This is a genomic window from Mycobacterium paraffinicum (genome assembly GCF_025822865.1).
In the GTDB taxonomy this organism is placed as follows: Bacteria; Actinomycetota; Actinomycetes; order Mycobacteriales; family Mycobacteriaceae; genus Mycobacterium; species Mycobacterium paraffinicum.
Window position 1 is genome coordinate 114,341 of the sequence record NZ_JACKUR010000025.1, and the last position, 57,671, is coordinate 172,011.

At 66.0% G+C, this 57,671-nt stretch carries 48 protein-coding genes and 4 pseudogenes (2 of these 52 running past the window's edge); 25 read left to right on the forward strand and 27 right to left on the reverse strand.

The features are described from left to right. The 3 genes in view from H7J89_RS15020 to H7J89_RS15030 are tightly spaced (at most 11 nt apart) and all read left to right on the forward strand, a layout consistent with a single transcriptional unit that may run on beyond the window. A protein-coding gene (locus H7J89_RS15020) for a bifunctional o-acetylhomoserine/o-acetylserine sulfhydrylase (protein WP_264044472.1) crosses the window boundary here: on the forward strand, positions 1 to 492 show its 3' portion. The gene continues 888 nt to the left of window position 1, outside the view; 492 of the gene's 1,380 nt are visible here — the last part of the coding sequence; the start codon falls outside the window, past its left edge; its stop codon occupies positions 490 to 492. Positions 493 to 503: 11 nt separating this feature from the next. Next, the gene (gene metX, locus H7J89_RS15025) at positions 504 to 1,640 is read left to right on the forward strand and encodes a homoserine O-acetyltransferase MetX (protein WP_264044473.1); all 1,137 of its coding nucleotides are present in this window, start codon (positions 504 to 506) and stop codon (positions 1,638 to 1,640) included. Next, positions 1,637 to 2,371 (forward strand): class I SAM-dependent methyltransferase, encoded by a 735-nt coding sequence (locus tag H7J89_RS15030; RefSeq protein WP_264044474.1) that lies wholly within the window; start codon positions 1,637 to 1,639, stop codon positions 2,369 to 2,371. The genes metX and H7J89_RS15030 overlap by 4 nt, the downstream gene beginning before the upstream one ends. Here H7J89_RS15030 and H7J89_RS15035 read toward each other — a convergent pair. Continuing rightward, positions 2,372 to 2,668 (reverse strand): annotated as a pseudogene (locus H7J89_RS15035) (HNH endonuclease signature motif containing protein); the annotation flags it as partial. Between the two features lie 288 nt (positions 2,669 to 2,956). Here H7J89_RS15035 and H7J89_RS15040 point away from each other — a divergent pair. Then, on the forward strand, positions 2,957 to 3,913 hold the full coding sequence (locus tag H7J89_RS15040; RefSeq protein ID WP_264044475.1) for a DUF4747 family protein: 957 nt from the start codon (positions 2,957 to 2,959) through the stop codon (positions 3,911 to 3,913). 97 nt (positions 3,914 to 4,010) lie between these two features. Next, the gene (locus H7J89_RS15045; RefSeq protein ID WP_264044476.1) at positions 4,011 to 4,460 is read left to right on the forward strand and encodes a hypothetical protein; all 450 of its coding nucleotides are present in this window, start codon (positions 4,011 to 4,013) and stop codon (positions 4,458 to 4,460) included. A gap of 66 nt (positions 4,461 to 4,526) precedes the next feature. On the opposite strand, the gene H7J89_RS15050 is transcribed toward H7J89_RS15045, so the two are convergent. Then, a complete protein-coding gene (locus H7J89_RS15050) occupies positions 4,527 to 5,162 on the reverse strand; it encodes a hypothetical protein (protein ID WP_264044477.1) in 636 nt (211 codons plus the stop codon). Next, positions 5,156 to 5,746, reverse strand: a complete 591-nt coding sequence (locus H7J89_RS15055; protein ID WP_264044478.1) for a hypothetical protein — start codon at positions 5,744 to 5,746, stop codon at positions 5,156 to 5,158. Before H7J89_RS15055 ends, H7J89_RS15050 begins: the two co-directional genes overlap by 7 nt. 251 nt (positions 5,747 to 5,997) lie before the next feature. Here H7J89_RS15055 and H7J89_RS15060 point away from each other — a divergent pair, with 251 nt between their 5' ends. From H7J89_RS15060 to H7J89_RS15070, 3 genes are read left to right on the forward strand one after another with little or no spacing between them, the layout of a single operon-like run. Beyond that, positions 5,998 to 7,407 (forward strand): hypothetical protein, encoded by a 1,410-nt coding sequence (locus H7J89_RS15060; RefSeq protein ID WP_264044479.1) that lies wholly within the window; start codon positions 5,998 to 6,000, stop codon positions 7,405 to 7,407. Continuing rightward, positions 7,400 to 9,292 (forward strand): SNF2-related protein, encoded by a 1,893-nt coding sequence (locus H7J89_RS15065; RefSeq protein WP_264044480.1) that lies wholly within the window; start codon positions 7,400 to 7,402, stop codon positions 9,290 to 9,292. The genes H7J89_RS15060 and H7J89_RS15065 overlap by 8 nt, the downstream gene beginning before the upstream one ends. Next, positions 9,289 to 10,026 carry a protein NO VEIN domain-containing protein gene (locus H7J89_RS15070; RefSeq protein ID WP_264044481.1) on the forward strand — a complete coding sequence of 246 codons (738 nt, stop codon included), beginning with the start codon at positions 9,289 to 9,291 and terminating at the stop codon, positions 10,024 to 10,026. The genes H7J89_RS15065 and H7J89_RS15070 overlap by 4 nt, the downstream gene beginning before the upstream one ends. Here H7J89_RS15070 and H7J89_RS26050 read toward each other — a convergent pair. Further along, on the reverse strand, positions 10,023 to 10,757 hold the full coding sequence (locus tag H7J89_RS26050) for a hypothetical protein (RefSeq protein ID WP_504928406.1): 735 nt from the start codon (positions 10,755 to 10,757) through the stop codon (positions 10,023 to 10,025). The two genes, H7J89_RS15070 and H7J89_RS26050, sit on opposite strands and share 4 nt — an antisense overlap. Between H7J89_RS26050 and H7J89_RS15075 the strand changes: the two genes are divergently transcribed. Next, entirely contained in the window at positions 10,719 to 10,877 is a 159-nt protein-coding gene (locus H7J89_RS15075; protein WP_264044482.1) for a hypothetical protein, read from the forward strand. The two genes, H7J89_RS26050 and H7J89_RS15075, sit on opposite strands and share 39 nt — an antisense overlap. Before the next feature lie 1,221 nt (positions 10,878 to 12,098). On the opposite strand, the gene H7J89_RS25760 is transcribed toward H7J89_RS15075, so the two are convergent. The 11 genes and pseudogenes from H7J89_RS25760 to H7J89_RS15130 form a co-directional block, all read right to left on the reverse strand. Next, positions 12,099 to 13,061: a GIY-YIG nuclease family protein gene (locus tag H7J89_RS25760; RefSeq protein ID WP_264044483.1), complete on the reverse strand. Its 963-nt coding sequence runs from the start codon at positions 13,059 to 13,061 to the stop codon at positions 12,099 to 12,101. A 141-nt stretch (positions 13,062 to 13,202) separates the two neighbouring features. Further along, on the reverse strand, positions 13,203 to 13,535 hold the full coding sequence (locus H7J89_RS15085) for a hypothetical protein (protein WP_264044484.1): 333 nt from the start codon (positions 13,533 to 13,535) through the stop codon (positions 13,203 to 13,205). After that, the gene (locus H7J89_RS15090; RefSeq protein WP_264044485.1) at positions 13,522 to 13,887 is read right to left on the reverse strand and encodes a hypothetical protein; all 366 of its coding nucleotides are present in this window, start codon (positions 13,885 to 13,887) and stop codon (positions 13,522 to 13,524) included. The genes H7J89_RS15085 and H7J89_RS15090 overlap by 14 nt, the downstream gene beginning before the upstream one ends. Before the next feature lie 234 nt (positions 13,888 to 14,121). Continuing rightward, complete coding sequence (locus H7J89_RS15095) at positions 14,122 to 14,886, reverse strand: hypothetical protein (protein WP_264044486.1); 765 nt, start codon at positions 14,884 to 14,886, stop codon at positions 14,122 to 14,124. Between the two features lie 258 nt (positions 14,887 to 15,144). Then, entirely contained in the window at positions 15,145 to 16,170 is a 1,026-nt protein-coding gene (locus H7J89_RS15100; RefSeq protein ID WP_264044487.1) for an AAA family ATPase, read from the reverse strand. A 4-nt stretch (positions 16,171 to 16,174) separates the two neighbouring features. Further along, on the reverse strand, positions 16,175 to 17,215 hold the full coding sequence (locus tag H7J89_RS15105; RefSeq protein WP_264044851.1) for a bifunctional DNA primase/polymerase: 1,041 nt from the start codon (positions 17,213 to 17,215) through the stop codon (positions 16,175 to 16,177). Positions 17,216 to 17,521: 306 nt separating this feature from the next. Continuing rightward, positions 17,522 to 17,701 carry a helix-turn-helix domain-containing protein gene (locus H7J89_RS15110; protein ID WP_264044488.1) on the reverse strand — a complete coding sequence of 60 codons (180 nt, stop codon included), beginning with the start codon at positions 17,699 to 17,701 and terminating at the stop codon, positions 17,522 to 17,524. Between the two features lie 305 nt (positions 17,702 to 18,006). Next, the gene (locus H7J89_RS25765; RefSeq protein ID WP_264044489.1) at positions 18,007 to 19,404 is read right to left on the reverse strand and encodes a recombinase family protein; all 1,398 of its coding nucleotides are present in this window, start codon (positions 19,402 to 19,404) and stop codon (positions 18,007 to 18,009) included. Between the two features lie 28 nt (positions 19,405 to 19,432). Then, positions 19,433 to 20,518 (reverse strand): annotated as a pseudogene (locus H7J89_RS15120) (13E12 repeat family protein); the annotation flags it as partial. A 175-nt stretch (positions 20,519 to 20,693) separates the two neighbouring features. Further along, positions 20,694 to 22,664: pseudogene (locus H7J89_RS15125) on the reverse strand (APC family permease); the annotation flags it as partial. A 71-nt stretch (positions 22,665 to 22,735) separates the two neighbouring features. Beyond that, entirely contained in the window at positions 22,736 to 24,682 is a 1,947-nt protein-coding gene (locus H7J89_RS15130; protein WP_372513788.1) for an APC family permease, read from the reverse strand. Positions 24,683 to 25,361: 679 nt separating this feature from the next. Between H7J89_RS15130 and H7J89_RS15135 the strand changes: the two are divergent. Continuing rightward, positions 25,362 to 27,071, forward strand: a pseudogene (locus H7J89_RS15135) (NAD-binding protein); the annotation flags it as partial. A gap of 314 nt (positions 27,072 to 27,385) precedes the next feature. After that, entirely contained in the window at positions 27,386 to 28,717 is a 1,332-nt protein-coding gene (locus tag H7J89_RS15140) for a PPE family protein, SVP subgroup (RefSeq protein WP_264044492.1), read from the forward strand. Positions 28,718 to 28,720: 3 nt separating this feature from the next. Here H7J89_RS15140 and H7J89_RS15145 read toward each other — a convergent pair whose 3' ends face one another. Further along, positions 28,721 to 30,151, reverse strand: coding sequence for an FAD-dependent oxidoreductase (locus tag H7J89_RS15145; protein WP_264044852.1), 1,431 nt, complete (start codon positions 30,149 to 30,151; stop codon positions 28,721 to 28,723). Positions 30,152 to 30,444: 293 nt separating this feature from the next. Here H7J89_RS15145 and H7J89_RS15150 point away from each other — a divergent pair, with 293 nt between their 5' ends. Next, positions 30,445 to 30,960: a DUF732 domain-containing protein gene (locus H7J89_RS15150; RefSeq protein ID WP_264044493.1), complete on the forward strand. Its 516-nt coding sequence runs from the start codon at positions 30,445 to 30,447 to the stop codon at positions 30,958 to 30,960. Here H7J89_RS15150 and H7J89_RS15155 read toward each other — a convergent pair. Continuing rightward, positions 30,957 to 31,238 (reverse strand): DUF3017 domain-containing protein, encoded by a 282-nt coding sequence (locus tag H7J89_RS15155; protein WP_264044494.1) that lies wholly within the window; start codon positions 31,236 to 31,238, stop codon positions 30,957 to 30,959. The genes H7J89_RS15150 and H7J89_RS15155 overlap by 4 nt on opposite strands. Beyond that, positions 31,235 to 32,080 carry a bifunctional methylenetetrahydrofolate dehydrogenase/methenyltetrahydrofolate cyclohydrolase gene (locus H7J89_RS15160; RefSeq protein WP_264044495.1) on the reverse strand — a complete coding sequence of 282 codons (846 nt, stop codon included), beginning with the start codon at positions 32,078 to 32,080 and terminating at the stop codon, positions 31,235 to 31,237. The genes H7J89_RS15155 and H7J89_RS15160 overlap by 4 nt, the downstream gene beginning before the upstream one ends. A gap of 138 nt (positions 32,081 to 32,218) precedes the next feature. On the opposite strand from H7J89_RS15160, the gene H7J89_RS15165 reads away from it, so the two are divergent. The 3 genes from H7J89_RS15165 (at position 32,219) to H7J89_RS15175 (ending at position 38,708) form a co-directional block, all read left to right on the forward strand. Next, complete coding sequence (locus H7J89_RS15165) at positions 32,219 to 33,427, forward strand: NADH:flavin oxidoreductase (protein ID WP_264044496.1); 1,209 nt, start codon at positions 32,219 to 32,221, stop codon at positions 33,425 to 33,427. A gap of 69 nt (positions 33,428 to 33,496) precedes the next feature. Continuing rightward, positions 33,497 to 36,145, forward strand: coding sequence for an FHA domain-containing protein (locus H7J89_RS15170; RefSeq protein WP_264044497.1), 2,649 nt, complete (start codon positions 33,497 to 33,499; stop codon positions 36,143 to 36,145). A gap of 1 nt (position 36,146) precedes the next feature. Continuing rightward, on the forward strand, positions 36,147 to 38,708 hold the full coding sequence (locus H7J89_RS15175; protein ID WP_264044498.1) for an ATP-binding cassette domain-containing protein: 2,562 nt from the start codon (positions 36,147 to 36,149) through the stop codon (positions 38,706 to 38,708). Positions 38,709 to 38,713: 5 nt separating this feature from the next. On the opposite strand, the gene H7J89_RS15180 is transcribed toward H7J89_RS15175, so the two are convergent. From H7J89_RS15180 to H7J89_RS15205, 6 genes are all read right to left on the reverse strand, one after another. Beyond that, entirely contained in the window at positions 38,714 to 39,265 is a 552-nt protein-coding gene (locus H7J89_RS15180; RefSeq protein WP_264044499.1) for a pentapeptide repeat-containing protein, read from the reverse strand. Continuing rightward, complete coding sequence (locus tag H7J89_RS15185) at positions 39,262 to 39,858, reverse strand: GTP-binding protein (protein ID WP_264044500.1); 597 nt, start codon at positions 39,856 to 39,858, stop codon at positions 39,262 to 39,264. The genes H7J89_RS15180 and H7J89_RS15185 overlap by 4 nt, the downstream gene beginning before the upstream one ends. Continuing rightward, positions 39,839 to 40,213 carry a DUF742 domain-containing protein gene (locus H7J89_RS15190; RefSeq protein WP_067739957.1) on the reverse strand — a complete coding sequence of 125 codons (375 nt, stop codon included), beginning with the start codon at positions 40,211 to 40,213 and terminating at the stop codon, positions 39,839 to 39,841. The genes H7J89_RS15185 and H7J89_RS15190 overlap by 20 nt, the downstream gene beginning before the upstream one ends. A 6-nt stretch (positions 40,214 to 40,219) precedes the next feature. Further along, positions 40,220 to 40,618 (reverse strand): serine protease inhibitor, encoded by a 399-nt coding sequence (locus H7J89_RS15195; protein WP_067949870.1) that lies wholly within the window; start codon positions 40,616 to 40,618, stop codon positions 40,220 to 40,222. Next, positions 40,615 to 43,350: a sensor histidine kinase gene (locus tag H7J89_RS15200; RefSeq protein WP_264044501.1), complete on the reverse strand. Its 2,736-nt coding sequence runs from the start codon at positions 43,348 to 43,350 to the stop codon at positions 40,615 to 40,617. The genes H7J89_RS15195 and H7J89_RS15200 overlap by 4 nt, the downstream gene beginning before the upstream one ends. A 251-nt stretch (positions 43,351 to 43,601) precedes the next feature. Further along, entirely contained in the window at positions 43,602 to 44,207 is a 606-nt protein-coding gene (locus tag H7J89_RS15205) for a class I SAM-dependent methyltransferase (protein WP_264044502.1), read from the reverse strand. Positions 44,208 to 44,224: 17 nt separating this feature from the next. Here H7J89_RS15205 and H7J89_RS15210 point away from each other — a divergent pair, with 17 nt between their 5' ends. Together H7J89_RS15210 and H7J89_RS15215 are read left to right on the forward strand one after the other, a co-directional pair. Next, complete coding sequence (locus tag H7J89_RS15210; protein ID WP_264044503.1) at positions 44,225 to 44,695, forward strand: tRNA (cytidine(34)-2'-O)-methyltransferase; 471 nt, start codon at positions 44,225 to 44,227, stop codon at positions 44,693 to 44,695. 30 nt (positions 44,696 to 44,725) lie between these two features. Further along, the gene (locus tag H7J89_RS15215) at positions 44,726 to 45,052 is read left to right on the forward strand and encodes a YciI family protein (protein ID WP_264044504.1); all 327 of its coding nucleotides are present in this window, start codon (positions 44,726 to 44,728) and stop codon (positions 45,050 to 45,052) included. Here the strand turns inward: H7J89_RS15215 and H7J89_RS15220 are convergent, their stop codons facing one another. Then, a complete protein-coding gene (locus H7J89_RS15220) occupies positions 45,053 to 45,697 on the reverse strand; it encodes a nitroreductase family protein (RefSeq protein ID WP_264044505.1) in 645 nt (214 codons plus the stop codon). Between the two features lie 239 nt (positions 45,698 to 45,936). Between H7J89_RS15220 and H7J89_RS15225 the strand changes: the two genes are divergently transcribed. Both H7J89_RS15225 and H7J89_RS15230 read left to right on the forward strand, forming a co-directional pair. Then, entirely contained in the window at positions 45,937 to 46,422 is a 486-nt protein-coding gene (locus tag H7J89_RS15225) for a hypothetical protein (RefSeq protein WP_264044506.1), read from the forward strand. Beyond that, complete coding sequence (locus H7J89_RS15230) at positions 46,419 to 46,838, forward strand: hypothetical protein (RefSeq protein ID WP_264044507.1); 420 nt, start codon at positions 46,419 to 46,421, stop codon at positions 46,836 to 46,838. The genes H7J89_RS15225 and H7J89_RS15230 overlap by 4 nt, the downstream gene beginning before the upstream one ends. A gap of 25 nt (positions 46,839 to 46,863) precedes the next feature. On the opposite strand, the gene H7J89_RS15235 is transcribed toward H7J89_RS15230, so the two are convergent. Beyond that, on the reverse strand, positions 46,864 to 50,154 hold the full coding sequence (locus H7J89_RS15235) for an error-prone DNA polymerase (protein WP_264044508.1): 3,291 nt from the start codon (positions 50,152 to 50,154) through the stop codon (positions 46,864 to 46,866). A 174-nt stretch (positions 50,155 to 50,328) separates the two neighbouring features. Here H7J89_RS15235 and H7J89_RS15240 point away from each other — a divergent pair, with 174 nt between their 5' ends. Both H7J89_RS15240 and otsB read left to right on the forward strand, forming a co-directional pair. After that, positions 50,329 to 51,669: a wax ester/triacylglycerol synthase domain-containing protein gene (locus H7J89_RS15240; protein ID WP_264044509.1), complete on the forward strand. Its 1,341-nt coding sequence runs from the start codon at positions 50,329 to 50,331 to the stop codon at positions 51,667 to 51,669. Between the two features lie 41 nt (positions 51,670 to 51,710). Then, complete coding sequence (gene otsB / locus H7J89_RS15245; protein WP_264044510.1) at positions 51,711 to 52,838, forward strand: trehalose-phosphatase; 1,128 nt, start codon at positions 51,711 to 51,713, stop codon at positions 52,836 to 52,838. On the opposite strand, the gene H7J89_RS15250 is transcribed toward otsB, so the two are convergent. After that, positions 52,835 to 53,707 (reverse strand): MaoC family dehydratase, encoded by an 873-nt coding sequence (locus tag H7J89_RS15250; RefSeq protein ID WP_264044511.1) that lies wholly within the window; start codon positions 53,705 to 53,707, stop codon positions 52,835 to 52,837. The genes otsB and H7J89_RS15250 overlap by 4 nt on opposite strands. An 82-nt stretch (positions 53,708 to 53,789) precedes the next feature. On the opposite strand from H7J89_RS15250, the gene H7J89_RS15255 reads away from it, so the two are divergent. The 4 genes in view from H7J89_RS15255 to H7J89_RS15270 are tightly spaced (at most 50 nt apart) and all read left to right on the forward strand, a layout consistent with a single transcriptional unit that may run on beyond the window. Then, on the forward strand, positions 53,790 to 54,503 hold the full coding sequence (locus tag H7J89_RS15255; RefSeq protein ID WP_264044512.1) for a histidine phosphatase family protein: 714 nt from the start codon (positions 53,790 to 53,792) through the stop codon (positions 54,501 to 54,503). Positions 54,504 to 54,553: 50 nt separating this feature from the next. Beyond that, positions 54,554 to 56,551: an SDR family oxidoreductase gene (locus tag H7J89_RS15260; protein ID WP_264044513.1), complete on the forward strand. Its 1,998-nt coding sequence runs from the start codon at positions 54,554 to 54,556 to the stop codon at positions 56,549 to 56,551. A gap of 43 nt (positions 56,552 to 56,594) precedes the next feature. Then, positions 56,595 to 57,338 (forward strand): 2OG-Fe dioxygenase family protein, encoded by a 744-nt coding sequence (locus tag H7J89_RS15265; protein ID WP_264044514.1) that lies wholly within the window; start codon positions 56,595 to 56,597, stop codon positions 57,336 to 57,338. Positions 57,339 to 57,358: 20 nt separating this feature from the next. Continuing rightward, a protein-coding gene (locus H7J89_RS15270; RefSeq protein ID WP_264044515.1) for a nucleoside hydrolase crosses the window boundary here: on the forward strand, positions 57,359 to 57,671 show its 5' end (the start). Its footprint extends 719 nt past the window's final position; 313 of the gene's 1,032 nt are visible here — the first part of the coding sequence; the start codon lies at positions 57,359 to 57,361; its stop codon lies off the right edge, out of view.

Sequence of the window (57,671 nt, forward strand, 5' to 3'; positions counted from 1 at the left end):
GCCCAGGGCATCGAAACGCTGAGCCTGCGCATGGAGCGCCACGTCGCGAACGCGCAGCGCGTGGCCGAGTACCTGGCCGGCCACGACGGCGTGTTGTCGGTCAACTACGCCGGCCTGCCAAGCTCGCCGTGGCACGAGCGCGCAAAGAAGCTGGCGCCCAAGGGAACCGGCGCGGTGCTGGCGTTCGAGCTGGCCGGCGGCGTCGAGGCCGGCAAGGCGTTCGTGAACGCCCTGAAGCTGCATAGCCACGTCGCGAACATCGGCGATGTGCGTTCGCTGGTGATCCACCCGGCGTCCACCACCCACGCGCAGCTGAGCCCGGCCGAGCAGCTGAGCACCGGGGTCAGCCCGGGACTGGTGCGGCTGGCCGTCGGCATCGAGGGCATCGACGACATCCTGGCCGACCTGGAGCTCGGGTTCGCCGCGGCGCGCAAGTACGGTGCGGACGCGCAGACCTCGGGCGCCGACCCGCAAGCCGTGGCGGCGTTCTAAGGACCCCGGCGATGACGATCTCCGACGTCGGAACCCAGACGCTGCCCGCCGAAGGCGAGATCGGCCTGGTGCACATCGGCTCGCTGACCACCGAGAGCGGCGCGGTGATCGAGGATGTGTGCATCGCGGTTCAGCGCTGGGGTGAGCTGTCGCCGACCCGCGACAACGTGGTGGTCGTGCTGCACGCGCTGACCGGCGACTCGCACATCACCGGCCCCGCCGGACCGGGGCATCCCACCGGCGGCTGGTGGGAAGGGGTGGCCGGGCCTGGCGCGCCGATCGACACGGACCGCTGGTGCGCCGTGGCCACCAACGTGCTGGGCGGTTGCCGCGGTTCGACCGGGCCGAGCTCGCTGGCCCGGGACGGAAAGCCTTGGGGCTCACGGTTTCCGATGATTTCGGTGCGCGACCAGGTGGAGGCCGACATCGCCGCGCTGGCAGCGCTCGGGATCGACGAGGTGGCCGCCGTGGTCGGCGGATCCATGGGCGGCGCACGGGCTTTGGAATGGATGGTCGGTCACCCCAGCCGCGTCCGGGCCGGCCTGCTGCTGGCCGTCGGTGCGCGGGCGACCGCGGACCAGATCGGCACGCAGACCACGCAGATCGCGGCCATCAAGGCCGACCCGAACTGGCAGGGCGGCGACTACCACGGCACCGGCCGCACACCGGACACCGGCCTGACCATCGCCCGCCGCTTCGCCCACCTGACCTACCGCGGGGAAGCCGAGCTCGACACCCGGTTCAGCAACGACAAGCAGGGCGCCGAAGACAGCCGGTATGCCGTGCAGAGCTACCTGGAGCATCAGGGCGACAAACTGCTGACCCGCTTTGACGCGGGCAGCTACGTGACGCTGACCGAGGCGCTCAATAGCCACGACGTCGGCCGCGGCCGCGGCGGGGTGCGCAAGGCCCTAAGCGGTTGCCCGGTGCCGGCCGTCGTCGGCGGCATCACCTCCGACCGGCTCTACCCGCTGCGGCTGCAGGAGGAGCTCGCCGAGCTGCTGCCCGGCTGCAGCGGTCTGCAGGTTGTCGAATCCATCTGCGGGCACGACGGCTTCCTGGTGGAATCCGATGCGGTCGGCGTGCTGATCCGCAAGACGTTGGATTTGGCCGACTCGTCGGACGGCGAAGGCGCGTGTCGGCGGTGACGCGCTCTCGCCACGACCGCTCCCTGTCGTTCGGTTCGGCGGCCGCGGCCTACGAGCGGGGGCGCCCGTCCTATCCCCCGGAGGCCATCGACTGGCTGTTGCCACGCGGCGCGCGCCAGGTGCTGGACCTGGGTGCGGGTACCGGCAAGCTGACCACCCGGCTGGTGGAGCGCGGGCTGGACGTGGTGGCCGTCGACCCGATTCCCGACATGCTGGAAGTGTTGCGCACCTCCCTGCCGGAGACGCGGGCGCTGTTGGGCACCGCGGAGGGAATCCCGTTGCCGGACAACAGCGTCGACGTCGTGCTGGTCGCGCAGGCGTGGCACTGGGTGGATCCCGAGCGCGCCATTCCCGAGATAGCCCGCGTGCTGCGCCCGGGCGGTCGGCTGGGCCTGGTGTGGAACACCCGTGACGAGCGGCTGGGCTGGGTGCGGGAGTTGGGCGACATCATCGGCTCCGACGGCGACCGGGGCCGTTTCGACGTCACGCTGTCCGAGTCGTTCACCGAGCCGGAGCGCCACCAGGTCGAGTGGACGAATTACCTTACGCCGCAAGCCCTGATCGACCTGGTCGCATCACGCAGCTACTGCATCACCTCGCCGACCGAGGTCCGCACCAGGACACTGGAGCAGGTGCGCGAGTTGCTGGCCACCCATCCGGCGCTGGCGAATTCGACTGGCCTGGCGTTGCCCTACGTCACCGTGTGCATCCGGGCGACGCTGTCCGGGTAACTACGGCGCATCGTCATCATCCTCATCCCGTAACAGCTTTTCGGGGTGGTGGAAGGTGTTGGTGCGGGGTCGGCCGTGGTCGAGATGGGGTGGGGGTGGGATCCATTGGGTGTCGTGTTTGGTGTTTTTGCGGGTGGTCCAGCCGCCGGGTTTGAGCATCCGGTGATGCGGTCCGCAGGCGAAGGTGAGGTTGTCGATGTCGGTGCGCAGTGATTTCGCATAGTCGGTGACGTGGTGGACCTCGGAGAGGTAGCCGGGCACGGTGCACCCGGGTGCGGTGCAGCCTCTGTCCTTGGCAGGAATGTTGAGGTAATGCACCCTAGACAACACGCCGGGTCGGCAGGTTCGAATCCCGCCGGGCGCAGACGATCTTTCGCAGGTCAGAGGGATTTTTCGCCCGCCACCCTCCTGTGAATGTGCGATATATACGTGCGATCCGTGCCCGTTGCTACTCGGCACTCGTTTAGCGCTTGGCTACATCGTGGGTACCGACCGGGGGGCCCAGTTCATGGCGCCTCACGGCGTTGCGCCTGATCCTTTGCGCAGCCTTGTATGGTGCTCGAAATGGACCTGAGGAAATAAGCAATGCCAGATTCGAGTCCGGAGGCTGAGACTCCCAAGGCCGACCCAGAAGAAAGACCTTGGTTTGCAAGAAAAAACCTGCTGGTCTGGATCTATCGCGTCAATCGGCGTCCTGCGGGGACTTTGTTCGACGATGCCGAGCCGCTGCCTGACGTCTTGGACCACCTATTTCAAAATCTCAACGCTGCGCCAGAGGTCACCACGGGGAGGGCGCACAAACGCGAGTGGCGCGTAGGCAACGTCGAGAGAAACGAGACAGACCGTAGCCTTCGCGGACGGATCGGATGGTCCCGCTCTGGCGAACAATTGGCCATTGTCTGGGATGCAGGTGCCAGAGCATGGGTGGACACCGTAGTTGCCGACGAAGCCTCTGCTGCTGCCCCGTTTTGGTTCGAGGCAGAGCGACGTTACATCGGCATTTTGAAGCATCCTTCGTTCGAACCACAGGTTCTGAGTTCAGTCCTGGAACAGATGCTCAATATTGCCGAGGCCCGGCGGACGGAGGATTTTCCCACTGTGGCGTGGGCCGTTGATGCGGTGGGTGACACGGCCGGATTTAGATCCTGGCTGGAACGCACCGACGCGGTGACTTCGTTGGAGTTTGTTTTCGAGAGGCCTAACCCGGATGCCGAGGATGAATTCCGAGAGTTGCTTGAACGTATGGACCGGCTGAAATCGCAGAAGATTTCAGACCGCGTTGTGGCGCAGGATCCGGCTGTCGGGATCGACAAAGCCGGATTGCTGCATGACCCAGTGTCACTCGCCTTCATGGCAGCCGCAGGTGCCGCGTTCGGGTATATCGTTGGCAGGGGCAGGCGGGGAAGCCGGAAGGTCAAGTTTGACCAGCGCCGGAACCTCTTGACCGAGTCCGTCGAGGCTGTCGGACCAACGTGGGACAGTGCAGCTGAAGGCGTCCGCGCGGCAGTCGAGCGAGCGCTTGGGAGGTCAAAAAATGGGTGAGTTGCGGCGTCGAGTCGGGTTTCTGGGATCAATGGGACGCCTTCGCCTCACTGACTTCGCGACGGTGGAGCTAGGAGGGTGCCTGGTCGTTGGATCCATGGCAGGCACATACCTGGAAAGGCACACCGGGCTTAATACTCGGATCTCAATCGCTGGCGATGTTCTGTCGCTGACTTCAGCGCTGCTTGGAGTTGTGTTTGCTGCGCTGGCGTTGGTTGTCGCCCTTCTTTCCGAGACCTACTTGCGGATGCTGAACGAGACGCGCGACGGAATTTTGGCCTTCTTGTCGCCGTTTATGCTTGCGCTCGGTATCCAGGTCAGTGCCGTCGTCGGGGCCGTGGCCTATCGCGCGTTCGCGCCCCTTCTAGCGCATGGCTTGGAGATCTGGCTTTTCGGCGCACTTATGGTGTTGTTTCTGATGGGCGTGTTGCAGATCGTTCCATTGGGCCGGTCCGTAATCATGCATGGCCTAGCTCGTGCCCGCCTACGAGAAGTTACAGACATCAGCGCGGAGAGAGAAGCACGGCGATCGGGCTTGACCCGCTAACCGAAGCCAATCGACCCTAAGTCAACAGCACAGGCATATAAGCCGCTGATCTTTGCTGCCAAGATCCTATCGCCAGTTTTCGATGAACTTGATAAGCGCGGCCCGCAACTGTTTGTCGTCTCGTTGGGTGCGCCACTGCGCGAACCAAACTCGCATTCGGGAGTCCCAGAGTTGTTCAAGCCGTTGGAAAGCGGTTGGGGCGAGACGTGAATTCGAGACTAAGAGTGCACCGGTAGACGCATCAGTCAACCCCGCGACAGTCAAAACCATATCGGTCGACACCAGAATTTCAGGACGGCGATAGTGCTTGGCATCAATTAGCACGCGGCGCTTGTCGAATCTGAGTTCAAAATCCGCGGCAGAGTCGAAGTTTAAATCGTAGAAGCGACGCACACGAATTTCAGGATGGAGGCGGCTCAGTGTCGGAATGATGCGATCGAGTGCTGAGTCGACGCTTCGTTCGTAGGCCTGGCTGGCGGCAGCTGTTTCGATCTCATCAATGTCTTCGCGGAGTGATGCTGGTGTCAGGGAGTCAAGCGGCAGCACCACGGTGGGTCCTTCGGGATCGTCCAGCAAGCGTACTTGGGCGCGAGGTCCGAGTCCTGTGCTGTAGACCTCGACAATTTCTCCGTAAGCTTCCTCTAGGCCCCAGGAGACCATAACTCGATCGCCGACGCCCGGTTCGCCGTGCTGATTTACCACGGTCGCATTCCTGTCGTCTGATACAGCCTGTCAGAGACAACCTTATCTGCGTTCCGTGTGACCCCCACACAAGCAGCGCGCCAAGAATTCACCGTTTGAAGCGTAAGCGGATAGCCTTGTCCTGCAAGGGCCGCCAGCGTGGCAGGGTTATTGTGCGCAATCGCGTTGCGCGCTTGATTGAGTCGGCTGAGCTGCAATCGCCAATGCCGGCCCGACGGCACGCGAGCCTCGATTTCGGTCCATAGATCAATACCTAAGCGGTTGAAGTCTGACTGGATACTTTCGGGTTTGGCGTTGACCCTGTCCAGTTGCCGATTTTCCGTGAACCCATTGCGGACCAGTGAGAAGTAGGCAAACCTGCCCCTTGCGACGCGCTGAGCAAGAAAATCTGCACTCTCATCATGCAGCTCACGGAAGTATCCCTGTAGCTCCGAACAAAGAATCACCACCAGCGCCCAATTGATGGCCTGAGTCGTGGTGCGCCGCCCTGGTGCGGGACCACCTACCATCGCGTGAGCGTCGGTGAGCTGTCGGATACGCAAAATGCGCTCCTGAGTCCAGTGCCCTAACGCCGCAGAGCTCACGTGGAAACTGTAACGAGGCCAGGATCGAAAACCTCGTGGCCTGATACCCGCGCCTGCGCGTAGACCATGTCGTGGCGGTCTCCCATGCTGCCACACCCAAGTCGACCTCGCCCACACCGTTTAGCCGACGGCGACGTTCTCGCGCGTGATCGGCGGGCACACCGACATGTCGCGCACTGACATGTCAATCCAGTGCCGTGTCCATGGTGCTCGGTAGAGTCGGCGACGGAAGGAAACGGGAGGGTGATTAGGTGACAGATTCCAGTCGAGAACAGCACATCGCCCAAGCGCTCAGCCAGTACTCCGGCCACCAAGGCACGAAAGACACTTTGCGCGTTCCGCTCCGGGGCGGCATGTTGCTCGAAGTGCTCGAGATCCCGCTCGACCTGCCCGTCCTGAACGCCGACAGCTTCCGAATCGCCCCAGCTCTTGCAGAACATCCGCAAGTTGATCTGGTCAAGGCAGACCCTAACTCTCCCGAGGCCCAGCATATTGTCACGGAGCTCGTCCGTAATGCGCATCGTCAGGCCGACGATTTGAAGGAGAGCCTGGTCGACGGTCAGGATCAGCCCGGAGTAATCACCCGTAAGGGCAAACTCATCAACGCGAACACGCGTTGTGTTCTTCTGCGTGAGCTGCACGCCGAAGGACGCATTACGACATCCACCATACGTGTGGCGGTCCTTCCCAGCGACGTCACTGAGCCCGAGGAGCTTGAGCTCGAGAGCATCCTCCAAAAGCAGCGCGAGCACAAAGACGAGTACAACCTCGTCAGCGAGCTCATGATGCTGAGAAAGCTTCACGAAGGCGCTGGGCTGTCAGATGCTGCGATCGCCAAACGTCTGAGGACGCGTGCGGGCCGCATCGGTGATCTGCGCGAAGTTCTCGACCTCATGGAACGAGCCCGCAGACTGACCGATCCACCACTTCCCCTTTCCGCATTCATAAGTGAGCGCGACCAGAGGCAGAACTGGCTCGAGCTGTTAGGGAACGTGCGAGAGATCGACGCAAGAGATGGCAGGCCAGCCGGAGATCTCGCGATTCAGCGATGGTTGATCGCGTACATACTCGGCTTCAGCTCCGTTCACAAGCTCCGGCATGCCGCAGGGGAATGGATCGAGACAGAAGTTCTGCCGGACCTGGCCGACGGCGACGACATCGCCACGATCATAGCCAGTAACGCAGCGATACCGACTGAACCGCCCGCGCGAAGCGATGCCGAGCAGCCACCGGGCCTCGACATTCTCGGCGATGAACCTGCCCCACCCCCCGATGCTGACGCCGTCGCCGTCCAAAATCTTCTCAACCTATCCGTGGCGGCAATGGAAGCCGGCGACGCGGACCTCGAACTCACAAACGGTGCAGTCGTACCAGCTGCCGACGTCAAAGACGTTCTAATTGGAAGCATCAATCGTGGCCTCGAAGCCCGGAAGCGAAAGTCGTTAGCGGGCAGTAGGTTACAAAGGCCACTATATGGTCTAACCCAAGCTCGAACGGGACTTCGTGAAGCGCTCGAAGGGATCGACGAAGTCGGCGATCGTGCTGAATTTCAGCCCCTCCGTGAGGATGTGCTGATTTTGGTCGATGAGGTTCGCGACCTTCTTGAAGAGGTCTCTGATGCACTTCAGGAAGCCGAGAACGACTCTGGCACCGATGACTGAAGGGCCATTGCTTCACCTCAGCCTAGAAGGAGCGCCCCTCCAAGTTGTCGTGCGTGCCGAAGGCGTCGGGTTGGGCGAGTGGTATCGCATCTCGCTTCTCTTAGCCGGTGAGACTCCTCCGCCGGGCCAGCCGCTTCTTGTTCAACCGGAACGCTTTCTGCGCGAACGAATCGCATTACTTGGCCTCCTTCGAGAAGTAATGGTCGGGCTTCAACCAGACGACGGTATACGGGAACTACTCGCTCGAAGCAGAGACGATCAGCGCGCTCTCACTCTGGCCTTGCGGCGAACACCCGAGCCTTTTGACGAGCCCGGCCATGACCATGACGGTGCACGCCGGTTACGGCGGGAACTGCGCCGTTTCCAGCAACGGGACTTCGAAATCCTTTCCAACCTGAGACACGGCGCAAATTTCTCCGTTCCTGGATCGGGCAAAACGACCGTAGCCTATGTTCTGCACGCGCGCGAACGCGCGGCAGGACGGTGCACACGATTGCTCGTAATAGCTCCACTCTCGGCTTTCGGTGCATGGGAGGAGGATGCGGCTGAAGTCCTTGACCCGCCGCTGACAATCGGACGATTCAGTAATGGCCCCGTTCCAGACACGGACGTAGTCCTGGTGAATTACCACCGGCTTCCCACGGCCCTTCCCGACCTCACTAACATGCTTCTTCAGAACAGAACCCACCTTGTCCTCGATGAGGCGCACCGCGCCAAACGGGGGATGGTGGGTGAATGGGGCAGTGCCGTGCTGTCTCTCGCACCATTTGCGATTAGGCGCGACGTACTGACTGGTACCCCTGCACCGAACCATCCACGTGATCTGGCAACGATTCTCGACATCCTTTGGCCGGGTGGGGTCGCGAGACAAATGCTTCCGCCGGCGGCGTTACGAAACGATCCGCCGCCAAACGCCATGCGAGACATGAACAGAATTATCGCTCCCCTTTATGCTCGAACGACCAAGGTGGAGCTCGGACTTCGCGATCCCATCATCATCATCGACCGCGTTCCGATGACTGAGCTGCAGCAGGATATCTACGACGCCATGTTAAGTCGCTACGCGGGCATGTTGGATCTTGATCGGCGTGATGCAGCAATGTTCGCGCAGATGGGCGAGGTAACGATGTATCTGCTTCAAGCAGCTTCCAGTCCTCGTCTACTAAGCGCCAACGCGGATGCGGCTCGTGCTTACAGGTTTCCTTCGCTTGCCGTGCCAGCAGGCACCAGGTTGGCCAGGCTGATCGACAGTTACGCCGACCACGAGATTCCAGCGAAGATCCAGCGCGCGATGCGTATCGTTCACGCAAACGCACAACGAGGCCGAAAAACATTGGTGTGGTCTAACTTTCCCGGAAATCTACTGGACCTCGAACGAAACCTAGCGGGTTTACGACCTGCCCTGGTCTATGGTGCAGTTCCTAGCGCTGAGGATGCACCCCCCGGTGTCCGCACGAGAGAACGAGAGATCGAGCGCTTTCGCCACGACGACAGCTGCTTAGTCTTGTTGGCCAATCCGGCAGCAATGTCAGAGGGCGTCAGCCTGCACCGCGAATGCCATGACGCCATATACATCGATCGTACGTTCAACGCTGGCCAGTACCTGCAATCTCTCGATCGAATACATCGCTTGGGTCTCGAACCCGACGTAGATACTCGAATTACGTTGCTATGCAGTGAAGGAAGCATCGACGAACGAATCAACAACCGCGTTGCCGATAAGGCGCGGAGATTAGCAACATTGCTCAACGATCAACACTTAGTTGAGATGGCTCTACCCGATGATGAAGAAGTCGGTGAGCCGCTCGACGACACCCTTGATCTAACCGAAGTCTTGGACCACCTCAGTCGGGGACTACCGGATAACCGCGCCGGCGAAGTATGAGCTTTACCGATCATCAGTTGCTCGCCGCGGTCCGAGTTGCCCGAATCATAGATTCCGAGGGCAATACAGCTGATGATGCACGCGAGTCCTACAGACTGATACCGAGTCAAGGGCAGCACCGCAGTGGCGATCTGCTAGTAGGCGAGAGCGTGCTAACAAATGCATCCCTCCTAGAACACACGGACGATGGTCGCATCCGGCCCAGTGCACGTCTGCGAATACTTGCCTCACTCAATGATGCCGATGCTGTCGCCTTCCTGAGACGGATCCTCGCACAGCGGTTCAACAATGCGGACGCCGTTGAGACCGGGCTAAAGGGGGAGCTTGAGATAGTTCGACGATGTAGGGAGGATCTGAAGAGCCTTGGGCGGCATGACCTTTCAGCTCATGTGCAACAAGTGAGTGTCCTTGACGATAGCCTTGGGTACGACGTGCTCGCGCCTATGATCACGGGCAAGGCGCGGCACTTGGAAGTCAAGACCACGCGCTCGAAGCCATCAGCAACGTTCGATTTCTTTCTCAGCCGCAATGAGTTCGATACCGGTCGTCGCGACTCCGAGTGGGCATTGGTCGCTTGCAGAAGGGTCAATGAAAACGACATCGAGGTAGTCGGCTGGTGTCGAGCTCAGTCCCTGTACCCCTACGTTCCTGAAGACAGAAGCGGTCGATGGACGGAGGCACAGCTGCACTTGCCCGCCTCGGTGTTGTTCGATGACATTCCGCCGGCCGTCTAGAGCAATGTTCGAGGAGCAGTCGCCACTTCAGCAGGTATAGGCAGCGTCGCCAGCGCGCGTGGTTCAAGCTTGATTAAACCGTCGCCTTGCTGACGAGCCAGTCGCAGCAATGCGCCTTGCCCGGAGTCGCTTCGTAACCAACGCAGAATACGTCTGCGGACAGAAGGCGGAACTTCTTCATGCCAGCGCCACCCGTACAGGTTGTTGGCGATAGCACACCCCGCCAGGTTCTCAACGACTCTGACAGCACCGCGCGTCATTGGGCCGATGATCACATCCGGTACGACTAAGTCATGACTAAGGTCGTACCAGGCGCTCTTCCTCTGTGCACATAGGAAGCGGCTGTCGAATCCGGCCGCCTCCCCTCTCGACAGATACGAGTCGACTGCACTCCCCTCGGTGCGATGTCTAACGGTCACGTTAAGCAGCCAACGCTTCTCTGATTCTTCCTGCGCCTCGAACGCCTTGTCATCAAGGCGGTCACCAAAAGCGCTAATCCGACGTGCGAGTCGCAAGAGTCGCCTCGCGGGAATCCGGTTCTCAGTTACCTTCGTTCTGTTTAGGATGAAGAACTCGTTTGCGCCAGTGGCCACACCGCGACGCACGACGGAGTAATCCCTCAAAAGGGAATAGTCCGATCGAGCGGCGACAACGGTATCTTCTCGTGACCCGTCCGTGAAAAGCCGACGCCATTGAGTACCAACGAGATCGCCTCGGCGTATCCGCCGCAGTTTGTCGGACCTCCATGTCGCGACGTGAAATGGCTGTTCCTCATGTCGTTCCCTGCCGACAAGAAGCGCAACCGCATCTACCTGCGCGTCAGGAAACCTCCACGAATCGACGAGCCGTAGCTCGATCCCACGAAACCTCAAGCGTGCGAGATAGTCTCGGAGAGGTTGTGCATATTGGGACTCGAGCCACTGCGCGGGCAGCAACAAGCATAGGCCGTCGTCTGGACCAAGGTGACGCAGGGAGATTGCAGTGATCAACGCCGAGAGGCTGGACCGAGCGCCGCACAACCCGTCTGAAACTTCAGCAAGCCGTATGCGATCTTCCATAGGCAAGAGCTGGGCTCGAGTATAGGGAGGATTCCCCAATATCAAGCGTGGTGCGCGAGTCTCCTCACCATGGTGGCTAATCCATGAGACGAAATCATCTCGAATCAGCCGGATGCCGGACTTCCCAGATGAGGACTCCACTATGGGGCTCACGCCAGCCATCCTCAGGCCTAGCAGACCTAGCGTGACCGGGTTGATATCTACGGCGTACACATCGGCCCGCGGCCATTTTTTCGCCGCCAAGGCAGTGAAAACTCCGACACCAGCCCCGACGTCGATTACGCTCGCCGGACTATCCTGCTGACCCCACATGTCAAGCATCAGTTGCACTTCTTGCGAGGGTGTGAAGAAGGTGCCCAGAGGTCGGCGACTCTCTATTGAGACGAGTCGTGCATAAAGATCTGCTAGGACCGCGTCTGGATCATCCACCAGATAGGCCTTGGCCGAAGCGACGATTTTCCTCGGGACGGAAGGCCCGGAATCTATCCAGCTGATCAAGTCGTGAGGCCACGGCCGCAGAGCCCGCGCGGAGGTAAGAGCTCTAACCAGCCCACCAAGCGCTGCCAACCGCCGCCGCTCAACCTCAGAGGCCCCAGGGACAAACTTGCTCTCAATAGGTGGAACGTCCACGTGACGTATCCAGTCGATCACTTCTTCGAGTGCATCGTCCCCAGCGTCACCCGTGCTCATCAAGCATCATCACCGCTGATAGCCGGTTTGATCACGTGCAGTTGTGTGAACCGGGTGCCATGCAACCTCAAACCAGGCTTTCGTAGCATGTCAAAGCCATCGCATGGTTCCAGCGCGTACGCGACGCAGCAGTCAACGATGTACTCCTCCTTATCTCGCTCGTCCATTAAACCTGGCGGTAATCCTCCACCCTGCAATGTACGACCACGATCCGACTCGTTAGTCTCACCGCGCCGTCGGGTCCGAGTGGCAATCGCCAAACTCGCCCGCTAGCCCGACACCAGCGTCGCGACTAGACAGTATGTGTTGAATGCCGAACTAGGACTACTGCGGGGGATTAGCTGGGACAGTATGAGCTGTTGCTTCCGCTTCGCCAGTTGCTTGCACGCTAAGTCCAGACGCCGCACTAAGCTCTCTGGCCTCGATGGCGTTCAGGTCCTGGCCGGCACTATTCTTCCATGACGTACGGCCATTGTTAGTGCCCCCGACGACGAATCCACCTGCCGCAGAGGGGCTACTGAAGAGGTGGTCCTTCAGCAGCACAAGTCGCCCATCTCTGATCTCCCAGATGCCCTGCTCCCTGAGAGCGTCTCGCAGCCGCTCCACCCACGCAGGAGCGGAAGGACGCAGATCTTCGCGGCCCGTCGAACCGGCTAGGACGTACAGACCCTCCGAAGTCTGGTAGCCCGTTGCGTTGCATCCTGCTTCCCGGAAGTACAGCAAGTCCTGATCTTGCCCTTTCTTAGGTTTCCCGCCACTAGCTGGATATCCAGAACTCCGCTGCACTTCTTCGAGGATTGGGGCCCCCAGGGTTGCCATCAGCACTCCAACGGTGTCGAGGAACTCGATACAGTCGGCCTCCAACGGCTTCGGCGTGTATGGGTTAGATGCTTGATTGCCGTTGAGCAGCTCGTAGCGGCCAACGAGAGTGGCCCGGCTGACCGATAGCCATTCAAGGAAAGCCACGTGCGTCGACGTCCACTCATTCGTCAAAGACACCGCGACCATTGCTTTGTTCCAGAAGTCCTTGGACGTGGCGTGCTGTTGCAGGCGGAATCCGACGTTCCCCGACTGTCCGACGTATGCCTGAGGCCTCTCATCTGTCTCGGCTGCCCCGAAAAGGAAATACAAACCAACTTGCTTGGATTCCGGTTCCCTTAAAAACTCGCTCAAAAGCGAGCGCGGAACATCGAAAAGCCGAACCGTGCGTGTAGTTAGGCTTGCGATTCGAATGCCTGCGGGATTGCCGGAAGGTAGATAGATCTGGATCGTTTGCGGACGCGCCACCGCTGATGTTTCCTCCCATGCAAGACGTATCTTGTCGGTCAGGGTTAACCTAACCTTCCCGGTCGGGCCGCACGCCTGGCCGACTGACCTGAACACTATCTAACTAATTTGAGTGCCGGAACGCCCTAAGGGCAGATCGCCCTAGACCGGGATGACCACATCGTCGGCTGACACACGCAGCCAGTCGACCTTGGCGATCCAGGGCCAACGCTCGGTCTGTGTGCCGAACGTCCGCCCCCTCAGCATCCACGCGGGTATCACGACCGGCTCACCGGCCAGCAGATCGGCCAGCATGCCGGAAGGCGGCTGAGCTGCAAGCTGTGTAGTCAACTCCGCCCGCTCAACTGGATCGAGCCCCGGCGACAGATAAAGGCGCGGGTCAGCCTTATCGTGGTGGCGCTGCTCGGCTTGGATCAGGTGCCGGTAGATGCCGGGCACCTTCGCCTCGGCTGAATCCAACTCAGCCCTGGGCACGTTCGCGCTCCCACCTTATGTTGGCCGCCCGGCGGGCCTTGATGGTGGCAATTCCTTCCGGCGCAGGGACATCCGTTTGCACTTGCTTAATCAGCCGGGCCAAAGACGTTTCCAGTAAACGGATCTCGGCGCTCAGCTTGAGCTTGAACTTCGTCTCGACAGTCTGCTTGTAGGCATCCTGCAGGTCGACCTTGCGGTCCACGGTATCAGCGATCAGCCGTAGCAGGGTGCGGTCAGGTGCCGTCCAAACCAGCTTCTTACCAGTGCGTTTCGACGCCGCTGCCAGCTCTTCGTCCAACTCCCGGAGGATATTGCGCGCCTCGGCGCTTTGGGCGGCTGGACTGGTGCTCATGGCCGAATTCTACGCAAACCGTGCGAAAATGCGTGCGGCGCTGGGAACTAGCAGTCCAGGCCGGTGCGCCCTGCGACCGGCGGGGAGGGGTGTTGCCAGGCCCCTATTTGCCGTCAAGCTTGTAGCGGCAGGCTACCGGGTTTGAGTCGCGAAGGCTTTGTGAGGTCGCAGGCATCAGCTCGCCTGCAAATAGGCGGAAGATTCGACTTGACAGTCAACCGCCCGCCGGCGAACTCAGGTGATTTTCGTTGGGTCGACCAGGCATGCTGGCACAGTTCCGCTAATGAAGCCCTTGCGGAGCGTCGTTGCATCGTAGGTAATTACCTGGGCCGCTCTTTCGGCGTCCCGATACTGACGTTGTGCGTCGCCCAGCTCGGGAACAACCTGAGCCACAAGGGGATCAAGCCAATCTGCCGGCTGTCCGCGCGATTCGAGGTATGCGGGCAGCTCTTCCAGAAGGGTTCCCAGCTCAACCCGGTCGGCGTTGGTGATGGCCTGGCGGGCAGCCGTCGACACACCCCCACCCTCAGCACTGTCCAGAACTGCCTTATGGCGGTTCCAACACCGCGTTGCGCGAAGCTCAGAAGCCGTGTCCCCGCAGGGTGACAGAGCTTCCCGAATCCGCTCGACTTCAGCCGCTTTGGCATCGCGGTATTGCTGCATGGTGGTCGCTGCGGCATCGACAGCCTTCGCGGCCGCGCTGTCTTTGAATTCGGCGATGCGCTGGCGCTGTCCCTCGGGCGTGAGCCGGACGCGTTCGAGATGAACCTGGTCTAGGTGCCGCCGAAAGGCTGCAGCAGCGCCTTGGATAACCGAGAACGTGTCTGCCACCGTAGTGTCGGTCGGGTCCGGAATTGCCTGCGATTGCGGTGCAGGCCCCCCGGCAATGGTCATCCGAATCTCCGGTGCCTCCGGTGTCCGGTGGATTATCGGGGCGGCATGGGCATGACCGCTCCCGGATGCGGGCAGTGCCGACCATGCATCGTTGATCGTGCTCATTTTCGGTTCTCACTCCTTCACGTGCAGGCGGGCTCGAAGTGCTGCGACACCCCCGATCATTGACCGGCAATGCCGCTCGGTGCCGGTAGGCCGGAAGCTTTCTTCTAGCAATCATACGCACGAATGATGCTGATTTCCTTGGTGCTTGGCGTGTTTGTTCGTCCGTTACGCCGCGACTGTCCACCCTCTAAAGAGGGGGGGGTGTGGACGGACATGTCCAGCGAGGTTGGACAGTGGTGGACAAAGTGGACATCCGGGTTAGCCGGAAGCATGTTGGGGGAGCTTGTAATGGGTGCGCTTATCGGTGCCGGTGTTCACCAGTTTGCCGGATTTCAACAGCTCATTGAGTGCGCGGTGAAATGTGGCGTTTGCCATGTCGGCGGTATGGCGCAGCTCGGCCTTGCTTGCTCCAGTCTCGCCGAAATGTTGGACATATACGGACAGAAGCTTGTCTGCGCTCCCAGAGTGTCCACCAACGCGGTGGACAGAAATGTAGCCACTGTGACACTCCGGTACGAGTTCCAACTGCAGCTCGTGGCGGTCCAATTGAGGGCCATCCTTGCGCTTCTCGCGGTCCAAGATGATGGCCGCGCCGTCGGCGGTGACTGAGTAAACCGTATCGGCTCCGGCCTCGAAAACCGACGACCCGCGAAATGTTTTCCCGTCCTTGCCGGTGTGGTGGATGCCCAGGATGCAGCCGCGGCCGTCGGGTGTGTGCTCACGGAGCCGCGTCAGGGCGTCGACCACTTCGCCGCAATCCCTCGCAGAGTTCTCGTCGCCGCCGACCATGCACCGCGAGAGGGTGTCGACAACGATGAACCCGTAGCCACCCCAGCGGATCAGCGCCGTCAGCTCGGCCACCTCAGTAGGATGAGTCAGGTTCACCGGGTGCGGCAAGATCTCCATGTCGCCATCGCCCACCTCGATGCGCCAGGCGTACTCCCATGCGTCGACCCGTGCCGCCAGGCCGAACGCACCCTCGGCGGCTACGTAAAGAGATCGGCATTTCTCAGTCTTGCGGCCCTGCCATGGCCGGCCCGTGGCAATCGATGCCGCCCAGTCAATTCCGATGAACGACTTACACGTTCCCCACTGGCCATATAGTAGAGCCACTGTCCCTTGGTCTAAAACGTTGCCTATCAGAGGCTTGGGTTCCGGCAGTTTCCGCAGTGCGGCACGGCTGATGAGATCAGCCGCAAATTTTGGTGCCGTGCTCTCTATGTCGTTCGTATCGGCGTCTTTATCGCCGGCATTCATGCCGCTGACGTTCCTGATCTTGGCCATGGACTCAGACCCTCCGCAACTCGGCGGCTGCCCGCGACAGGTCCCCGCGATGATTTAGCTCGGCGTAAGCCCGAAATCGGGTGTAGCCGTGCGGTTCTCCCGCAGCGGTCGGTTCGAATACCGTCCTGGTGGAGTAGACGAAAAGCAGCCCGTTGCTGATGGTCGCGGAGCATTTCGATGTCGCCGCTGGGTGTAGCCACCGCGCGCCCTCGGCGTCGGGGTCGTTGTCCAGGCATTCCCAACCGTGCGGCTCCAGCACGTCAGCCCACGACGTGTTATCGGTGTAGGCATCGGCTATCGACTCGCCGGCTCCGAAGAAATGTCCGCCGCGTGCGAGAAAAGTGGCCGATACACTCGACTGCCGCCTCGCTTGCGGCTGGACGGCAATCAGCTCGGAAAGCCAGCCAGCATCGGCTATTTCGGCGTCGACTGCGATATAAGGGTACTGGGTGGCCGGGTGCAGGCTGGGTGGCATAACGGTGTAACCGCCAGGAAATTGCTTGATGTCAAAGCCCGGGCCGAGTTTCGCGGTCGACAGCTTGCCTTGCGGTCGACGGTAAAAGCGGTGCGCGCCGCCATCCAGCCGCCCCGATAGGTGAGTAAGCGTGCCAGGCAGCGGGCCATGTTGGGCCGTCAGTGCCGCTAGCGCCGCTGGGTGCCCGGTTGTCTTGGGATCGTTGTCGAGGGCGAAAAGGCCCGGGGCATTGGCACCGATGTTTGCGCCGGGGCACTCGACTGCCCACCATCGACAGATTGTGGCCACTTCGGTAGTCGCGTCCCAGACACCATGGCCATCTAGGCCGCACTCGCCATGGCAACGCTTACCGTCCGGCAATGTGTAACCCTTTGGGTGCGGGGACTTGATGGCCGGTTCCTTACCGGTCAGCGGGAAGACGCGCCAGCCGTTCTGGGCGTAAGTGAGCGCGAACGCCAGAAGTAATGGCGCGGTGACGGGTTGGCCGGGCATGTAATTCGCGACGAGGATATTCGCGAGGGCGAGCAGCTCGTCACGGGTGCCGGCTCCGTTGTCAGATGGACTGGGCATCACTCAGCTCTTCTTCAAGTCTGGTCTGAGTCGCCGGTTGCTTCCCGGTGTGTCGTTGTGTTGTGTGGTTGGCTTGCCCCGGCGGGATTCCGTAATCCCGGCCGGGGCCAGTTCCTTGTCCGGCCGGATTACCAGGGCTCTGACGATTGCGCCGACCAGAGGGCCTTTCGGGCTGGTTTTTGGGCCCCCTTCGCGAGCCTGCCCGCAGCAGCGCGGCGATGCGGTCGAGCTGCCCATCGGTCAGCGGCGGCCAGCCGGCAAGAACTTCGGTGACGTAATCTTCAAGGTGTTCGCATGTGGAGCTCATCAGGCCCCACCGCCGGACATGAAATCCGCCAGATCGTCTGGCCTGATACGCCATTCGTTGCCGACCTTGATCGCCGGGATCTGCCCGGCAGCGATAAGCCGCCATACCGTGCGGCGATTGCAGTTGAGCACCTCGGCAACATCATCGGCCTTCAGTAGCTTTGGCAGCGTGATGTTCACGGCAAACCCTCTCCGAGAGAACGAAAGCCGAGCGCCAAACGAGAGGGCATCTAACCCTAAATGATTTCGTCTGGCTGCTCGGCTCGCGTTTCGCGGTTCCGCCGTTCGTTTTCAGACCCACCCGGCAACGGCGTTGCGCCTCATCGCGCGGTAGCGATGGTCGGCTGGCCCTGGCACTAGCTCGCTCGTATTCAATTGTCAACAGATACGGTACCACCTAGGCGGTGCAGCTCATTTCGTGTACCACGACGGCCTGACGGTACAGATTGCTCAAATGCGTCAAATGAATCAAATGAGTCACGCCGTCAGTGCCGTGCGTTCACGGCGGCGAGCCTCGGCTCGATGTGGATCCGGCTAGGATCAAGCCCCGGGCCACCCTTGCGCGTGGCCTTATTCACGGTCACGACCATCAGCTCATCGATGATCTTGCCCTTGATGTCAGCCGCCGACGCGGCCCACGCGTCTTGGAGCTTCTCTTTGGCTTCCAACAGTTTCGCGACCGGCGAGGTGCGGGCGAGATCAGAGAGCACGCCATCGACACCTGCAAGCTGCGTCCTCAATTGAGCCGTGCCAGTACGTAATTGCGAGCCGTCGATGACACCCTCGGCAAACATCGCGGCCAGCTCGTCAAGACGGGCCTGCAGCGCCGAACGTTGGGTATATAGCGCCTCGGTGTCGATGTCGTTGACGGTGCCGATGCGCCGGTGAATGTCGCTGTCGCCCAACAGTTGCAACACGAGCGCCTCCACGAGATCATCCACCGGCTGGGCGCTGATCACGACATGCGAATTCGACTCACGGCACTCGTACTTGCGCTGCCCGGCGTTGCGGCCACCGGCGACGGCATGCCGCAGCGGGCCACTGCAGACACCGCAGCGATAGACGCCGCTGCCCATGTACTTCTTCTCAAAGCTCGTGCAGATGATGCGCGACTCGTCCGACAGGAACGCCACTAGGCCGCGGTGGGTGTCTGCGTCGATCAACGGCTCCCATTGGCCGGGGCCGACCACCTTGCCGTTATGGACATTGAGCGCGGCATAGCGCGGATTGACCAGCAGCCGCCGCACGTTTGGCGCGGTGAACTTGTTACCACGGGTGCCGGTGACGCCGGTCGTATTCCATTCACGGGCAACCTGTTTGATGCTCTTGCCCGCCAGCACGTCGACCACGGCGGTGCGGAACATGGTGGCCTCCGGCTCCAATGGGACGCCGCGCTGGGTGTAACCGAATGGCCGATTTGCGGTCTGCCACTTGCCACTTGCGGCCTTCTGCGCGTTAGCGCGCTTGCGGCGCTCGGCGGTGTGTTCGGACTCCTGGCGGGCCACACTGCCCAGGATGCGCGCCATCATGCGCCCCGCGCTGGTGGACAGGTCCAGGTCCCCACCTTGCACCGTCTTGATGGTGATGCGGTTTCTCTCGGCAATGTCGATCAGCCGCTCTAGGTCACGCATAGAGCGGTAGAGCCGGTCGGTGTGCCAGCAGATCAGCGAGTTGAACTTGCCGCCCGCCATGTCGGCGAGCATGGTCTCGAAGCCGGGGCGGCGCTTGCCGTTGAATGCCGATAGATCGTTGTCGTCGTAGCGGATGACGACTTCCCAGCCGAGGCGGGCGGCGAGGTTGGCGCAGTCCTCAAGCTGGCGGGCCACGCCGAGCCCTTCGCCGGTTTGATCTGCGGATATACGGGTGTAGATGGCGGTCCTCACGCCGCTAGCTTAGCAGTGCATTACCGCGGCGTTTGTTGGCGTAGAGGACGATGCGTTGGCCGGGGGATGCCAGCCGTTTCGTGTGGTAGAGGGCCAGGGGTTTGGCGTTGTCGAAGACGGCCAGGTAGTGATGGGCGTGGCGGGCCAGCCGGATCACGTCGCTGATCGGCAGCAGCGTGCCCCCACCGGTCAGTCCGCGCCCGGCGGCGGCCTCCAGGTCTTGCAGCGTGGTGGTGATGATGATGGAGGCCGGTAACCCGTTGTGCTGGCCAAGCTTTCCCGACGCCAGCAGAGCGCGGGATGCCGCGAGCAGCCCGTCGTGGTTGCGTTGCGCGGTGCTGCGGGTGTCGCGGTCGATGGCGTCTTGGCTGGGAGCGCCGTCCACGCACGGGCTGTCATCGAGCGGGTTGCACATGCCTGGCGCGGCCAGTTTGGCCAGCACCGCCTCGAGGGAGGCGCGTAGTTCGGGGGTGATCATGGCCCGCAGCTGCGACATGCCATCGGGGCCCTGCCTGCCCAAGACCAGGCCGCGGCGGCGGGCCCGGTCGTTGTCGGTAAAGGTGCCATCGGGGTTCAGGCAATCGGCGACGTGATCGGCCAGCTCGGCCAGGGGTTCAGGGCGAAAATGGATGCCCTTGGCGGCCAGGTCGGCCTCGACGGCCTCGCGGGTGTCGGCATCGACCCAGCCGGGCAGCTGACGGAAGAACCGGCGGATCACCGCGACCTGCCCGGTGCCCAGCGTGCCCTCGCGCTGGGCGGCGGCGGTCGCCGGCAGGAGCGGCTCCAGCGGTTCGCCGGTCAGCCCGCGCCGCGGGCCCAGCTCGGCGGCCTCCCGCACGCGCCGGGACGCTTCCGCGCGGCTGATCAACGCGGCCTCGGCGATCGCGTGCGGAAGGGTGCCACCCAACTCTTCCGGGGTGGCCTGCTGACCAAGGGAGTTGATCAGCGGATGCTCGATGGCCGGCAGCTGCCGGCGCACCTTTTCACAGCGCTCCAAGATCGCCAGGTGCTGCTGAACATTCATCGCCTCCACCGGCAACGCGCGGGCGCGAGCCAAGGCGGCATCAAGGTCGTCGAACACCGCGTCGACATCCGGATGACCACCTGCACTCACACCCCCAAACTAGCGATGCCCACCGACAAAAACGCTCCCCAAATCGCCACAGATGCACACTCGTGCAAATGAATTCGGATCAGTTGTCGACAGGGCCGAGAATCGGCGTCGGAAGGGGCTGACTATTTCTACGGGGTTCGGATCAGTCGTCGACCAGGCTGAGGACCGGCGTCGGCACCGGATCGACCTCTTCGGCGGTGCGAGGCTCATCGCCGGCGGGCGCGACCCGTGCAATCCGTGACTCGATGTCGTAGGGCACGATGATTGCCGTCGCACCTCGGACGCGGCTGACAACACGCGCCATCTTGTCAGCCGTTCGGTCGTGCAGTAGCCGGCCCAAGAGCGGTGAATAGGTGCGCCGTGGCAACAGCACCGTCACCCTGGTGTCCGGATGGTCCTTGAGGACGCGCACCACCAATTCGTGTGCGGCCCGGCTCAGATGGCGATCCGGACAGTTGATCAGCCACATCGGGGTGTCGTGCTCGAAGCGATCCCAACGCTCGCGCAGCCGCACGGCATGGTCGACGTCGACCACAAAGTGCACCGCGGTTAGCTCGTCGGCATGCAGGCCGTAGCCGAGACGCACCGCCTCGATCTCAGCCAGGTCAATCGTGTCCACGAACACCAGCACCTGCAGCCGCGGATGCCGCGCAAGGTCAAGGTCTTCCGTGCGCGACATCTCCAGCACGGACGCCTCGTCACGGTATTTCCGGTTCAGCCGCATCAAGGCCAGCACCAGCAACGGGAAGATGACGACGATGAGCCACGCTCCCTCGGTGAACTTGGCCACCACGAAGATTCCCACCACAATCGTCGACATGATTCCCGCCGACAGATTCACCACCAACTTGAATCGCCACCCCTCCCCCCGCCGGGTCAGATGATGCTTGGCCATGCCGTAGCCGGCCATCGCGAATGCGGTGAACACGCCGATCGCGAAAAACGGCACCAGGGCACTCACCTTGGCTTCGGTGACGATGAGCAACACCATCGCCAGCGCGGTCAGCACGAAGATGCCGTTCGAGAACACCAGGCGATGGCCGCGCTTGGTCAAGGGGCGAGGCAAAAAGCGGTCCTCGGCAACGAAACTCGCCAGCGCGGGGAAACCATTGAAGCTGGTATTGCAACCCGTGAACAGGATTGCCGCGGTCGACGCCTGCACCAAGATGTAGAGCAGATTGCCGATCACGCCGTGACCGAAGACCGCCCGGGCGATCTCGGACAACATCGACGGGTATTCATCGCGATAGGGCGCGGCGTGGGTGACGTGCGTCAGCCACGCGACGCCCGCGAGCAGGAAGCCGAGGATGAAGGCCATCCACGTCAGCACCCGACGGGCGTTGACGCCCTGGGGTTTCTGAAAGACGTTGACGGTGTTAGACACCGCCTCGACACCGGTCAGTGAGGTACCGCCGTTGGCGAAGGCGCGCAACACGATCAGGATGCTCGCGCCCATGACCAGGCCGCCACCCTGATGAACCGGTACCGCACCCGCGATGTGCTGCGGGTCGTATCTCGGTAATCCCCAGAATATTTCACGAACAAAGCCGGTCAAGATCGTCACCGTGATCATGCCGACGAAAGCATAGGTCGTCATCGCGAACGTGCGCCCCGATCGCCGCAGTCCGCGCAGGTTGGCCAGGCAGATCAGGACCACCGCCGCCAGCGTGATCTCCAGGTGGTAGGGCCGTAGCTGCGGAATCGCCGACACGACCGCGACGGTCGCGGCCGCGGGCTGCACCGCCACGGTAACCACGTAATCGATGAGGAGCGCGGCGGCGGCAACCTGCGCCACCCGGGGTCCAAAGTTCTCCCGTGCGACGGTATAAGACCCGCCGGCCCGCGTGTAGACCATGACGACCTGGCGGTATGACGCGGCTACCAACGCGAGGACCACCAGAATGACTCCGGTAATCGGAAGCACCAACGCGAAAGCCGCCATCCCGGCGGCCGGCAGCAGTTCGATCATGATCTGCTCGGTGCCGTACGCGGTCGAGGAGATCGCGTCGGGTGAAAGTGCTCCGAGTGCAACGGGGTTCGGCAATCTCTCCCCGTCCAGCTGGTCGGTGGTCAGCGGCTGTCCGAGAAAAAGCCGTTTGCACTTGTCGGTAAAGGACAGCGGTATCCCGCCACTCGGTTGCGTCACAACATCCCTTCCTCGAAGGCTTCTCAAGCGATTTGGATCCAGGCACGGGCCCGACTCGAGCCCGGATAACGTCATCCCGCGCGGGTGACCTCGGCGATGCGGGACTCGATGTCATAGGGCACGATCTGCGCGACCGCGCCCGGAATGCGGCTGACGGCGCGGGCTATCTTGTCCGCCGTGCGGTCATGCAGCAGCCGGCCGACGAGCGGCGAATAGGTTCGGCGTGGCAGCAGCACTGTCGCCTTGGTGTCTGGATGGTCCTTAAGCACCTGCAGCACCAACTCGTGCGCGGCGCGTCCCAAATGTCGATCGGGGCAGTCCACCAACCGCAGGGATGTGTCGTGTTCGAATACCTCCCACCGCTTCTGTAGGCGGGCGGCATGATCGGAGTCGATCACGAAATGCACGACGGTCAACTCGTCGGCGTGCAGGCCGTTTCCATATCGCAGCGCTTCCACCTCCGCCAGGTCGATGGCATCGACGAAGACGAAGACCCGGTGCCGGGTGTAGCGGGCCAGGACGGGCTTCTCGGTGCGGGACATCTCCAGCACAGAGGCCTCCGCGCGGTACTGCCGGTTCAGTCGCATCAACGCCAGCACCAGCAGCGGGAAGACGACGACAATGAGCCAGGCGCCCTCGCTGAACTTGGCCACCGCAAAGATCCCCACGACGACCGTCGACAGAATCCCGGCCGAGAAGTTCACCAGCACCTTGCGCCGCCAGCCCGGGCTGCGCGAGCTCAGGTAATGCTTCGACATCCCATAGCCGGCCATGGAGAATCCGGTGAACACACCGATCGCGTAGAAGGGCACCAGCGCATCAACCGAGCCCCCGGTGATGAGGAGCAATCCGATCGACAGCGCGGTCAGCGCGATGATGCCATTGGAGAAGACCAGTCGATGGCCGCGTTTCATCAGTGGGCGTGGCAAAAACCGGTCCCCGGCAACGAAACTCGCAAGCGCGGGAAAGCCGTTGAAGCTCGTGTTGCCGCCGGTGTAGAGGATCGCCGCGGTCGATGCCTGCACCAAGATGTAGAGCAGATTGCCGATCACGCCGTGACCGAAGACGGCCCGGGCGATCTCGGACAACATCGAGGGGTACCCATCGGTGTACGGGACGGCGTGGGTCACGTGCGTCAGCCACGCCACGCCTGCGAGCAGGAACGCGAGGATGCAGGCCATGATCGTCATGACGCGCCGGGCGTTGACGCCCTCCGGCTTGCGGAAAGTGGTGACCGTGTTCGATATGGCTTCGACTCCGGTCAGTGATGAGCCACCGTTCGCGAACGCGCGCAATACAATCAGAACGGTCGCACCCATCACCAATCCGCCGCCCTGGTGGACCGGCACCGCTCCGGTGATGTGCTGGGGATCGTATGTCGGGAGGTTTCCGCACATCTCGCGAACGACTCCGACAACGATGGTCAGCGACACCATGGCCACGAAGGCGTAGGTGGGCACCGCGAAACGGGCTCCCGCTTCCCGCAGCCCGCGCAGGTTCGCAAAGCACATCAACAACACCATGCCGACGGTGATCTCCAGGCTGTAGGGGCCCAGCATCGGCAACGCCGAAGCCACCGCCACGGTCCCCGCGGCGCATTGCACGGCGACCGTGACCACGTAGTCGATCAGCAGTGCCGCCGCGGCGACCTGCGCCACCCGAGGGCCGAAATTCTCCCGCGCGACCACGTACGATCCGCCGGACCGCGTATAGACCATGACAACTTGGCGATACGACGCCGCGACCAGCACCAGGATCACGAGAATGACGCCGGTGATGGGAAGCAGCAGGGCGAACGCCGCCATCCCGGCCGCAGGCAGCAGTTCGATCATGATCTGCTCGGAGCCGTATGCGGTCGAGGAGATCGCGTCGGGCGACAGCACCCCGAGCGCGACCGGGTTGGACAACTTCTCGTGTTCGAGCTGTGAGTTGATCAGGGGCCTACCGAGAAGGCCCCGCTTGCACACGTCGGACAGTGATGACCATGCCCTGTGCTCGCCGTGTTGCTGGTCAGCCAAAGATGTTGGCACAGAACATATTCCTTCCCCCGCATGCCTTGAAACCTTTTCCCAAGCGATGATGCCCGCCGAAAGCGTATCTGCCGCAATTGTTTTTGTCGCCCCGCCTTCTCCGGCCGGGAACCATAGACACAGGAAATTGTCAGAAGAACTGCCAGCACACTCCCAGCGGGTGACCTGGATGTAACACAGAATGCGTCGCTGGTAACAAACGCTCAGCTTCCGAGCTTCGCGAGCATCCGAACTTCCATCGCCACACCCGCTGCGCGATACGGCAATTCGCTTCTAGGTCGTTTTCATGCCGCACCACCCTATACGGACAGTAAACGCACAGGCATGTCAAAGGTGTTGTACAGCAGTGGTTCTGGACGCTGCGGTGACGCTCCCATTTATACCAGTTGACACAATACCCACTTGTATAAATTGAGTTACGTTGCACTCCAGCGCATTCGAGTAGGCGATTCCGAGCGTCGACGGCTTTCCTCTATGGAGGACTGAAGGGTTCGCGCTCGCGGTATCCGGAATCTGTCTGTTAGCATCGAATTAGATCTCCATTCCCTTGGAGTAGCGCGCGATGCCCGCTCAGCAAATAAACGCCTGTGCCACATGGGTTTCGCGGCACTGCTCGTGATCAACGTCGACGGAGAGGTAGCCGTGGTTCGCGGAGAGGTGAAACGTCATGACCCAGTGCATCATCGTCAGCGGCGATGACGCGCTGGCGTCGACCATCGTCGACGAGTTGAAGAGGGCCGGCGCGAGCGTCGCCAGGCTCCTCGATTCGGAACTCGCCGGCGCCCGCGTCAAGACCGAACTCGCCAAGGCGGGAGTCGCCACAGCGTCGGCTGTGGTGTGCGCCGGAGATGACGACGCGACAAACTTGGAGATCGCGCTGCTGGCGCGGAAGGCCAACCCGAACATCCGCGTGGTGGCCCGGGTGGCCAACGACGTACTGCGCGACGCCGTCGCCGCAGACGAAGGTCCGAGCGCGATCCTCGGCGTTGCCGACCTTGCCGGCGCCGCAGTCGTCGAGGCGTGCCTGGCGCGCACCACGCACCCCTTCGAGGTGGCAGGCATCGAGTTCGTGGCCTTCGGCGCCGAGGCCCCGTTCGATGCGTCGCTCCGGGAGATCTACGGCGACCTCGCCCCGGTGGCGATGGTTCCCAACGAGAATGCGGCCAACGCCGGCGAGGTCTTGGTATGCCCGGGGCGGGATCTGCGGGTCAGCGCCGGCGACTGGACGGCGATGATCGGTACCACCGAGGAGGTCGCCGCGTGCGGCGTGAAGGTGCCGCGTCAGGACAGAATGCGGGCACGCCAATCGCGCTTGCGCCGGGTCCTGTATGCCGCCCGCGCCCTGCCCGACGAGGTCAACCCCGCGTTCTATCCCGTGATTGCCGCCCTGATCTTGTTGGTCATCGGCTCGACGACGCTGCTGCACTTCTCCTACACCCACCCGGGGATGTCCTGGACCGACGCGTTCTACTTCACCAACGAGACGATCACAACGACGGGTTACGGCGACTTCAGCTTCGCCAAACAGCCGACCTGGCTGCGGCTATACGCCGCCGTGCTGATGTTGGCCGGTGTGACCACCACCGCCCTGCTTGTCGCCTTCATCGCCGACGTGCTGCTATCGCGGCGATTTCTCACGTTGTCCGCTGGCCCGCGAGCACGCCATCTACGCAACCACATCATCGTGGTCGGGTTGAGCGCGCTCGGGGTCCGGGTTGTCACCGACCTGACCGAGGCCGGTTATGACGTGGCGGTTATCGAGCGTGACCAGAACAACCCGTTTCTGTCGACGACAGCCGAGCTCGACGTGCCAGTCATCTTCGGGGACGCGACATTACGCCCGACCCTGGAAGCCGCCCGGGTCGACAGCGCCCGCGCGGTCGCGGTGTTGACCCGAGACGACATGGTCAACATCGAGACCGGGATCGTGGTTCGCGAAATGTTGGGCTCCGAGCCGGCACCATCCGGAAATCGATGGAGCAAGGTCCCGCTCGTTCTGCGGGTGTACGACCACGACCTGGGCTCGGCCGTCGCCCAACGGTTCGGCTTCGAAAACGTCCGTTCCACGGTTGAGCTGACCGCGCCGTGGTTCATCGGTGCGGCGATGGGCCTGCAGGTCCTGGGCACGTTTTCGGTCGGAAACCGATCGTTTCTGATCGGCGGAATGTACGTGCAGGCCGGCAGCGAACTCGACGGCCTGCAGATGTTCGAAGTATCGACTCAAACCCGTGTCATCGCAGTCACTCGGCACGACGCCCCTGTTCGGCTGCACCCGCGCCGCGACTCCCGGCTCAGCGCCGGTGACACCGTTTACCTCGTGGGTCCCTACCGAGAACTCATCGCCACCTTGCGTAAGGGGCAGCCGCTGCCGCGGCCGGCCGCGGATGGATCGCTCACCGGCGACGAATGTCGGTGCGCGGACGCTGGAATGGACGCCGACGCGTCGAATGAAGACAACGTTCGACGCCTCCAACCGATCAGAGGGGGGCGCGGCGTAGCGAGCCATTGACCGCCACATCACACTGATTCTCGCGTTGACCGAGTTGGACGACCGACCCTCGGCGACGTCTCGGCGCAGGCTAAGCCGCGCCATGCCATCAATTCATTTAGGGGGAGGCTTTGTCGTCCATGGCTCTGAGGATTGCCGCGTGTGCGTGCGATCCGCTCTCGTTCGAATAGCTAGGCCTTGCAATGGATTTTGCGACGCTTCCGCCAGAGGTCAACTCGGGCCTGATGTATGCCGGTCCGGGTTCGGGGCCAATGCTTGCCGCCGCCCAGGCATGGGAATCGATTGCAGCAGAGCTATATAACGCCGCGGGCTCGTATGAATCGGTGGTCTCTGGCCTCATCGCCGGGCCCTGGCTGGGTCCCTCGTCGATCATGATGGCTGCCGCCGCCAACTCCTACGTGTCGTGGTTGAGCACAACCGCCGCGCAGGCGGAGCAGACCGCCACGCAAGCCATTGCCGCCGCCGCCGCCTACGAGTCCGCGTTCGCGGCAACGGTGCCGCCCCCGGCGGTGGCGGCGAACCGCAGCCAACTGGCGATGCTTGTTGCCACGAATCTGTTGGGGCAGAACACGCCTGCGATCGCGGCGACCGAAGCTCAGTACGGTGAGATGTGGGCGCAAGACGCGGTCGCGATGTACGGCTACGCGGGATCCTCAGCGGCGGCGACGCAGATGACGCCGTTCACCCAACCACAGCAGAACACCGATTCGGGGGCGCAGGCCAGTGCGGTCAGCCAGGCCGCCGAGCTGCCCGCCGGGTCCGTGCAGAGCGGGGTCTCGAGCGCCACGGGGTCGGCGGCCCCGGCGCCTGGGGCCGCGGGCGCTGCGGCGTCCGCGCTCGGCGTGAACTCGCCGTTGGACCTGATCAACGTGGGTGCGGACGCGATTGCCTATGGAGTCGACGCCCCATTGGCCCCGCTGGGAGCGGTGTCCATGCCCATCGACCTGGTCGGTGCTGAGACCGGTTTGCACACCGATGACATCGTCAGTGACTGGGATGCCAACGGCGCGCCCCTGTCGGTGGTGAGGAGCGTAACACCGCCCGTTCCGGCGACGACACCCGATGTGGTGTCCAGGACGGTGTCGGCGGGAGTGGGCGAGTCCGACTCGATCGGCCGGCTCTCGGTGCCGCCGACCTGGGTTGCGGCGACGCCGGCGGTACGCCCGATCGCGCTCGCGTTGCCGGCCGCGCCCGCCGGTGCCGCGGCCACGGCGATGGCGCCCGGTTTCGAGAGCACGTTCGGCGAGATGGCCCTCGCGGGCACGGCCGGACGTGCAATTCGCGACGCCGTCGGCAGGCGTTACAGCGACCGAGGAATCGCGGAACCGGTTGGCAGGCTGCCGATCAACGATCGAGCGTCCGCTGCGGAAGAAGAGCAGCCCACAGAGAGCGAGCCGCGCACCGTGGTGACGGGCATCGCCGCCGAGATCCGCGAATTCGCCCGGCTGCGCGACGAGGGGCTGATATCCGACGAGGAGTACGTCGAGCAACGTAACCGCCTGCTCGGCCGCTAAGACCTAGAAATTCAGCCCCGAGAACATGACTCGGTTCGGGTCGTACTTCTGGCGCACGGTCGTCAGTCGCGACAGGTTCGAGCCGAAGTAGCGCGCAGGCGCGCCATTGGCCTCCAGGTAGTTCACGTATCCACCGACCGAAATCTGTTGCACCGCTTGGTGTGCGGAGCTAAGCCAGCTGTTCGCGGCGCTGACCTGGCTGCTGGAGGGTTCGACGTACCACTGCAGGACGGCGGCCTGATTGCGCCACGGGAACGCGGTGTCACCCGCGGCCACGTCCGCGACGGCGCCACCGAGCGGGTCGACGAGGACCGACGCCTGTCCGGCGCCTGCCGGCCATTGCCCTATCGCGGTGGCAATGGCATGGGCCGCAGCGGAATCCACCGGCCCGATGACGTCGGATCCGGCCACGAAGGAGCGTGCCGGAGGGTTGGCGCTACCGCCGGCCAGGAACATCACCAGATCCGTGCGGTTCATCGACTTGTTCGACACCGAGGTGGGCGCCACCCCGACCGCGGACTTGATCGCATCGGCCACTCCCGACCCCGCGCCCGCCGGGCATGTCGCCAGCACATGGCAATTCGGGGCGGAGCCGACCATGAGATCGACGATCCCCCAGGTGTTTCGGTCGGCGGCGTTGAGCCAGGACTGCCAGCCGACGAGCACCTGGGTGGCCGACGCGGGCGGGAAGTCGAGCCGCACGACGTCGCTGTCGGCCGTCGCGAAGGTGGAGAACGTCATCGACGTCGTCACCCCGAAATTGCCGCCGCCACCGCCGCGAAGCGCCCAGAACAGATCCGGGTTGTCGTTGGCCGAGGCGGTCACCACGTCGCCGCTGGGCAACACGACCGTCGCCGACTGCAGCGCGTCACAGGTCAGGCCCGCGCGCCGGGTGTCGGGCCCGATCCCACCGCCGAGCGCGAGTCCCGCGACACCGACGGTCGGGCACGTACCGCTGGGTATCGCGCGCCCGGCGCCGGTCAACGCCTGATGGATCGTGTACAGGGTGGTCGCCGGGGTGACGGTGACGTTGTTGCCGTCGAAGTTGGCGCCACCCGGAAGCCCACGCAGGTCCACGACCAACGTGCCGTTGGCGCTCGATGCACCGACGTACGAATGCCCACCGCCGCGCGGCGCGACCTTGAGGTTGTTGGCCGCCGCGAACGCGACAGCCTTCTGCACGTCGGCCTGCGACGAAACCGTCACGACCGCAGCGGGACTGGAGTTGTCATAGAACGAGTTGAAAACCTTTTTACTGGTGGAGAATTGAGCGGCATTGGTCGGCAGGACAACGGTGCCGCCAATGGAGGAGGCCAGCCCGCCCCATCCGGCGACGGGATCCGCCGCGGCCCGCGCAGTGCCCAGAACCGCACCGGTCGCCAGCATTCCGACGGCGCCGCGGATAAAGGTCTGGCGCGAGATGTCCCTCTGCAACCAGGCGTCCACAGGACGGCTGCGATTCGTCGTCATGTGCGGAGATTCTTAAACATTTCTCACCGAAAATCCGGGAGCTGACGGCCGTGTCAGATCACAGTGTGGCCTCGATCCGCCGAGGGCCTTGACGGCATACGCGCGCCAATAATCGACGCTGCGGCCGCGGCGATGGCGCAAAACGCTTATTGTGCGAAGCTTTATCCCACCGTGTCGCAAACGTGACAGTGATAGCTCAGAGTTCGTAACGTGATTCGAGTGCATTCGGCGCACTCCACGAACGAGGGGGAGGCTGCATGAAGGCACTGGCACGAACGCATCAAGGGATCTGGATGTTTCGCCACCAGCCTCTGACGGTTCGCCTGCTGGCCGTGGTCGCAGGCCTGCTCACCGCGGCCTCGGCGTTCGCCGCTCCAGCCGAGGCGGACAACCCCGACGACAACTTCATCGACGCGCTCAACCACGCCGGAATCGACTTCGGCGAACCCGGCAACGCGATGTCGGTCGGGGAGTCCATCTGCCCCATGCTCGCCCAGCCGGGCGGCAACTTCGCCGCCGCCGCGTCCAGCGTGTCCGGCCGGGGCATGTCCCCGATGATGGCGCGCATGTTCACCACCATCGCGATACAGACCTACTGTCCCGAGCAGATGGCAAACCTGGCCAGCGGCAATCTGTCCGGCGCGGTGCCGCAGATGCCCGGAATGGCCGGGCAGATCCCCGGCATGCCCGGGATGGCGGGGCAGATCCCCGGGATGGCGGGAGGGCAGATCCCCGGGATGGCCGGGCAGATTCCGGCGGTCCCGGGTTTCTAACGGGTGCCGAGCGGATCGATGGTCCACGCGATGTAGACCATCGCCCCCGCGACCGTCGCGGTGGTGATGAAGTCAATTCCCTTGCTACGCACCGCCAAGAGACCGGACCGATCATCGGACAGCACCAGTCGCAGCGCCGCCGCCAGACCGACACCGATACCGATCAGCAGCGCACCGCGACGCCAGAAGCTGGCCCCCACCAGCGCGAGCGCCGTGGCGAAGGTCAAGCCGACCAGCAGGATTGGCCACTGGGCCCTGACGACGGCCCTCGCGCTCATTGCCGCTCGGCCAGCTCGACGACGTTGCTCAGCAGGAACGCCCGGGTCAACGGGCCGACTCCGCCGGGATTCGGCGACACGTGGCCGGCGACCCCCCACACGTCGGGGTGCACGTCGCCGACCAACCCGTTGTCGGTCCGGCTGACGCCCACGTCGACGACCGCGGCGCCCGGGCGCACCATGTCGGCGGTCAGCATGTGCGGCACCCCGACGGCGGCCACGACGATGTCCGCCTGCCGGGTGTACGCGGCCAGATCGCGAGTTCCGGTGTGGCACAACGTCACCGTGGCGTTCTCGGAGCGGCGGGTGAGCAGCAGCCCCAGCGGACGACCGACCGTCACACCGCGGCCGATGATGACCACGTGCGCCCCCGCGATCTCGACGTCGTAGCGCCGCAGCAGGTGCACGATCCCGCGTGCGGTACACGGCAGCGGCGCCGGAACGCTGAGCACCAGCCGGCCGAGGTTCGTCGGGTGCAGTCCGTCCGCGTCCTTGTTCGGGTCGACCCGCTCCAGCGCCGCGTTCTCGTCCAGCTGCTTGGGCAGCGGCAACTGCACGATGTAGCCGGTGCAGTCGGGGTTGGCGTTCAGCTCGTCGATGGTGTCTTCCAGCGTCGCGGTGCTGATGTCGGCGGGCAGGTCGCGGCGGATCGACGTAATGCCGACCTTGGCGCAGTCCGCGTGCTTGCCCCGGACATAGGCCTGCGAGCCGGGATCGTCACCGACCAGGATGGTGCCCAGTCCGGGGGTGCGACCCGACGCGGTCAGTGCGGCCACCCGTTGTTTGAGGTCGACGAAGATCTCGTCGCGGGTGGCCTTGCCGTCCAGAGTGATTGCGCCCACGCCTGACAGTCTGGCACGGTCGATGATGGCGACCCGCCACGCCCGGCTTCGCCGCGCTTGCGATCGCCACGGTGCCCGATGATGGCGACCCGCCACGCCCGGCTTCGCCGCGCTTGCGGTCGCCATTAAGCTCCCGATATGTCAACCCCTCCGGACGTGTTCAGCCCGGCCAAGCTCGGCCCGATCACGCTGCGCAACCGCACCATCAAATCGGCGACCTTTGAAGCCCGCACGCCCGACACCTTGGTGACCGACGACCTGATCGAATACCACCGCCAGCCCGCGGCGGGCGGTGTCGGCATGACGACCGTCGCCTACTGCGCCGTCTCCCCCGGCGGCCGCACCGAGGGCAACGGGATCTGGATGCGTCCGGAGACGGTGCCCGGTTTCCGCCGCCTCACCGACGCGATCCACGCCGAGGGCGCGGCGGTCAGCGCGCAGATCGGCCACGCCGGTCCGGTCGCCAACGCCAAATCCAACAAGGCCAGGGCGCTGGCGCCGGTGCGGTTCTTCAATCCGATCGGGATGCGGTTCGCCAAGAAGGCGACCCGCGACGACATCAACGACGTCATCGAAGGGCACGCCAACGCCGTCCGCCTGGCCATCGAGGCCGGGTTCGACGCGGTCGAAATCCATTTGGGCCACAACTACTTGGCGAGCTCATTCCTGTCTCCGCTGATCAACCGCCGCGACGACGAGTTCGGCGGATCGCTGGAGAACCGGGCGAAGGTGTCCCGCGGCATAGTGATGGCCGTTCGCCGCGCGGTGGAAAAAGAGGGCACGCCGATCGCGGTGACCGCCAAGCTGAACATGACCGACGGCGTTCGCGGCGGCATCAGCACCGAAGAGTCGCTGACCACGGCCAAGTGGCTGCAGGACGACGGCGGGCTGGACGCGATCGAGCTCACCGCGGGCAGCTCGCTGGTCAACCCGATGTACCTGTTCCACGGCGACGCGCCGCTCAAGGACTTCGCCGCCGCCTTCAAGCCACCGCTGAGCTGGGGCATGCGCATGACGGGCAAGAAGTTCCTGCGCGAGTACCCCTATCGCGAGGCCTATCTGTTGCGCCACGCCAAGCTGTTCCGCGCCGAGTTGACGATGCCGCTGATCCTGCTGGGCGGCATCACCAACCGGGACACGATGGACCTCGCGATGGCCGAGGGATTCGACTTTGTCGCGATGGGCCGGGCGCTGCTGGCCGAGCCGGACCTGATCAATCGGATCGCCGCCGACGGCGCCGCGCACAGCGTGCATTCGGCGTGCACCCACTGCAACAAGTGCATGGCCACGATCTACACGCGGACGCGGTGCGTGGTCACGGGCGCGCCGGATCTGCTGGCCCACTGACGATAGCGGGCCGCTGACGCACATTTGGGCCTCAGGTTGGCCTGGGGTCCACGAGTTAGAGTTGGTCCGATGAGCTCAGCAGCCCCGCCCGTCTTGACGGTTCGTTTTGACGGGTCAGAACGCACCTTCGCCGCCGGTCACGACGTGGTGGTGGGGCGCGATCTGCGCGCCGACATGCGCATCACGCACCCGTTGATCTCGCGCGCGCATCTGTTGCTGCGCTTCGACCAGGGCCGGTGGCTGGCGATCGACAACGGTTCGCTCAACGGCACTTTCGTGAACGGCCGGCGGGTGCCGGTGGTCGAGATCCACGACGGTCAGTGCCTCAACATCGGAAACCCGGATGGGCCTCAGCTGCTGTTCGAGGTGGGGCGGCACCAGGGAATGGCCGGGCGCCCACCGCAAACCGAATCGATGGGAATTCCGGTCGCCGCTCACCCGGGCGGGACGGCCTGGTCCGCTGCGCCGGGTGGCCCGCCCGTCGCCGCGCCGCCCGGTCCCCCACCCGGACCGGCGGGCCGCCCGCCCAACTGGGCGTCGCCGCCGCGGCGCCCGCAGCCCGGCGCGCCCGGGCCCCGCCCCGCCCCGCCGGGGCAACCGATGTACGCGGGGGGCGGCCGCGCGTCGGCTCCTCCGCCGGTGGCACCCGCGCCGCCCGCCAACTTCCAGCCGCACCCGCAGATGCCGGCGCCGGACACCCGGATGTCCCCCACCAGCTCCAAGCCGCCCGAGGTGGCGAACCTGGCGACGAAGATGTTCCAGGCGCTCAGGCCCTCGCGATCCGGGGCCATCCATAAGCCTTCCGGCGCGCTGACCATCGGCCGTGCCACCGACAACGACGTCGTCATCCAGGACGTCCTCGCGTCCCGCCATCACGCGTTTCTGACCCAGACGCCGCTGGGCACCGAAATCCGCGACGCCCACAGCGTCAACGGGACTTTCGTCAACGGTGTGCGGGTGGGGTCCGCGGTACTGACCGAGGGCGACGTGGTCACGATCGGAAACGTCGACCTGGTGTTCACCCGCGGTGAGCTGCTCCGCCGTACCGAGGCCGCGACCCGCTCCGGCGGCCTGGAAGTCAACTCCGTCTGCTTCACCGTCGACCAGAACAAGCAACTGCTCGACCACATCTCGCTGACCGCCCGGCCCGGCACGCTGACGGCCATCATCGGCGGTTCGGGTGCCGGTAAGACCACGCTGTCGCGAGTGATCGTGGGTTACACCAGCCCCACCTCGGGCTCGGTGACCTTCGAGGGCCACGACATCCACGCCGAGTACGCGACCATGCGCAGCAGGATCGGGATGGTCCCGCAGGACGACGTCGTGCACCGCCAGCTGACCGTCAACCAGGCCCTGAACTACGCCGCCGAGCTGCGGCTTCCGCCCGACACCAGCAAGGCCGAGCGGGCCCAGGTCGTCGCCCAGGTCCTCGAAGAACTGGACATGACCAAGCACGCCGAGACCCGGGTGGACAAGCTGTCCGGCGGCCAGCGCAAGCGGGCCTCGGTGGCCCTCGAGCTGCTCACCCAGCCGTCGCTGCTACTCCTCGACGAACCGACGTCCGGCCTGGACCCGGCGCTGGACCGTCAGGTCATGCTGATGCTGCGCCAGCTCGCCGACGCCGGCCGCACGGTGCTGGTGGTGACCCACTCGGTCTCCTACCTGGACGTGTGCGATCAGATCCTGCTGATCGCACCGGGCGGCAAGACCGCCTTCTGCGGCCCACCCGACCAGGTCGAGGCGGCCATGGGCACCCGCAACTGGGCCGACATCTTCGCCAAGGTGGGCGCCGACCCCGACGAGGCCAACCGCCGGTTCAAGGAGCGCAATCAGCAGCAGTCCCAGGCGCCGTCCCCGCAAAGCCCGGCCGACCTTGGCGAACCACCGAGGACCGACCTGTGGCGGCAGCTGTCCACGATCGCCCGCCGCCAGGTGCGCCTGGTGGTGTCCGACCGCGGTTACACGATCTTCCTGGCGATCCTGCCGTTCCTCATCGGCGCGCTGTCGCTGACGGTGAAAGGGCCCCACCCCGGGCTCGGCCCGGCCGATCCGCTGGGCGTCGCGCCCACGCAGCCGCAGTACATCATGGTGCTGCTGAACATCGGCGCAGTCTTCATGGGCACCGCGCTGACGATCCGCGACCTGATCGGCGAGCGCGCGATCTTCCGGCGGGAGCAGGCCGTCGGGCTGTCCACGACGGCCTACCTGCTGGCCAAGATCGCGGTGTTCTGCGTGTTCGCGACGCTGCAGGCGGCGATCGCGACCATCATCGTGCGGCTGGGCAAGGGTGCGCCGACGGCCCACCCGCCGTTCTTCGGCAACTCCACCTTCTCGCTGTTCGTCACCGTCGCCGGCACCTGTGTGGCGTCGGCGATGCTCGGCCTGCTGTTGTCGGCCGTGGCGCAGTCCAACGAACAGATCATGCCGCTGCTGGTGGTGTCGATCATGTCGCAGCTGGTGTTCTCCAGCGGCATGATCCCGGTCTATCAGCGCTTCGGCCTCGAGGAGCTCGCGTGGCTGACACCGGCCCGCTGGGGCTACGCCGCCGGTGCGTCGTCGATCGACTTTCCATCGCTGGTGAAGGTCAAACAGATCCCCACCAACGACCCGATCTGGCAGCACTCGAAACACATCTTCGTGTTCGACATGGCGATGCTGGCGTTCCTGTCGATCGCGTACACCGGCTTCGTCCGATGGCACATCCGGCTGAAACGCTGAGATGACTCAAGCCGCGGCTCCCGTCCTCACTGTTCGATCCGACCGATCGAAGGGCAGCTTCGCGGCCGGCCGCGACGTGGTCGTCGGGAGCGACCTGCGCGCGGATCTGCGGGTCGCGCATCCACTGGTCGCCCGCTCGCACCTGCTGCTGCGCTTCGATCGCGGCAAGTGGATTGCGCTGGACAACAATTCGCTGAACGGGGTGTACGTGAACGGCCAGCGCGTGCCGCTGGTCGACATCGAGGACGGCCAGACCGTCAACATCGGCAAACCCGACGGCCCTCGCATCACGTTCGAAATCGGCCACCACACCGGGGCCGTGGGCATGCTCCCGCCGACCACGGAGTCGATCCCGGTCATCTCGCCGCCCAGCGACGCCCAGCCGGCGCGTGCCCAGCCGGCCGGCCAGCGGCCGCCGGCGCCACCGCGGCAACCACCGGCGCAGTCGCCGCGCCCGCACCCGTGGGAGGGTCCGCACCGCACCACCGCCGTACCGATCGTCCGGCCGGACGCCGCGACCCGCTCGGTCCCGCAGACCGGCGGGCCGCCGGAGCTCAATCAGCCGACCCAGATCGGCGTGAGCGGTCAGGTCGCGGAGTTCCCGACTACGCGGGTCAAGCACCTGGGTCCCGATTCCGAGCGGGGGACCGAGCGGCCCGGGCGCGCGGCCTGGATCGGTCGCGCCCTCGACAACGACATCGTCATCCACGACGTGCTGGCGTCGCGCCACCACGCGTTCCTGACGCCAACGCCGGCGGGCCCCGAGATCCGCGACGCCAACAGCAGCAACGGCACCTTCGTCAACGGGGTCAAGGCCGCGTCCGCGGTGCTGTCCGAGGGCGACGTGGTGACCATCGGCAACGTCGACCTGGTGCTCTCCGGCGGCATCCTGGTCCGCCGCCAGGAGGCGGCCGCGCGCACCGGCGGACTGGAGGTGCGGGGCGTCGACTTCAGCGTCAACGGCAAGAACCTGCTGGACAAGATCTCCATGACCGCCCGCCCGGGAACGCTGACCGCGCTCATCGGCGGGTCCGGCGCCGGCAAGACCACGCTGTCGCGGCTGATCGCCGGGTACGCCACCCCGACCTCCGGGCTGGTCACGTTCGAGGGCCACAACATCCACACCGAGTACGCGTCGCTGCGGACCAGGATCGGGATGGTCCCCCAGGACGACGTCGTGCACCGCCAGCTCACGGTCAACCAGGCCCTCGGCTACGCGGCCGAGCTGCGGCTGCCGCCCGACACCACCAAGGCCGACCGCGAAGAGGTCGTCGCGCAGGTGCTCGACGAGCTGGGGCTGACGCAGCACGCGGACACCCGGGTGGACAAGCTTTCCGGTGGGCAGCGCAAGCGCGCCTCGGTGGCGCTCGAACTGCTCACCGGGCCGTCGCTGCTGATCCTCGATGAGCCGACTTCCGGTCTGGACCCGGCGCTGGACCTGCAGGTCATGACGATGCTGCGCCAGCTGGCCGACGCGGGCCGGGTGGTGCTGGTGGTCACCCACTCGCTGACCTACCTGGACGTCTGCGACCAGGTGCTGCTGATGGCGCCGGGCGGCAAGACCGCCTTCCTGGGGCCGCCCGACCAGATCGGGACGGTCATGGGGACCACCAACTGGGCGCAGATTTTCGCGAAGGTGGGCGCCGACCCGGACGAGGCCAATCGCCGCTTCCTGGCGCAGAACAAACCCCCGCCGCCCGCGGAGACGGAGGCGCCGGCCGACCTCGGCGTCCCGCCGCGCACCAGCATGCGGCACCAGTTCTCCACCATCGCGCGCCGCCAGATTCGTCTGGTGATCTCCGACCGCGCCTACTTCGTGTTCCTGGCGCTGCTGCCGTTCGTGATGGGTGCGCTGTCGCTGACCGTTCCCGGCCACACCGGTTTCGGCTACGCCGACCCGACGAGCGATTCGGCAGGCGAGGCCGGGACGATCCTGACGCTGCTCACCATGGCGGCGGCGTTCATGGGCACCGCGCTGACGATCCGCGACCTCATCGGCGAGCGCCCGATCTTCCGGCGCGAGCAGGCGGTCGGCCTGTCGACGACGGCCTACCTGCTGGCCAAGATCGCGGTGTTCTGCGTGTTCGCCGTCATCCAGGCGGCCATCGCGACCGCCATCGTGGTGGCCGGCAAGGGCACCCCGAAGCGGCCGGCCGTGCTGCTGGGCAATGCGACCCTCGAGCTGTTCGTCGCCGTAGCGGCGACGTGCGTGGCCGCCGCGATGCTGGGCCTGCTGCTGTCGGCGCTGGCGCGCTCCAACGAGCAGATCATGCCGCTGCTGGTGGTATCGCTGATGGGGCAGATGGTGCTGTCCGGCGGGATGGTGCCCGTCACCAACCGGATCTTCCTCGACCAGCTGTCCTGGGCGGTGCCCTCGCGGTGGGGGTACGCCGCGCAGGCGTCGACGGTCGACCTGTGGACGGTGGCGCCCGGCCCGCAGAGCCCGCGGGACAGCCACTTCCGGCACACGTCGGGCGCCTGGCTGTTCGACATGGGCATGCTCGCGGCGTTGTCGGTCGGCTACGCCGCGCTGGTGCGCTGGCGCATCCGGCTCAAGCACTGAGCCGATCAGCCGTCGAGGCGCAGGCCCTGAGCCGCCGCGAAGGCCACCGCCTGGCCCACGTCGACGCGGGCGCCCGCCAGCGACGCGGTTCGCCACAACGAGGCATCCACGGTTGCGCCGCGCAGGTCGGCGTCGTCCAGCCGGGCACCCGTCGTCCGCGCGCCGGACAGGTCGGCGCCGCGCAACACCGCCTGGCGCAGATCCGCCTCCACCAGGCTGGCCTCCCGCAGCCGGCAGCCGCTCAGGTCGACGCCGCGCAGGTCGTTACCGCCGAGCACCGCGAGCGTGAAGTCGACCTCGTCGAAGGCGATCGGCCGCATCCGGCACTGCACGAAGATCGAGCCCAGCATGCTGCACTGCGCGAACTCGCTGTGCCACAACGAAGTTCGCCGGAACGTGCAATTGCGGAACGCCGACCCGCGGTGCTGCGACTCGGCCAGGTTGGCGCCGCTGAAGTTGCACTCGTCGAACACGACCCGTTCGGTCTGCCACCGGCTGAGGTCCTCGTCGGTGAAGTCGTGGCCTTCGAAGTGACGATCAACCCCCCGTGTGCTCAACTGGCCGTCAGGCTGGCCAGGGCGTATTCGCTGACCGCGATCAGCGCATCGGTCGCCGACCGGCGATCCCGGGCGTCGACGGTGATCATCGGGATGTGCGCGGGCAAGGTGAGCGCCTCGCGCACCTCCGCGACGGGGTAGCGCGGCGCGCCATCGAACTCGTTGACCGCGACCAGGAACGGCAGGTTGCGGTGCTCGAAGAAGTCGACCGCGGCGAAGCTGTCCTCCAGGCGCCGGCAATCCACCAGCACGATCGCCCCGATGGCGCCGCGAACCAGGTCGTCCCACATGAACCAGAACCGGCGCTGCCCCGGCGTGCCGAACAGGTAGAGCACGAGGTCCTCGTCCAGCGTGATCCGGCCGAAGTCCATCGCGACGGTGGTGGTCCGCTTGTCCGGCGTGGCCTCCAGCGCGTCGACGGCGGTCGAGGCGTCGGTGAGCATCGCCTCGGTGCGCAACGGCATGATCTCCGACACCGCCCCGACGAACGTCGTCTTGCCGGCACCGAACCCGCCCGCGATGACGATCTTCGTGGAGGCGTGGGCGGAGTCGGCGTACATCTCGGGGTGCGCCTCAGAGTGCCTTAAGGCCACGCAGCGTCCTTCCTATCAGTTCGTGGCGCTCATCTCTGGTCGAACGCTCGGACAACGTCCTATGCACCCGAAGGTAGCCGGACAAAACCAGATCACCGACCAGGACGCGCGTGACGCCGAGCGGCAAATCCAGCCGGGCGGAGATCTCCGCGACCGACGGACTGCCCACGCAGAGTTGGATGATCTTGCCTTTCGCGTCGTCGGGCGGCCACCGATAAGCCAGGCCGGCCTGCAGCGTCTGAATCGGCGCTTCCACGGGAAGGTCGACGTCGGTGCCGGTCCGTCCGGAGGTCAGGGTGTACGGGCGGACCAGATTCCCTCTACGTGCGCCCGGCCGGGGTTCGCGTTCGTCCATCGCGGCTCACGAGACGCCAGACCGGCGGGTGGACTGCACCACGCCCCCGACCCGCTCGACCAGGATGGCCATCTCGTAGCCGATTTGACCGATGTCACACGACGTGGCGGCCAGCGTGGCCAGATGCGAGCCGTCGCCGACGCGCATCAACAGCAGGTAACCGTGTTGCATCTCAACCACCGACTGCAGCACCTGGCCGCCCTCGAACAGCTGCGCGGCGCCGGTCGCGAGGCTGGCCAAACCCGAAGCCACCGCGGCCAGCTGGTCGGCGCGCTCGCGGGGGAGATGCTCGCTGGCGGCGAGGGGCAGCCCGTCGACGGAGACCAGCAAGGCGTGCGCCACACCGGGAACCTCGCGCGCGAACCGCGTCACCAGCCAGTCCAGCGAATTGTCAGGTGAAGTCATTCCTGATCGGGCCCTTGAGTCGTGTCGCGCGCGTGCGACCGGCCGGTGCGCACGCCGCCGAAGTGGTTACTGAACGAGGCGCGAACCGCCTCGGGATCGCGCGCCGCCGCGGCGTGCTGCGGCTCGCGGGCGGAGTGGGTGCCGCCGTTGGTTGCTTGGCCTTCCTCGGCCGGCTGGTCCTCGTCGGGCAGGCCCGTCCCGTTGGCCGTCCCGGGCACCAGCCGGGCGCCGGGCGTGCGCACCGGCAGGCCGTGCTCGGCGGTGCGCGATTCGACGGGCTTGTCCTCGGCCGCCGCGGCCAGCGTCCAACCGCGGTCCCACACCGACTGCCAGTCCAGGTCGGGACTGTTGACCAGGTCGTGGGGGTCGCCGAGCATCTCCGAGAGCATCCGCCGGTAGATCACGTCGTCGTCGGCCGGGGTGCTGTCGCTCTTGGGGGCGGCCGGAATCGACGGGCCCGGCGCGCTCGGGATGGGAGCCGGCGGCTTGTCGGCCTCCCGCGACCGCGCGGCGAAGAACGCCGACGTGTCCGACGCCGTCCGCGCCGGCGCGGGTTTGGGATCCGGCTCCGCCGGGGTGCCGCTCTCCCACCACGGGGTGGGAAGTTCGCGCCGGTGCCGCTGGGGCTGCTGCTCGTCGGCGGGCACCTCGGTGATGCCGCTGGAACCGGGGTTGCGGCGCGGCAGCAGCGTGACCGGCGGTACGGGGTCCTCGGCGGCGTGCTGGATCGCCGGCTCGGGCCTGCGTTCCTCGGCCGGCGCGGCGAGTTGTGCGCTGGGGGACGAAACCGCCCGGATCCGCGTGGCTCGGACGGGCCGGGCCGCGCCCTCGAGGATGGTCGGCGGCAGGTAGATCTCCGCGGTGGTGCCGGAGCCCGTCTCGTTGGCCGCCGGGCCGCGCAGCCCCACCCGGATGCCGTGCCGGGCCGCGATGCGGCCGACCACGAAAAGCCCCATGTGGCGGGCGTTGTCGGGGCTGACCTCGCCCCCGGCTTGCAGCCGCATGTTCGCCATGCGGCGATCGGTGTCGTTCATGCCCAGGCCGGAGTCGGCGATCCGCACCACGACTCCGCCGTCCCCGCCGCGGGCCGCCGAGACCCGCACGGGCGTCGAGGGCGGTGAGTAACGCAGGGCGTTGTCGATCAGCTCCGCGAACAGATGGATGGCGCCGCCGGCGGCCGCGCCGATCAGCGTGCTGTTGTCGGGCAGTCCGGCGATTTCGACGCGGCGGTAGTCCTCGACCTCGGACACCGCGGCGTTGAGCACCGTCGACAGCGGCACCGGGTCGCGCTGGTCGCGGGCAAGCTGCGCGCCGGCGAGCACCAGCAGGTTGGCGCTGTTGCGGCGCAGCCGGGCGGCGAGGTGGTCCAGCCGGAACAGGCTGTCCAGGCGTTCGGGGTCCTCCTCGTTGCGCTCCAGCCGGTCGATGAGCGACAGCTGCTGGTCGACCAGCGACCGGCTGCGCCGCGACATGGTCTCGAACATGTCGTTGACCAGCAGTCGCAACCGCGCCTCGTCGCCGGCCAGCAGCAGAGCCTGGGTGTGCAGTTCGTCCACCGCGTGGGCGACCTGGCCGATCTCCTCGGTGGTGTACACCGGCAGCGGTTGTGGCGTCGGCTCGGCGCCGCCCGCCTTGACCCGGGCGATCTCCTCCTCCAGGTCGGTGTGGGCCACCTTGAGGGCGCCGTCGCGCAGGATGCGCAGCGGCCGCACCAGCGCACGCGCCACCAGCAACACGACGACCAGCGCGATGACGATCGCGGCCAGCACCAGGATGGTGTCCAGGATCGCGGCGTTGCGCTTGTCGTCGGCCTGCGCGTGCACCGACTTGGTCACCGATGCGGTGGCGTCCTTGATGACCTGCTCGGCGATGTCGTCGGTGGCCTGGATCGAACGCAGCAGGTCGGCGTTGTCGACGAGCACGCTGGGCGGATCGGACATGATCGCCATCCGGGCCACCAGCTGCTGCTGCAGCGTCTTGGCTTCCGGCGATCCGGCGCCGAGCACCTCACTCATCCCGAACAGGGTCGACGGCTCGGTCCCGGCCAGGGTGATCATCGAGGTTCGCAGTTGCGGCTCGGGCAGCTCGGCGCCCCGGGTGACGAGGATCTTCTGCATCGTCATCTGCCCGCGCGCCCCGACCGCCCGGCTCAGCCCCTCGGTCCGCGCGCGGATCTTCTCGTCGTCGACGCGTACCGACGCGTTGATGACGTCCTCCGCGGTCAGCAGGATGGGCGCATAGAGGGTCACCCGCTCCCGCAAACCGAGGCCGTTGTCGGACGCCTTGTTCACCAGCATCTGACCGCCGTCGAGCAGATTGTTCACGCCCGACCGCACTTCGGCGCTCACGTCGGTGTCGTTCAGGCGCGTGTCCAACTCGTACTTGCGCGCCTCGAAGTTCTTCTTGGCCCCCTCCACGTCGCGCCCGGTGCTGCCCGCCATCAGGGCGACGTCCAGGGCGGACATGTATTTGGTGACCACCGGGACCACGTCGGCGCGGGCGGCGGCAAGGCGCAGACCGCCCGCGTTCGCCATCGCGCCCTCGATGCGCAGCACCCCGAACACCGTCGCCAGCACCAGCGGGACCAGCACAATCGCCAGCACTTTCCACCGGACCGGCCAGTTGCTCAGCGACCAGGTCGGCGGCCGGTTGTCCGGCACCGGGTCGGTGGCAAGCGGCTGTGGAGACTCGGAGGCGGCCGCCTCGGCCGGGTTGGCCGGGCGGGCGAACATGGTCACGTCGCCACGGCCGTGCGAGCGGCCGCTGCGCTGATGGTCAGCGCCCGAGAAATCGAGAGGCTCATGAGACTTCCTGCTTTATCCACCCGTACCACGCCAGATGGGCGCGAGCGCGTCAACGTGGCAATCCGACGAGTATGACAGCCCGCGGCCCAGGTCACCAGAATCGTTACTGAGCAGACAGGTCCCTCCAAGGTGCGCCCGCGCACGGGCGGACGATTCTGGCAAACCCGCGCGCCGGCAGGCTATGCCGGGCGGAGGACCGCGACGAGGAAATCCGACTCATCGGTGAACGGCCGCAGGTCCCAGGTGGACAGCAGCAGATCCGGCGCGAAACCGGCGGCCGCCGCGTCGTCGAGGAAGGCGGCGAACGCGTAATCGCGGCCGGCGCCGAAGCCGATCGCCGCCCGGCCGTCGCCCTTGAGGTGGGCGCGCAGCCGGCCCAGCACCCGCCCCCGGGTGCTCGGGGCGAGAAACGTCATGACGTTGCCGGCGGACACGATCACGTCGAACGGCTCGGCGATGCCGCGGGCGGGCAGGTCCAGTTCGGCGAGGTCGCCGACGAGCCAGCGCGGGCCGGGATGATCCTGCTCGGCCGCTTCGATGAGCGCCGGATCGACGTCGACGCCGACGACGTGGTGACCGGCGGCGGCCAGGTAACCGCCCAGCCGGCCGGGGCCGCAACCCGCGTCGAGGATCCGGGCGCCCCTTGGCGCCATCGCGTCAACGAAGCGGGCCTCGCCGGCCAGGTCGTCACCGGCGCGGGCCATGGCGCGGAACCGCTCGATGTACCACTGCGAATGTCCGGGATCGGCAGCGACTTTCTGCATCCAGATGCTCTGCTCGACCATGCGACCATTATCGCGTTGTGTTCAAGCTGATGTTCTACTCCCCGCGCATCGCCCCCAATACGGGCAACGCGATCCGGACCGCGGCGGCGACGGGCTGCGAATTGCATCTCGTCGAGCCGATGGGCTTCGACCTGTCCGAACCGAAGGTGCGGCGGGCGGGACTGGACTATCACGACCTCGCGTCGGTCACCGTTCATTCCTCACTCGAGGCCGCCTGGGAGGCGCTTGCGCCGGCCCGGGTGATCGCGTTCACCTCGCACGCGCCCACCTCGTTCGCCGACGTCCGCTACCGGGCGGGCGACGTGCTGATGTTCGGGCCCGAACCCACCGGGCTGGACGCGGCGACCCTGGCCGACGCGCACATCACCGAGCAGGTGCGGATCCCCATGCTGGCCGGCCGCCGCTCGTTGAACCTGTCCAACGCCGCGGCCGTCGCCGTGTACGAGGCCTGGCGGCAGCACGGCTATGACGGGGCGCTTAAGCGATGAGTTCCGGGCGCGGCGCGAGTCAGTAGTGACATGGCAACCTTCATCACGATCGGTTACGGCGAAGAAGCCGGATACCACCGGTTGAGCGACGACCGCAGACGGGCCGCGCATGCCCGCGACGACGAAATCAGCGCGTCCGGCGCGCTCGTCGCCCGGGCCGGAGACCCCGTGCAGGTGCGCAACCCGGACGGCGCGGGGGTGCGGATCGAGCAGGGCCCCTTCCTCCGATCGGCGATGCCGATCGCGGGGTTCGCGGTGTTGGAGGCAGACGATCTCGACGCGGCGATCGAGCGGGTGAGTCAAACGCCCTGCGCGGTCGCGCACGGAGTCGTCGAGGTGTGGCCGCTTCAGACCTGATTACCAAGCGTCCCAATGCGTGACCCGCTCGGCGGGCAACCGCTTGGCGGGGCGGAAGTCGGTGCCCTTGGTGTAGGCGATCGGGAACAATCCGCCCTGGCTGTACTTGTCGTAGGGAATGCCCAGCACGTCGGCCACCTGCTGCTCGCCGTCGCGCAGTAGGTGCAACGTCGTCCAGCACGAGCCCAGCCCGCGGGAGCGCAACGCCAGGCAGAAACTCCAGACCGCCGGGAACAGCGAGGCCCAGAACGACACCCCACCCAACGGCGACTTGTCGTCGCGGCCTTCGATGCAGGGGATCAACAACACCGGCGCCTCGTGCATGTGCTCGGCGAGGTAGGTCGCGGAATTGCGGACCTTGTCCATCCGCTCGCCGCGGGTATCCCCCTCGCCGTATTGCGGAGCAGGCGCGCTGAGGTAGCCGCGGGCGTTGGCCAGATACACGTCGCCGATCGCCTTCTTCTTCTCCGCGTCCTCGACGAACACCCATTGCCAGCCCTGCGAATTGGATCCTGTGGGGGCCTGCAGCGCCAGGTCGAGGCATTCCATCAGTACCTCGCGGCCGACCGGCTTGTCGAAGTCGAGACGTTTGCGGACCGAGCGGGTGGTGGTGAGGACTTCGTCGACGGACAAGTTGAGGGTCATGCTTTTCAGACTACCGACGCCACCATCAGGGGTGCCCTTGCGCTCGACGAATCGGGACCGATGGCCGAAGCGTCTGTGACCAACGGCCCTACGTCAGGCCCGTGATATGCGGCGATAGTCGTCCCGAACAGCAGTTTGTGCATGACACCCATGTGATGAGGGGGGCGATTTTGATGCCGGCAGGCAACCGATCCGTGGGTGCGTGCGTTCATGCGCATTGCGGGGGTTCTCGGAACCGATTGGGCGGCAACGCTACTGCGGTCGAGCGCATCGGTGTGCTCGCGCTGGTCGTGTTCATCGTGGTGGCCGTGGGGTGGGCGTCCCGGACGCCGAGCCACGCGATGCCCACCGGCGACAAAGGCCTGCCCGGGAAGTGGCTCGGAGATGCGCAGTGTTACGACGGCTCCAAGGGCACCGCGGCCCTGGAGGTCACCAGCGTCGTTTTCAACGAGTTCCACGGCAAGATGAGCTACACCCCGTGGGGCTTTTGCGAGCAGTATCACGATGAATACCTCTGGGGCACTGTGAATCCGGACGGCAGCCTGCAGGGCAATGTGTTCGCGGGAACCTACTTTTACAGCCGCACCAATGACTGGACGCTGCACTACAACTGGGACCAACAGTGGGGCGGCGTGGACAAATGGATCCACGGACGGCTGGTCAAGCAGACCGGCGAACCTATGCCAGTACCGGCGCAACCGGGTCAGCTAGCAGCCGAAGGATGAAGAAGATGAGAATGCTTGGTAGTCCGTTTATTTGGGCCGCGGCAGTGACGGTGACGCTCGCGCTCGCTACGGCATCCGGCGTGCCCGCGAGTGCCGAAGACTACCTGTATGTGCACACCGAGTCCGGAAGGACGCGGTGTTCCATCGGAACGCACGAAGTTCTATGCGTGAGCCAAACCTTGGAATTGCCAGTAGGGTTCGGCAACAACGCGGCCCAGGTGGACGACACGGGCAAGTTGCAATACCTGGGCGTTGGCATGGTCGGCGACCCTGATCGCGATATCGTGCTGCATTACGGCGAGACGTATCACCTGCAGGGCTGGACGTTGCTGCCGACGGATCATGGCACCCGGTTCACCAACGACCGCACCGGTCACGGCATGTTCGTCAGCGTTCACGGGATTTATTCGTTCTAGAGGCGCGAACGCAAGACGCCAAGGCTCACCGGAAGTCGCGGGACTTCGAGCCGACGGCCAGGGTGATGCTGCCCAGCCGCTCGGCGACGACGGTGACGGCGCCGCTGGCGTTTTGGACCTGGCCGCGCACCAGCATCGCCGGCGCCGTGTTGGCCAGCTTGCGGTGCCGCGCCCACACCGCCGGCGTACACAGCACGTTGACCATCCCGGTCTCGTCCTCGAGGTTGAGGAACGTCACCCCCTGGGCCGTGCCGGGCCGCTGCCGGTGGGTCACAGCGCCGGCGATCAGCACCCGGTCGCCGTCGGGCACGTCGAGCAGCTTCCCGGCGGGAACCACGCCCATCGCGTCCAGGTCCGCCCGCAGGAACTGCGTCGGATAGCTGTCCGGGGAGACGCCGGTGGCCCACACGTCCGCGGCGGCCAGTTCCAGCTCACTCATCCCGGGCAACGCCGGGACGTGCGACGACGAGCCCACACCGGGCAACCGGTCCGGGCGCTGGGTGGCGGCCGCCCCGGCCGCCCACAGCGCCTCGCGCCGCGACATGGAAAAGCAGCCCAGCGCCCCGGCCGTGGCCAGCGCCTCGGTCTGCGGCACGCTCAATTGCAACCGCGTGGTCAGGTCCAGCAGAGACGCGAACGCGCCGTTGGCTTTTCGCTCCTCGACCAGCCGCTCGGCGAGGTCGTCGCCGATGTGGCGCACCGCGCCGAGCCCCAGCCGGACCTGGGTCCCGCCGTTCTCGAGTGTGGCGTGCGCCAGGCTGGCGTTGACGTCCGGGCCGTGCACCGTCACGCCGTGCCTGCGCGCGTCGGCCACCAGCGACTGCGGCGAATAGAAGCCCATCGGTTGCGCGCGCAGCAGCGCCGCGCAGAACGCCGCCGGGTGGTGCAGCTTGAACCACGACGAGTAGAACACCAGCGACGCGAAGGACAGCGCGTGGCTTTCCGGGAAGCCGAAATTGGCGAAGGCCTCCAGCTTTTCGTAAGTCCGGTCGATCACCTCGTCCGGGGCGCCGTGCAGCGCGCGCATGCCGTCGTAGAACCGGCCGCGCAGCCGTCGCATGCGTTCGGTCGAACGCTTGGAACCCATCGCGCGCCGCAGCTGGTCGGCCTCGGCGGCGGAAAAGCCGGCGCAGTCGACCGCCAGCTGCATCAATTGCTCCTGAAACAGCGGCACCCCCAGCGTCTTTCGCAGCGCCGGCTCCATAGACGGGTGGTCGTAGGTGACCGGGTCGAGGCCGTTGCGCCGCCGGATGTAGGGGTGCACCGACCCGCCCTGGATGGGTCCGGGACGGATCAGCGCCACCTCCACCACCAGGTCGTAGAAGATCCGCGGCCGCAGCCGCGGCAGGGTGGCCATCTGCGCCCGCGACTCCACCTGAAACACACCGACGGAATCGGCGCGGGCCAGCATCTCGTACACCGCCGGCTCGGAGAGGTCGAGTTTGGCCAGGTCCACCTCGATCCCCTTGTGCTCGGCCACCAGGTCGATGGCGTAGTGCAGCGCCGAGAGCATGCCCAGCCCTAGCAGGTCGAACTTCACCAAACCGATTGCCGCACAGTCGTCTTTGTCCCACTGCAGGACACTGCGGTTCTCCATGCGTGCCCACTCCACCGGGCACACGTCAGCGATCGGGCGGTCACAGATCACCATGCCGCCGGAATGAATGCCCATGTGCCGCGGCAGGTTCCGGATCTGGTTCGCAAGATCGACCACCGGCTCGGGGATGCCTTCTATGTCGGGCGAGTCCGCCAGGCCGTTCCAGTGGCTGATCTGCTTGCTCCACGCGTCCTGCTGTCCCTGTGAGAAGCCGAGGGCGCGGGCCATGTCGCGCACGGCGATCCGGCCCCGGTAGGTGATGACGTTGGCGACCTGGGCGGCGTAGTCGCGGCCGTATTTGTCGTAGACGTACTGGATGACCTTTTCGCGCTCGTCCGACTCGATATCCATGTCGATGTCGGGCGGCCCGTCCCGGGCGGGCGATAGAAACCGCTCGAACAACAGCTCGTTGGCCACCGGATCCACCGCTGTGACGCCCAGGGCATAACAGACCGCGGAATTGGCCGCCGATCCCCTGCCCTGACACAGGATGTTGTTCTCCCGGCAGAACCGGGCGATGTCGTGCACCACCAGGAAGTAACCCGGAAATGTCAGCTGTGCAATGACTTTCAGTTCGTGCTCGATCTGGGAGTAGGCGCGCGGCGCGGCATCGGGGAGCCCGTAGCGGTCCCGCGCCCCTGCCATGGTCAACTGCCGCAGCCAGCTGTCCTCGGTATGTCCGGCGGGCACGTCGAACGGCGGGAGCTGCGGCGCGATCAACGCCAGCCCGAACGCGCACTGTTCGCCGAGCTCGGCGGCGGCGGTCACCGCTTCGGCCCCCCCAAAAGGCATATGCCCGAACAGCCGGGCCATCTCCTCACCGGACCGCAGGTGCGAGCCGCCCAGCGGGGCCAGCCACCCGGCGGCGGCGTCCAGGGACTGCCGCGCCCGGATCGCGCCCATCGCCATGGCCAGCCGGCGCCGCGACGGCCCCGCGAAATGCGCCCCCGTGGTGGCGACGACGCCGACGCCGAAGCGCGGTGCCAGCGCGGCCAGCGCCGCGTTGCGTTCGTCGTCGAGCGGGTGGCCGTGGTGGGCCAACTCGATGCTGACCCGGTCCGCGCCGAACCGGTCCACCAGGTCGGCCAGCGCGCGCCCTGCCGCGTCCGGGCCTTGCGACAGGGCTTGGCGAACATGGCCTTTGCGACAACCGGTCAGGATGTGCCAGTGCCCGCCGGCGGCCTCGGTCAGCGCGCCCAAGTCGTAGCGGGGCTTGCCCTTCTCCCCGCCGGCCAGGTGCGCCGCGGCCAGCTGCCGCGACAGCCGCCGGTAACCCTCCGGGCCACGGGCCAGCACCAGCAGGTGCGGGCCGGGCGGGTCCGGCGTCTCGGTGCGGGCCCCTGGCCCCAGGGACAGCTCGGCGCCGAACACGGTGCGCAGCTCGAGTTCGGCGGCCGCTTCGGCGAACCGCACCGCCCCGTACAGGCCGTCGTGGTCGGTCAGCGCCAGCGCACGCAACCCCAGCCGGGCGGCCTCCTCGACCAGCTCCTCCGGCGTGCTGGCCCCGTCGAGGAAGCTGAACGCCGAATGTGCGTGCAGCTCGGCATATGCAACGGACGAGCGGGCTGCTCGGGTGTCGTCCGGCGGCCGGTAGATTCCACGCTTGGGCGACAGGGGGGCGTCCTCCCCGGGTACCACCGGCACGCCGGCATGGCGCGGCTTGCCGTCGAGCACCCGCTCCATTTCCGCCCAGCTCGGCGGGCCATTAAACCAACCCATGCCAGCCCACAACCGCAGTCTATCGAATGTTTGTTCGAATTGCCTCCGGTCGGGACAACCGTTGTTAAACCGATCTTCAACTCCTAAACAAGGTCTTAACGCCAAGGGCCTAGCCCGGGCACACACCCGGGGCAGACACTGGTACGAGGGCAAAAATCGACCGCGGGGGCGAGCATGGCGCAGGTGAGGGCACTGGATGCGGCGTTCCTGACGGCTCAAGACCCCGACCAGCACTCCGGCCTCGCAACCGGCGCGGTGGCCATCGTCGACGGCGGCGCACCCGACTTTCAGCGCCTCAAAAGGCTTCTGGCGGAACGTATTCGGTTGATACCGCGCTGCACGCAATTGCTGCGCGCCCACCCGCTGCACCAGGAATGGGTCGACTGCCCGGAATTCGACCTCGCCCGCCACGTGCACCGAATGGCGATTCCCCGCCCGGGTGACGAAGCCGAGCTGTCCCGGGCCATCGCGCACGCCCTCGAGCGCCCCCTGGGCCCGGATCGTCCGCCGTGGGAGTGCTGGGTGATCGAGGGCCTCAAGGGCGACCGGTGGGCGATCCTGATGAAAACGCATCACCGCCTCCTGGGTGGCGACTCGCCCGCTCAGCTGCTCACCAGGCTGTGCGACGACGCCGATGTCGCTGCCTTTGCCAATGACCCTGCGGCCCAACCGGCCCCGCGGCAACCGGTCTTGCGACCGGGCTGGCCCGATGTGCTGTGGCGCGCGTCCTGGACCGCGACCGGTGCCGCCCTCGGCGCGGTGTGGCCCGTGCTGCAGGCGCACGCCCGGGTCGCCACTGCGCGGCGCTATGCCACCGTGCGTATCCCGATCGCCGACGTCGACCGCGTCTGCCGCAAGTTCGGTGTGGCCGTCAACGACGTCGCGCTGGCCGCCACCAGCGAGGGCTTCCGGACGGTGCTGCTCGGGCGCGGCGAGGAGCCACGGGCGGACTCGCTGCGTGCCCTGGTGCCGACGCCGATCCGCTCGCCGTATCTGCCGGTCGACGGCGACGACCCGGTGCAGCGCTTGCGGACCGTGCAGAGCAGGTGGAACGACAAGGAAACGGGCACTCCGCGGTCCGGGGGCATCGTCGGGTCGGTGCTCAATTCCTTGCCAGCGGTGCTGCGGGACGGCGTCATCGGGTTGCTGACGCGACTGCCGCAGCGCGCCATCGTCACGCTGGCGACCAATGTGCCCGGGCCCCGCCACCGGCTGCGCCTCATGGGCCAGACGATGGAGCGCTTGCTGCCCATCCCGCCGACCGACGTCCAGTCGAGCACCGGGGTCGCGGTGCTGAGCTACGGCGACGAACTCGTATTCGGCATCACCGCCGAGCCCGGCGCCGCGTTTGACGTCAAGCAATTGGCCGCCGGCATCGAACTGGGCATGGCGCGGCTCGTGGCGCTCAGCCAGGACTCGGTGCTGCTGTTCGGCGATCGCCGCCGCAAGCCGTCGCCGCGCGCGTTACCCGGTCGCGGCGCGTGCCCACCCGCGCCGCGGCACGCGCGGCACTGACCCACTCCCGTTCGGGCTGACCATCGTGAGAAGGTTGGCTCATGCCAGAGCCGGGATCGGTCGTCATCGACCCGCGCCGCCATGACGCGGTGCTGTTCGACGCGCTCGACCCCACCCTGGACGGGCAGCTGCGCGGGATCGGGGTCGGCACCGCGACCTTTACCGACGACCCGGTGGAAGCGGCCCGCCGGCTGCGCGTGCTTCCCGGCCGGTGCGTCGTCGTCACCGCCGACGAAGCGGGCGTCGACGCGGCGCGCGCCGGCGGATTCGCGTTGGTCATCGGTGTCGACCGAGGGAATGGCGGCGCGCTGCGGGACGCGGGCGCCGATGCGGTCGTCGCCGACCTCCGCGAGGTGACCGTGCGCACCGGGGACCGCCGGATGTCACAGCTGCCCGACGCGCTGACGGCCCTCGACGACCTGGCCGCGCGGCGACCGGCCGTCTTCTTCGACTTCGACGGCACGCTGTCCGAGATCGTCAACGATCCGGATGCGGCCATCCCGGTCGACGGCGCCACCGAGGCGCTGCGCCAGCTGGCCCACCAGTGCCCGGTCGCGGTGCTGTCCGGGCGCGATCTGGCCGACGTGACGAATCGGGTTGGCGTGCAAGGCATTTGGTATGCCGGCAGCCACGGCTTCGAGCTGACCGCACCCGACGGCACGCACCACCAGAACGACGCCGCCGCGGCGGCCATACCGGTGCTGGAGCGTGCGGCGGGCGAATTGCGGGAGCGCCTGGGCTCCATCCCGGGCGTGATGGTGGAGCACAAGCGCTTTGGGGTCGCGGTGCACTACCGCAATGCCGGCCGCGACCGCGTCGGCGAGGTGGCGGCCGCGGTGCGCGCGGCGGGCCGGCGCGACGAGCTGCGGGTGACCACCGGCCGCGAAGTCATCGAGTTGCGACCGGACCTGGACTGGGACAAGGGGAAAACGCTGCGCTGGGTGCTCGACCACCTGACCGGGACGGAGTCGAGCCCGCTCACGCCGGTCTATCTCGGCGACGACATCACCGATGAGGACGCGTTCGACGCGATCCACGACGGCGGTGTGCCCATCCTGGTGCGGCACAACGACGACGGCGATCGCGCCACCGCGGCGGAGTTCGCGCTGGACAGCCCCGCGCGTGCCAGCGAGTTCACCGCCCGGCTGGCGCGCGAGCTGTCCCGCTAGGCCTGCACGTACTCCACCGCGCCGTCGTCGAGCACCACCCGCGTGCCGACACCCTCGGCGCCGGACGCCTCGGTGCGAAACACCGCCTTGCCCGGCTCGGTGCGCCAGATCAGCGTGGTCAGCGTCTCGCCGGGAAACACCGGCGAGGTGAATCGCGCCGCAATCGAGGTGATGTTGGCCGCGACCCCGCCCCCCAGCTCGGCGAGCAGCGCGCGACCCGTCACCCCGTAGCTGCACAGCCCGTGCAGGATCGGCTTGGGGAAGCCGGCCATCTCGCGAGCGAACCACGGGTCGCTGTGCAGGGGGTTGCGGTCACCGGAGAGCCGGTAGATCAGCGCCTGGTCCTCCCGGGTGGGCAGCGCGACCCGCGCGTCGGGCTCGCGGTCGGGGATCTCCGGGGCCACCGGCCGCTGACCCGGCATGCCGCCGAACCCGCCCTCACCCCGGATCACCAGGGTGGTGAGCGTCTCGGCGATCAGCTTCTCCGAGCCGGGGTCCGTGCCCCGGCCGCGCAACACCAGGATCGCGTTCTTGCCCTCGCCCTTGTCCTGGATGTCGGCGACCTCGGTGACCACCGACAGCTTCCCCGCGGGTGGCAGCGGCGCGTGCAGCCGGATTTCCTGCGAGCCGTGTAACAGCATGGCCCAGTTGAAAGTTCCGACCTTGCCGGCCGCCCCGAACGCCGGGCAGCAGATCACCGCGTACGTGGGCAGCACCTGCTGGTCGATGCCGTGGCTGTTCTCGGTGGTGAACGACAGGTCGTCGAGGCCGGCGCCGACCCCGAGGGCGTACAGCAGGGTGTCCCGGTCGGTCCATTCGAACAGCATCGGTTCGGTCACCGCGCCGACAGCACTCGGGTCAATCGCCATCTGAGTCTCCTTCGCCAGTATTTCTCCACCTAACCATCGCAAACCCTTCCCACCGATGCCGTCGGCAGGGCAGGCTATCGACATGCCGAAGCGCAGCTTGGTCCGGAATGTCTCGAAGGCGGTCGCGGCGTTCACCGCGGTCCTCATTGTCGGTGCCTGCGGCGGATCGCCCCAGGCGCGCAGCATCACGGTGACGTTCATCCGGCACGCCCAGTCCGAATCCAACGCCAGCGGGATCATCGACACCTCGGTGCCGGGCCCCGGCCTGACGCCCGAGGGTCAGGGGCAGGCCCAACAGATCGCCCACCAAGCGGGCCGCAAGGACTACGACGGCATCTACGCCTCCACCATGGTCAGAACTCAGCAGACCGCAGCGCCGCTGGCCTCCGAGCTGGGCAAGCAGGTCGAGGTGCTGCAAGGCATCCAGGAGATCAACGCCGGCTGGTTCGACGGCAAACCGATCGCGCAGGAGAACGCGACCTACCTGTTGGCGCCGGCGGACTGGCTCAGGGGCGACATGCAAGACAGCATCCCGGGGTCGGTCAGCGGCAAGCAGTTCAACGACGGGTTCACCGCGGCCATCCAGAAGGTCTACAACAGTGGCCAGCACAATCCGGTGGTGTTCTCGCACAAATTCGCCATCGAGTACTGGACGCTGATGAATACGAAGAACGCCAAGGACACGTTGCTGACCAGCCACCCGCTGCCCAACACCGGGCGCGTGGTGATCACCGGGAACCCGATGACCGGCTGGACCCTGGTGGAGTGGGACGGCATCCGGGACTTCCACAGCTGATACCGGTTGACCGGTTGACGTGGGTGGTCACCAGCCGCCACGATGGCTCCATGCGTTATGTCGTTACCGGCGGTACCGGGTTTATTGGTCGCCGCGTCGTCGACCGCCTGCTGGAAACGCGGCCCGATGCGCAGGTGTGGGTGCTGGTCCGGCGGCAATCGCTGGGCAGCTTCGAACGGCTCGCCGCCGAGTGGGGTGAGCGGGCGAAAGCACTGGTCGCGGGGCTGCCGGAGCTGGAGCTGACCGACGAGACCCTCGCCGAGCTGGGCCGCGTCGATCACGTCGTGCACTGCGCGGCCATCTACGACATCACCGCGGGAGAGGACGAGCAGCGGGCCACCAACGTCGAAGGCACCCGCGCCGTCATCGAGCTGGCGCAGCGGCTGGGCGCGACCCTGCACCACGTGTCCTCGATCGCCGTGGCCGGCGACTTCCGCGGCGAGTACACCGAGGACGACTTCGACGTCGGCCAGCAACTCCCGACCCCCTACCACCAGACCAAGTTCGAAGCCGAGCTGCTGGTGCGGTCGGCGCCCGGGCTGCGCTATCGGATCTACCGCCCGGCGGTGGTGGTGGGCGACTCGCGCACCGGCGAGATGGACAAGATCGACGGGCCGTACTACTTCTTCGGCGTCCTGGCCAAGCTGGCGCTGTTGCCCTCGTTGACGCCCATCCTGCTGCCCGACACCGGCCGCACGAACATCGTGCCGGTCGACTATGTCGTCGACGCGCTCGTCGCGCTGATGCACTCCGAGGGCGCCGACGGCCGCACCTTCCACCTGACCGCCCCGAAAACCGTTGGGCTGCGCGGCATTTACCGCGGCGTTGCCAGGGCGGCCGGGCTTCCGCCGGCGCGCGGGTCGCTGCCCGGCTCGGTGGCCGCCCCGGTGCTCAAGGTGCGCGGGCGGGCCAGGGTGCTGCGCAACATGGCGGCCACCCAACTCGGTATCCCGGCCGAGGTCTTCGACCTGGTCGACCTCAAGCCCACCTTCGTCAGCGACCAGACCCGGAAAGCGTTGCGCGGCACCGGCATCGACGTGCCCGAGTTCTCCAGCTACGCGCCCCGGCTGTGGCGGTACTGGGCCGAGCACCTCGACCCGGACCGGGCGCGCCGCGACGATCCGAAGGGACCGCTGCGCGGCCGGCACGTCATCATCACCGGCGCGTCCAGTGGCATCGGCCGGGCGGCGGCGATCGCGGTCGCCGAGCGCGGGGCGACGGTGTTCGCGCTGGCCCGCAACGCCGAGGCGCTGGACGAGCTGGTCGCCGGGATCCGCGCGGGCGGCGGTGACGCCCACGCCTTCACCTGCGACGTCACCGATTCCACCTCGGTCGAGCACACCATCAAGGACATCCTGGGGCGGTTCGGCCACGTCGACTACCTGGTCAACAACGCCGGCCGGTCGATCCGCCGCTCGGTGGTGAACTCCACCGACCGGCTGCATGACTACGAACGAGTGATGGCGGTCAACTACTTCGGTGCGGTGCGGATGGTGCTGGCGCTGCTGCCGCACTGGCGCGAGCGCCGCTTCGGTCACGTAGTCAACGTCTCCAGCGCCGGCGTGCAGGCGCGCAACCCCAAGTACAGCTCGTACCTGCCCACCAAGGCGGCGCTCGACGCGTTCGCCGACGTGGTCGGCTCGGAGACGCTGTCCGACCACATCACCTTCACCAATATCCATATGCCACTGGTTCGTACGCCGATGATCGCGCCGTCGCACCGGCTCAACCCGGTGCCCGCGATCAGCCCGGAACGCGCCGCCGCCATGGTGGTGCGCGGCCTGGTGGAAAAGCCGGCGCGCATCGACACCCCGCTGGGCACGCTGGCCGAGGTCGGCAATTACTTCGCGCCGCGGACGTCGCGGCGCATCCTGCACCAGCTCTATCTGGGTTACCCCGACTCGGCCGCCGCCCGCGGCTTGACCACCGAACCGGCGGCGGCCTCCCCGCGCAAACCGAGGCGCCCAGCGCGGGGCGTCACCCGCGGCATCCGGACGCCGCGAGGAGTCAAGCGCTTGGTCCGCCTGGTGCCCGGGGTGCATTGGTAGGTCAGCGCGTTTCAGGCGCATCCGATTGCGGTATTCCGGCGCGATGACGCGGACTCTTTCCGAGAAGCGGGCCGACGCCGACCCGGTGGCCGCCGCGGCCCGGCAGGTCGCCACGACGGGCGCCGCGGTGATGTCCTCGTTCGATATGACCCGAAGCCTGGGCGCGGGCCGCGAAGAGTGGACCCGGTTCGCCCGGCACTGGCGGCATCTGGCCCCCGACCCCTACGCGGCGGAGCTGGGCGTGCAGCGGCTGCGCCGCTACGGCCGGTACTCGTTTCGCGATGGCCTGCTGCACCCGATGCCCAGGAGTACGTTCGTGCAGCCGGAGGAATCCAACCCCCTCTACATCGGCAGGGACCGCGACTTCGAGCCGCTGAGCGACGCGTTCGCCGGGGACCCCTTGTTGCACAAGCTGATCGGCCTGCTGGCCCGGGTGGCCGCGGCGCTCGACGATGTGGCGGACTGGAACGTCAAGGTGCATCCGTTCCGTACCCGGTCGTCGACGGACGAGGGCGCGCATCCGACGCCAGAGGGCATGCACCGCGACGGCGTCACGCTGGTCACCTCGCTGCTGGTCGGACGGCGCAACGCCATCGGCGGCGAGAGCACGGTGTGCGACCTCGACGGCCGGCCGTTGCTGGCGACGACGCTGGCCGAGCCCGGCACGCTGCTGCTGGGCGACGACCGCCGCACGCTGCACGGCGTCTCCCCGATCCGGCCCATCGACGGATCGGGCCCGGCGCAGCGTGACGTCCTGGTGGTCACCTTCGCCTCGACCTGGCCGTAAGCGTCGGTATCGTTGCGGCGGTGGCCCCCGTTTTCGTCGACGTCGACACCGGCGTCGACGACGCGCTGGCGTTGATGTACCTGTTCGCCAGCCCGGACGCTGATGTGGTCGGCATCGCCTCCACCGGGGGAAACGTTGCGGTGCAGCAGGTTTGCGAGAACAACCTGGGTCTGCTCGAGCTGTGCGGCGTCACCGGGGTGCCGGTCTCCAAGGGCTCCGACGAGACCCTGACCGGGCCGATGCGCCTGCCCTCAAAGGTTCACGGCCCCAGGGGATTGGGCTATGCCGACCTGCCGTCCACCGATCGCCGCCTCACCGACCACGACTCGGCGA

Excerpts from the sequence above, each read along its gene's own strand:
- metX (WP_264044473.1), top strand. The coding sequence starts at position 504 with ATGACGATCTCCGACGTCGGAACCCAGACGCTGCCCGCCGAAGGCGAG.
- H7J89_RS15040 (WP_264044475.1), top strand. The coding sequence starts at position 2,957 with ATGCCAGATTCGAGTCCGGAGGCTGAGACTCCCAAGGCCGACCCAGAA.
- H7J89_RS15045 (WP_264044476.1), top strand. The coding sequence starts at position 4,011 with ATGGCAGGCACATACCTGGAAAGGCACACCGGGCTTAATACTCGGATC.
- H7J89_RS15065 (WP_264044480.1), top strand. The coding sequence starts at position 7,400 with ATGACTGAAGGGCCATTGCTTCACCTCAGCCTAGAAGGAGCGCCCCTC.
- H7J89_RS15070 (WP_264044481.1), top strand. The coding sequence starts at position 9,289 with ATGAGCTTTACCGATCATCAGTTGCTCGCCGCGGTCCGAGTTGCCCGA.
- H7J89_RS15090 (WP_264044485.1), bottom strand. The coding sequence starts at position 13,887 with ATGAGCACCAGTCCAGCCGCCCAAAGCGCCGAGGCGCGCAATATCCTC.
- H7J89_RS15095 (WP_264044486.1), bottom strand. The coding sequence starts at position 14,886 with ATGAGCACGATCAACGATGCATGGTCGGCACTGCCCGCATCCGGGAGC.
- H7J89_RS15100 (WP_264044487.1), bottom strand. The coding sequence starts at position 16,170 with ATGGCCAAGATCAGGAACGTCAGCGGCATGAATGCCGGCGATAAAGAC.
- H7J89_RS15105 (WP_264044851.1), bottom strand. The coding sequence starts at position 17,215 with ATGCCCAGTCCATCTGACAACGGAGCCGGCACCCGTGACGAGCTGCTC.
- H7J89_RS15140 (WP_264044492.1), top strand. The coding sequence starts at position 27,386 with ATGGATTTTGCGACGCTTCCGCCAGAGGTCAACTCGGGCCTGATGTAT.
- H7J89_RS15150 (WP_264044493.1), top strand. The coding sequence starts at position 30,445 with ATGAAGGCACTGGCACGAACGCATCAAGGGATCTGGATGTTTCGCCAC.
- H7J89_RS15155 (WP_264044494.1), bottom strand. The coding sequence starts at position 31,238 with ATGAGCGCGAGGGCCGTCGTCAGGGCCCAGTGGCCAATCCTGCTGGTC.
- H7J89_RS15165 (WP_264044496.1), top strand. The coding sequence starts at position 32,219 with ATGTCAACCCCTCCGGACGTGTTCAGCCCGGCCAAGCTCGGCCCGATC.
- H7J89_RS15170 (WP_264044497.1), top strand. The coding sequence starts at position 33,497 with ATGAGCTCAGCAGCCCCGCCCGTCTTGACGGTTCGTTTTGACGGGTCA.
- H7J89_RS15175 (WP_264044498.1), top strand. The coding sequence starts at position 36,147 with ATGACTCAAGCCGCGGCTCCCGTCCTCACTGTTCGATCCGACCGATCG.
- H7J89_RS15190 (WP_067739957.1), bottom strand. The coding sequence starts at position 40,213 with ATGGACGAACGCGAACCCCGGCCGGGCGCACGTAGAGGGAATCTGGTC.
- H7J89_RS15195 (WP_067949870.1), bottom strand. The coding sequence starts at position 40,618 with ATGACTTCACCTGACAATTCGCTGGACTGGCTGGTGACGCGGTTCGCG.
- H7J89_RS15200 (WP_264044501.1), bottom strand. The coding sequence starts at position 43,350 with ATGTTCGCCCGCCCGGCCAACCCGGCCGAGGCGGCCGCCTCCGAGTCT.
- H7J89_RS15205 (WP_264044502.1), bottom strand. The coding sequence starts at position 44,207 with ATGGTCGAGCAGAGCATCTGGATGCAGAAAGTCGCTGCCGATCCCGGA.
- H7J89_RS15215 (WP_264044504.1), top strand. The coding sequence starts at position 44,726 with ATGGCAACCTTCATCACGATCGGTTACGGCGAAGAAGCCGGATACCAC.
- H7J89_RS15220 (WP_264044505.1), bottom strand. The coding sequence starts at position 45,697 with ATGACCCTCAACTTGTCCGTCGACGAAGTCCTCACCACCACCCGCTCG.
- H7J89_RS15230 (WP_264044507.1), top strand. The coding sequence starts at position 46,419 with ATGAAGAAGATGAGAATGCTTGGTAGTCCGTTTATTTGGGCCGCGGCA.
- H7J89_RS15235 (WP_264044508.1), bottom strand. The coding sequence starts at position 50,154 with ATGGGTTGGTTTAATGGCCCGCCGAGCTGGGCGGAAATGGAGCGGGTG.
- H7J89_RS15240 (WP_264044509.1), top strand. The coding sequence starts at position 50,329 with ATGGCGCAGGTGAGGGCACTGGATGCGGCGTTCCTGACGGCTCAAGAC.
- otsB (WP_264044510.1), top strand. The coding sequence starts at position 51,711 with ATGCCAGAGCCGGGATCGGTCGTCATCGACCCGCGCCGCCATGACGCG.
- H7J89_RS15250 (WP_264044511.1), bottom strand. The coding sequence starts at position 53,707 with ATGGCGATTGACCCGAGTGCTGTCGGCGCGGTGACCGAACCGATGCTG.
- H7J89_RS15255 (WP_264044512.1), top strand. The coding sequence starts at position 53,790 with ATGCCGAAGCGCAGCTTGGTCCGGAATGTCTCGAAGGCGGTCGCGGCG.
- H7J89_RS15260 (WP_264044513.1), top strand. The coding sequence starts at position 54,554 with ATGCGTTATGTCGTTACCGGCGGTACCGGGTTTATTGGTCGCCGCGTC.
- H7J89_RS15265 (WP_264044514.1), top strand. The coding sequence starts at position 56,595 with ATGACGCGGACTCTTTCCGAGAAGCGGGCCGACGCCGACCCGGTGGCC.